Consider the following 57,671-nt stretch of genomic DNA (forward strand, 5'->3'; position numbering starts at 1 on the left):
ATAAAACTGGTGTCTGCTATCATCGAAGTGATGGCGATTATTCTGTTTACCTTTTTTGTTATGCGTGTCATCTCCCTCGGTGGGCGATGGTTTTATCGGGTAGTCGCAACCCTTCTGGTGTTAATTTCTGTTGCCGCCAGCTATTACATGACTTTTTTCAATGTTGTCATTGGTTACGGCATCGTCATATCCGTTTTGACTACGGATACTGATTTGTCTAAAGAAGTTATTGGGCTTCATTTTATCATTTGGATGGTGGTCGTCAGCGCACTGCCTCTACTGCTTATCTGGAAAAATACCTTACGGTTAACCCTGCTTGAGCAATTTCGGACGCCGGGTCAGCGTATTAAACCAATTTTATTGATGGCAGTTGCGGTCGCACTGGTTTGGTTACCTATTCGTTATCTGGATAAAGTGCAGCATGCAGATGAACAACTGAAAACCGTGGATTTACCCAGCTATGGCGGGGTAGTTGCTCACTCATATTTACCCTCTAACTGGTTGGCTGCATTGGGTTTATACGCTTACACGCAATACGATGAAAAGTATGATGCGGCAACGCTGTATGATCCTGCTGAGCACCATACCTATGTCGCGCCAGCGGGTATTGATGATACCTATGTTGTGTTTATTATTGGTGAAACAACGCGTTGGGACCATATGGGGCTGCTAGGATATTCACGCGATACCACTCCGCGCCTGAGTAAAGAGAAGAATTTAGTCGCTTTCCGTGGCACTTCCTGTGATACCTCCACCAAGCTGTCACTGCGCTGCATGTTTGTGCGTGAAGGGGGGGCAGAAGATAACCCACAGCGTACTCTGAAAGAGCAAAATGTGTTCGCGGTAATGAAATCCCTGGGCTTCACTTCTGAATTGTTTGCCATGCAGAGTGAGATGTGGTTCTACAATAACGCAAATGTTGATAATTATTCGTTCCGGGAATTGATTGCTTCTGAGAAACGTAACGATGATAAACCAGTAGATGACATGCTGCTGGTTGATGAATTGAAAGAGTCACTCGGGCGTTATCCGGTTGGTAAACATTTAGTGATACTACATACCAAAGGTTCACATTATCTTTATTCTCAGCGCTACCCCCGCAGTTATGCCCGTTATCAGCCAGAATGTATGGGTGTGGATGATTTTTGCAGTAAACAGCAACTAATAAATGCTTTTGATAACAGCGTGCTATACACAGATTCGTTTATTGCCAATGTCATTGATCAAATGCGTGATAAGAAGGCGCTAGTGTTCTATGCCGCCGATCATGGTGAATCTATTGACGATAATTCCCACTTCCACGGCACACCACGTGAAATGGCCCCGCCTGAGCAATTCCGTGTACCTTTGATGGTCTGGGCATCTGATAAATTTTTGGCCCAACCGGAGCACCTTACTGCTTTTGAGCAACTACAGGCGGAACAGCGTATTGGCAAAAGTCACCGTCAGGTTGAACTGTTTGACTCCATTCTGGGCTGTTTAGGTTATACCTCGCCCGATGGGGGGATAAATGCAGAGAATAACTGGTGTCAGGCACCAAGACGGGCTTCTCAGCCTGCAATATAATCAATTAGCGCAAGTAAAATCTGATACGGCATGATTTTTGATGCCAATCTCATTGTCACTTTAAGGTTGCGGTATACTCCCGTCCCGAACCCCCTGCTGGCTGGAGTCTTCTATGGCTTACCGTGTTGCCTTTATTGATGATCATGACATAGTGCGCTCAGGTTTTGCCCAGCTGCTTGCTCTGGAAGACGACATTCAGGTGGTAGGGGAGTTTAGTTCAGCGAAACAGGCCCGCGCTGGATTGCCGGGCTTGCAGGCAAATATCTGTATTTGTGATATCTCTATGCCCGATGAAAGTGGCCTGGATCTTTTGAAAGACCTTCCTTCAGGTATGGGCGTTATTATGCTTTCGATGCATGACAGCCCAGCATTAGTCGAGATGGCGCTGGAGCGTGGTGCGCGGGGATTTCTTTCCAAACGTTGTAAACCTGAAGACTTAATTAATGCAGTGCGCACAGTGGGCAGTGGCGGGGTGTATTTGATGCCAGAAATTGCTCAGAAATTGGCTCGCGTTGCTATTGATCCTTTAACCCGCCGCGAGCGGGAAGTTGCTGTGTTGCTGGCGCAAGGGATGGAAGTACGTGATATAGCGGAATCACTTGGCCTGTCGCCAAAAACAGTCCATGTTCATCGCGCTAATTTATTCTCCAAACTGGGTGTCAGTAATAATGTTGAGTTAGCCAAGCAGGTATTGAATCTATGATGCAACGCTTGATGATGTTGCTGGCGTTGTTCTTTATTTATTTCACCGCGGCTTTCTGTTTATGGGCTATCGGGATCCAATTTGTTGACCGTCCTTTGCAAGCACTTCTGCTATTTCCTTTTGGTTTACGGATAGGGATTTTATTACAAAGCCCACGCCAGTACTGGCCGGGTATATTGATGGGTGATGCCGTATTAACGTGGCTACTTGCCGATCAATTTGACACCTTACACCTGCTAGGTGTAGCTATTTTCATTGTGTTGGCGACCACTGTTGTTGCTGTTTTTGCCTCACCTTGGCTAGCGCGCCATCAGAAAGATGGGAGTGAATGGCAATGGCCACTGATGCAAGGCACGGTTATTCTGACGGCAGCAGCAATACAGGCTCTGGGATGGCAAATTGCTCTGGGGAATGGAGCTATGGCGCTATTATTGGGGCTGGTTGGCGGCTTTACCATCGCGCCTACTTGTATGTTGCTATGGCATTATTTGGCTCGCCAAATCTGGTTGCCGCTAGAACCCGGATTAATACATAAACCAATTAATTTGCGCCTGCGTCATATCCTGTGGTTTCTGTTGTTGTTTGCCTTAAGTATCTGGTTGCAATATTACGTCTCCGAGATGGATTTATATTTGTTCGCTCCCTTCTGTTTGGCTATTCCCATTGTATTTATGGCTTACCGCTATGGTTGGCAAGGGGCAGTTGTAGCCACTTTGCTTAATGGTGTCGTGATGGTGATCAATTCGCCAGCAGAACTGGATTCCCATCGTGATTTATTATTGTCATTACTGATGCAAAGTTTGATTGGCTTATTACTCGGGGCCGGAATTCAGCGCCAGCGCGAATTAAACACTCAATTACAATTACGACTGAATGAAAATCGCGAATTAGCTAAAGCCTTAGTGGTAGCAGAAGAACAAGCCCGCCGAAATGTGGCGCGCGAGTTGCATGATGAGGTTGGGCAGACAGTAACGGTTATCCGTACTCAGGCCAGCATCATCAAGCGGTTATCTACCCAGGTGGCGGTACTGACCAGTGCCGGGATGATAGAGACACTAGCATTGCGGGTTTATGATGGTGTCCATGATGTTTTAGCCAAATTATGGCCTGCGGCGTTAAATAACTTACCACTATCGGCGGCCATTGCGGCATTAATGCGTGAGCTTATTCCACAAGATCAATCCGTTATGGGTGTCTTGCATTGGCAAGTCGATGATAGTCCTATGGATGAGACCCTGAAAATCACTCTATATCGGATTTGTCAGGAGGGGATCACCAATGCATATCGGCATGGGGCTGCCAGCCGTATTGAGATTAATGCGCGACAGGATAAACACCAGATAATGCTGACGATTCATGATAATGGGAAAGGTGTTGATTTGGCGGCACTAACTCCAGGTTACGGGTTAAGAGGTATGCAGTCGCGAGTCAGTGCTTTAGGTGGGAGTTTTACTTTGAGTGTTGATAATGGCACCTGTTTAAGTGTGATCCTGCCCACATTTTCTTTGCCCGCTAATGAAACCTAGGAAATATTCTCGGTTTTTGCAGGTGTTTTTCTCATTGGTTTGGTGCGCACGAGGAACATGATGACCCTACTTGATAAATTTTCTGAGGTTCACATGTGGTTTTTCCTCAAAAGTCGCGATAACGTGCCACCAGTGACGGAACAAGCGCAAATCGATTCGTCTTATAAATATTGGCGAATTCAGTTGATGTGGACGATGTATATCGGCTACGCCGCTTTCTATTTCACCCGCAAAAGTTTTAACTTCATCATGCCAGCCATGCTCAGCGACTTGGGTTTGACGATGTCAGATGTAGGCATTTTGGGTACGCTATTTTATATCACCTATGGCTGTTCTAAATTTATTTCGGGCATGATCAGCGACCGTTCAAATCCACGTTATTTTATGGGGATTGGTTTGGTTATGACCGGGATTATTAATATCTTATTTGGTATGAGTTCGTCGCTGTTAGTTTTCGGCGCTTTGTGGATACTGAATGCTTTCTTCCAGGGTTGGGGCTGGCCGCCATGCTCTAAGATTTTAACCAGTTGGTATTCCCGTTCAGAGCGTGGTGGCTGGTGGGCCATTTGGAATACGTCGCATAACTTTGGCGGTGCATTAATTCCTTTGTTGGTGGGTTTTATTTCTCTGCACTTTAGCTGGCGCTACGGCATGATTATTCCCGGAATTATCGGAGTAGTGATTGGTCTACTGATGTGCTGGCGGTTACGTGATAAGCCAAGCACCATGGGGCTGCCAAGTGTGGGTAAGTGGCGCAATGATGCCATGGAGCTGGTACAAGAATCTGAAGGCCAGGGTTTATCCAATAAAGAGATTGTGAAACGCTATGTATTAACCAATAAATATATTTGGTTGCTGGCAGTTTCTTATGTGCTGGTTTATATCGTTCGTACTGCGATAAATGACTGGGGTAACCTCTATTTGACGCAAGAGAAAGGTTATTCATTAATGACGGCCAATTCGGCAATTTCATTATTTGAGGTGGGTGGGTTTATTGGTTCGCTGGTTGCGGGTTGGGGGTCTGATAAGTGGTTTCGTGGTAACCGTGGGCCAATGAATCTGATATTCGCTATTGGTATTTTCCTTTCTGTCGCGTCATTGTGGATTATGCCTGGGATCAGCTACGTCTTACAGGCAGGGTGCTTCTTTGCTATCGGCTTCTTTATTTTTGGCCCTCAGATGCTGATTGGTATGGCTGCCGCAGAATGTTCACATAAAGATGCTGCGGGTGCTGCCACGGGTTTTGTTGGGTTATTCGCATACTTAGGTGCTGCTCTATCAGGTTACCCTATTGCTCGCATTATGGAGATTTGGCACTGGAATGGTTTCTTTGTGGTTATTTCCATTGCTGCTTGCTTATCTGCTTTCTTCTTACTGCCATTTTTACGGGCGCAATCACCACAGTTGAAACAAGCTGAAGTTTGATTTTTATTCAACTGATTCAGTTTTAACCGCTGGTGATGCTTTTAACAACAGTCACCAGCGGGTTGCTAAAAAGTGATTGACGGCCAAAAGTCGTAGCAGTAAGATGCGGCCCAATTCGGCGAGTAGCGCAGCTTGGTAGCGCAACTGGTTTGGGACCAGTGGGTCGGAGGTTCGAATCCTCTCTCGCCGACCAAATTTGAGAACCCTGACAGCAATGTCAGGGTTTTTTTTCATTTTTATCTTTGCATATTAAATATTCATACATTAATAACTGACTTCGATATATCTTTTTATAATATGTCAGATATATTTTATCATATTGACTTCCTCTTATTTAAAGCCGCTAATTGATATCGGTTTTAACCACTAGTGTACATAATATAATAACCATGTTAACAATGTGCTAAGAGGAATAATATGAACTCTATTAATTATGATACCAAAAGAGATTTATCCTTGTTATCACTCTCTATAATATTTTCGCTATGCAGTATTTCTTTATCCCATGCGGCGAATATTATTGTTGATGAAACCGCAGATAAAAAACAACAGGCGGATATAAGATCGAATGTATTATCTTTTGTTCCATGCCGATCTGCCTTAGGGTGTGGTGAAAAGACGACAGTAAATATCCAATCACCAGATAAAAATGGCCTGTCTCATAATAAATATACTAAGTTTGATATGCCTAATTTTAAGGATATTGTCATCCTAAATAATGAATTATCTGAGAAAATAGATGGTAATCCAAATTTGGTCAATTCAGCTGCAAAGATTATTTTAAATGAAGTAAGATCTTCACAAGCAAGTCGTTTAGCTGGGGAAATACAACTCACTGGTCAGGATGCCCATGTTATTATCGCCAACCCATCGGGTATTGATTGTAATGGCTGCTCATTTACCGATATGTCACACCTGACTCTGACCACGGGGGTGCCTTACTTCAATCGCCATAATAAGCTACAAGGTTTCAAGGTATTAGAGGGGAACATTCATGTTAATAATGGTGTAGTTGGAGAGCCAGGATTAAGCTATCAAGGTAAAAATAAAAATTCAGCTCATTTGGGATTATTCTCTAACACCTTAAAGGTTAATGGGGATATTACATCTGATGATGTCTTTATTATTACCGGAAAAAATAAAATAAAGCTGGCATTTGCTGGGAAAAAAATGGGAGTGACGTCGTTAATTTCTTATTTCAGTACTCCTGATTATTTAAAAAGTGTTAATGTTAGTGATATAGGAGGGATATATGCGAACAAAATACGTATTATCTCAGAAGGTAATATTAAAAACTCTAATGAGATTAAGTCAAAAGGATTAATCCAGATGATATCAAGAGGAGATATTAAAAATAAATCGAATGGACAGATGACGGGTAAATCGGTGCAATTATATTTGATTAATAACAAGATGGAAGTACTGCCATATAGTAAAAGGATTAAAAAAAATATTGCTAGCTATATTGAAAATGGGGATGGCAGTGTTTCCTTTATCGGTAAAATAAAACAGTCATAAATATAATATCATCGTTTAAATTAAATAAAGATAGATTTTTTAATGTTAATTAATCAATTAGCCACGTTTTAAATTTTGTTATTCTGATAGTGGCAATCTATTCATGACAATAATTTAAATGGAGTTTATTACATGGGATTGGAATTAATAAATTAGGGAGCCGAGATGTTTTATAAAAAAATAGGGAGAATGGCCATATTACTATCTTTTTTTATTTTCATATCGGCTACCCCATTTATTGTTTATGCGAAGGTTAATCCGTCTACGACCCCAACAGACATTGGATCTTCAGATGATTCGTCATGTTTGGTCATTAAGCGCATCATACTGATAAATATTGATATATTTCCTAATGCAAGGCACTTGTTGCAATGGGCAAATCAAGCTCAAGGGCATTGTTTAGATGATAAAGGGCTATCGTCATTACGCAATACACTCCAGTGGCAATTGGTTGCTGATGGTTATATTACTTCACATGCGATTTTTACTGAAGACAGCTATGTAGACGGTACTTTATATCTGACCTTAATTCCTGGTCGTGTGAGTGGCATTGAGCATCATGACGATAGCCATAGCTATGCTCAGTTAAGCTCAGTTTTCCCCAGTCAGCGGGGCGATTTGGTTAATTTACGGAATCTTGAACAAGGGTTAGAAAATTTACAGCGTTTACCCTCGGTGAATGCCACGATGGATGTGGTGTTAAATCCTGAAGATTTAAGCAGTCAGATTATTGTTAGGCGTCAGCAATCGCGTTTTTGGCGAATGAATGCTTTTCTCGATAATGCGGGACACTATGGCGTTGGTCGTTATCGTGGTGGCGTCACGTTATTTCTTGATAATCCATTATCGCTAAGTGAGTTAGCTTATTTCTCGGCCAACAGGGAGTTGGATAATCATCACGACAAAGGTAACAGCAATTTTACTCTGCATTACTCAATCCCTTTCGGGCATTGGTTATTGAGTATGACGGCTAGCCAAGGGGCCTATTACCAATCTTTGTTGGTGGCCAGTACAGCGTATAAATACCACACGTACTGGCGGTCACTGGATATGCATATTCAGCGGTTATTGATGCGAGGTTATAACTATAAAACAGTGGGCTATACTGGGGCGTTAATTCGCAAGTCCAACCGCTTTTTTGCCGATATAGAATTGGAAATCCAGCGGTCGGATACTGTTGACTGGCAACTCGGGTTACAACATCTTCACTATACTCGCTGGGCAACCATTAGTGGCGGGATTAATTATCAGCAAGGAACCCAATGGTTTGGCGCGCGCCCGCCACCGGGTAGGGATTCATTGCCTGCGACCAGATTAATTAATTTGACTGCTTCGCTGAATATTCCTTTTATGCTGGGTGAAGAGCATTTTCAACATCAATCGACATTTAGCCAGCAATACACAGGATCGGCAGTTACTGTGCAGGATAAATTTTCTATTGGTGGGCGGCATTCAGTACGCGGGTTTGATACCGACAATGTACTTGCGGGACCACAGGGTTGGTTTTTAAAAAATGACATTGCCTGGATAAATCAGCGATTCGCCAATCAACTCTATGTGGGCCTGGATTATGGTGAAGTAAGTGACAAGGGGGGACAATTTTTACTGGGGGATCGTCTGGTTGGTGCTGTGATAGGTGTTCGGGGATATTATCGACAGTTGGGTTATGACTTCAATATCAGCACTCCGCTTGATAAGCCAGCCCATCTTAATACTGATCCACTTGTCATAGGTTTTATGCTCAATTGGCAATATTAGCTAATGGAACAAGGTGGTTAAGATAAATATGGAAAAAATATTTCTTTCTTTTCTGATCAGTACTTTTATTTTTATGACTCCTTTTTTATTTGCTAAAGTGACTGTTGATGCTAATGCCCCTAAACATCAACAACCAGGTATTAATAAATATATTGAAGAAAGGAAAACCTGCAAGGCGCAAGATGTTTATTGTCAAGGTGCAGTGTTTACCACTATTAATATCACTACGCCAACAGACCAAGGAGTATCATATAATAAATATGAAGAGTTTAATTTATTATTCGGACGTGGACATAATAAGATTTTTTTTAACAATCTTAAAGTTGATGGCCCGGGTTTTGTCGGCAATCCCAATTTGATTGAGAAATCGGCAAAGATTATTTTAAATGAAGTTACATCAAATAAAAGAACGGAGTTATATGGAAGTTTAGCTGTTATTGGAGCGACTGCTCATGTGATTATTGCTAATCCGTTTGGGATTCGCTGCAATAATTGTCAATTTAATAATACCAACCATGTCACGCTAACTACCGGTACTCCTGTGTTTAGTCGAGCTGGGAATTTAATGGGTTATCATGTGGCGCAAGGCAATATCAGCATTGATAGGAATGGCCTGAGGCACAATGATAATTTTGATAATTATTTGGATTTATTTTCAGCCTCACTAACAATAGACGGTGAAATAAGAAGTGGAGATATCGCTATTGCGACAGGAAAACTTAATATCAATCACGCCCCAATTGGAAAGCTGTTAAATATCAAACCAATATATGACTACATTGATGAGTACAAAACTAATCTTGTGGTTGATGTCACTCAACTTGGCGGTATGTATGCTAATAAGATATTTATTTTTGCAAAAAGTGGTGGCATCAAAAATAAAGGAGTTATTGATGCCAGAGAGATAGCTAATCTTATATCAACCTCTTTTATTAATAATGCTAACGGACGAATATCTGCCCCGAAAATAAAAATAAGAAGTGGTGGTAATATAGATAATACCAGAGGGCGAATAAAAAGTGATCGACAAGGGTTAGATTTTAAAGTGGATGAAAAATTTGGCATTAGGATCTCTGGGCATAATGTTAACAATAAAACAGGGAGTATTTATGCTAACAGTGGTCTAACATCGATTACCGCTGACTACACAATTAATAATACACAAGGTATGATCAAGTCGAATGCAAGTGACGGATCTGCTGATATAAAGCTCAAAGCAAAATTAGTCGATAATGATTATGGAAATATCATTACTTCTCAAGATATCCAGATTGATACTAATGAATTAAGCAATAATAAAGGCAGGATCGTCAGTGCGTTTAGTGATATAGAGCTACGTTATAAAGCATTTCCAGGTGATGCTGGCGTGATCTATGGCGGCATCAATGTAACCCGAATCCTTAAGCCCTAAATGGACTCAGTCACCAGAACCTGCTTTATCCCGACTACATGGGCGCACTGATTTGGTGCACCTTTATGGTGCGTTCTATCTGAGAGCTATATCTGCTCTTGGTTAAGATAAATGACTGAGCCAATATTGTGCTTTTTTAACAGCACGCAAAATGTTTGAGATTCCGGCTGTATGTGACAAGGTTAACGTCACTTATCGGCTGTCGCGGCAGCATTTCCCTCTATTTTCTATCGATATTACAAAAAAATCTGAACAGATATACATCATTTAGCAACAAAGTTTTTTTGTTTGTCACTGGATGTTGCAACTGCTTTATTTAAATTAGCCAGTTAATACTTCTGGATTGTAACTGCTAGCATAATTTTTAATGCTGATAATGTTAACGAGAAGTTTTTTTTATGTTTGTATGCTGTTTCTCATTGTCTCGATAAATCCACTCAGACCGTATTGACGTTGCCACCAACTGTTGCCAAATTGGTAGCCTCAGGGGTAGTCATCGAGAGCAATTTGGGGGATTTTTTATACTCAACTTTGCCGTCGCGATAACATTTATCCGGCATCTCAATCCCCCATCCCTGCGATAAATTGGCCAAAACGGTACAGTCCACGGACGAAAAAATTATAGGGCTTGGCCGTACACACAACACACATCACCATAATGGAGCACAAGCGATGACGATTTCCTTGGGAAAAACAGGGATACTGAAATTCGGTATTGGGCTGATTGCACTGACCGTAGCGGCCAGTGTACAAGCGAAAACATTGGTATATTGTTCTGAGGGTTCTCCGGAAGGTTTCAACCCGCAGCTTTTCACCTCTGGCACGACTTATGATGCAAGTTCGGTTCCTATCTACAACCGTCTGGTTGAGTTCAAACTCGGTACTACTGAAATTGAACCCGGTCTGGCTGAGAAGTGGGAAGTGAGTGAAGATGGTAAGACTTACACTTTCCACCTGCGTAAAGGGGTGAAGTGGCAAGATAATAAAGACTTCAAACCGACCCGTGATTTCAATGCTGATGATGTGATTTATTCATTCATGCGTCAGAAAGATGATAAACATCCGTACCATAAAGTATCTGGCGGCAGCTATGAGTACTTCCAGGGTATGGGTATGGGTGATTTGATCACCAATATCGTTAAAGTTGACGACAACACGGTGCGCTTCGAACTGGCGCGTCCTGAATCTCCATTCCTGGCCGATCTGGCAATGGACTTTGCGTCAATACTGTCTGCCGAATATGCTGACAACATGCTGAAAGCCGGTACACCGGAAAAAGTCGATTTGAACCCTATCGGCACCGGCCCGTTCCAGTTGCAACAGTATCAAAAAGATTCCCGCATCCTGTACAAAGCATTTGATGGCTACTGGGGCACCAAACCGAAAATTGATCGTCTGGTCTTCTCTATTACCCCAGATGCATCTGTCCGTTACGCGAAATTGCAGAAAAATGAATGTCAGGTTATGCCTTACCCTAACCCGGCTGACATTGCTCGCATGAAAGAAGACAAAACCATCAACTTGATGGAACAACCGGGCCTGAACGTCGGTTACCTCTCTTTCAACGTTGAGAAAAAACCACTGGATAACGTCAAGGTTCGCCAGGCGCTGACCATGGCTGTTAACAAGCAAGCGATTATCGATGCGGTTTATCAAGGTGCTGGCCAGGCGGCCAAGAACCTGATCCCACCAACTATGTGGGGCTACAACGATGATGTGAAAGACTACGCTTACGATCCTGCTAAAGCGAAAGAGCTGTTGAAAGAAGCTGGCCTGCCAGATGGTTTCGCCATCGACCTGTGGGCAATGCCAGTTCAGCGTCCGTACAACCCAAATGCACGTCGTATGGCTGAAATGATCCAGTCTGACTGGGCGAAAGTGGGCGTGAAAGCCAAAATTGTGACTTACGAGTGGGGCGAATACCTCAAGCGTGCCAAAGACGGCGAACATGAAACTGTGATGATGGGTTGGACTGGGGACAATGGGGACCCGGATAACTTCTTCGCCACCTTGTTCAGCTGTGATGCGGCCAAACAAGGTTCTAACTACTCCAAGTGGTGCTATAAGCCGTTTGAAGACGTGATCCAGCCAGCGCGTGCTGAGTCTGACCATGACAAACGTGTCGCACTTTACAAACAAGCTCAGGTTGTGATGCATGATCAAGCGCCAGCGCTGATTGTGGCTCACTCAACCGTGTATGAGCCAGTGCGTAAAGAAGTGAAAGGTTATGTGGTTGATCCGTTGGGTAAACACCATTTCGAGAACGTGTCCCTGGATTAATTTTAACCTTGTAGACAACCGGTGAATGTGTGGCATACGCATATTCGCCGGTTTCTTATTTAGGTTAAGACAGATACAGATGTGAGCCATATAACCTCTCCCAATAAGTGTTATTGTCGCAGAAATTTTGGGCATGGACAGCGCGCAAGCACCGGAGCGTACATGCAGTACGTGACGGTGGTGAGCACTGCCCTAGGTCAAAATGGCAAGTAAAATAGCTTATTGGGGAGGTTTAATAAGCTGGGTTGCCCACGAGCGGCCCGGCATTCTACACAGAGAGTTCGGGATATGTTGCAGTTCATACTCCGACGTTTGGGGTTAGTTATCCCAACGTTTATCGGCATTACTTTGCTGACCTTTGCTTTTGTTCATATGATCCCGGGCGACCCGGTGACCATCATGGCTGGGGAACGCGGTATCTCCGCCGAGCGTCATGCTCAAATCATGGCGGAAATGGGGCTGGACAAGCCTCTCTATCAACAATACTTCCATTATGTGAATGGCGTATTACATGGCGATCTCGGCATTTCGCTGAAAAGCCGTATTGCTGTCTGGGAAGAGTTTGTGCCCCGCTTTAAAGCGACACTGGAGCTTGGGATCTGCGCGATGCTATTTGCTATCGCGGTGGGTATCCCCGTTGGTGTGTTGGCAGCAGTCAAACGCGGTTCAATATTCGATCATACTGCCGTTGGGATCTCTCTGACTGGCTACTCGATGCCTATCTTCTGGTGGGGCATCATGCTGATCATGCTGGTTTCGGTGCAATGGAACTTAACCCCCGTCTCGGGGCGTGTCAGCGATACCGTATTCCTCGACGATAGTCTGCCGCTGACCGGTTTTATGCTGATTGACACCTTCATTTGGGGTGAACCGGGTGACTTTAAAGACGCTGTAATGCATATGATTTTGCCCGCGATTGTATTAGGCACCATTCCTCTCGCCGTTATCGTGCGTATGACCCGTTCCTCAATGCTGGAAGTGTTGGGCGAGGATTATATCCGTACCGCGCGCGCCAAAGGTTTGAGTCGGATGCGAGTGATTGTGGTCCATGCCTTGCGCAATGCCTTATTGCCGGTGGTGACCGTGATTGGTTTGCAGGTTGGCACCATGCTGGCGGGCGCGATTTTGACGGAAACCATCTTCTCCTGGCCGGGATTAGGGCGCTGGTTGATGGATGCTTTGCAACGCCGAGATTACCCGGTGGTACAGGGGGGGGTGTTGCTGGTCGCGATCATGATTATTTTAGTTAACTTGCTGGTAGATGTGCTCTATGGCGTAGTTAACCCGCGTATTCGTCACAAGAAATAAGGGGCGCAGAATGTCTCAACTTACTGAGTCTACAGTAAAAAGTGCGCCGAAACCGATGACTCCTTTGCAGGAGTTTTGGCACTATTTTAAGCGCAATAAAGGGGCTGTAATCGGCCTGTTTTACATCATTATCATGCTAATAATTGCTGCAGGCGCTACCTGGCTTGCCCCACATGGGCCGGCAGAGCAATTTCGCGATGCATTGCTAAAGCCCCCAGTTTGGGAAGCAGGCGGTAGCTGGAAATTTATTCTCGGTACTGATGATGTGGGCCGCGATGTCTTGTCCCGCCTGATGTACGGTGCTCGTCTCTCGCTGTTGGTTGGCTGCCTGGTGGTGGTGCTGTCACTGGTAATGGGCGTGGTTTTCGGTTTACTGGCCGGTTATTTCGGTGGGATTGTCGATGCCATCATCATGCGTGTGGTCGATATCATGCTGGCACTGCCAAGCCTGTTGCTGGCACTGGTGTTGGTGGCGGTATTCGGCCCTTCCATTGTCAATGCCTCGTTGGCGCTAACCTTTGTCGCCTTGCCGCACTACGTGCGATTGACGCGAGCTGCCGTGCTGGTTGAGGTAAATCGCGACTACGTCACGGCCTCAAGAGTGGCCGGTGCGGGTGCGATGCGCCAAATGTTTATCAATATTTTGCCAAACTGCCTCGCGCCGTTGATCGTGCAGGCTTCTCTCGGCTTCTCTAACGCCATTCTGGATATGGCGGCTCTCGGCTTCCTCGGCATGGGTGCACAACCGCCAACACCAGAATGGGGCACCATGCTCTCTGATGTGTTGCAGTTTGCCCAAAGCGCCTGGTGGGTCGTGACCTTCCCCGGTGTGGCGATTCTGCTGACGGTTCTGGCGTTTAACCTGATGGGGGACGGCCTGCGTGATGCTCTCGACCCCAAACTCAAGCAGTAACAGAGGTAGAGAGAGATGGCACTTTTAAATGTAGATAAACTGTCGGTGCATTTCGGTGACGAAGGTGCGCCGTTCAAAGCCGTAGACCGCATCAGTTACAGCATTGAGCAAGGTCAGGTGGTCGGAATTGTCGGTGAATCTGGCTCTGGTAAATCAGTCAGTTCATTGGCAATCATGGGGCTGATTGATTACCCCGGGAAAGTGATGGCCGATAAGCTGGAGTTTAATGGCCGCGATCTGACCAAGATTTCTGAAAAAGAGCGGCGTCAATTAGTGGGCGCGGAAGTGGCAATGATCTTCCAAGATCCGATGACCAGCCTTAACCCGTGCTATACCGTCGGTTTCCAGATAATGGAAGCGCTGAAGGTACATCAGGGCGGCAATCGTAAAACGCGTCATCAGCGGGCTGTGGATTTGCTGACATTGGTGGGTATTCCTGATCCGGCTTCACGTTTGGATGTGTATCCGCACCAGCTTTCCGGTGGGATGAGCCAGCGCGTGATGATTGCTATGGCCATTGCGTGTAAGCCAAAACTGCTGATCGCCGATGAGCCGACAACCGCGCTGGATGTGACCATTCAGGCGCAAATTATTGAGTTACTGCTGGAATTACAGCAGCGCGAAAATATGGCGCTGTTGCTGATTACGCATGACCTGGCACTGGTGGCTGAGGCGGCTCATCATATTATTGTGATGTACGCCGGTCAGGTGGTGGAAACCGGTAAATCGTCGGAAATCTTCCGTGCGCCACGCCATCCATACACTCAGGCGTTGTTGCGGGCGTTACCGGAGTTTGCACAGGATAAAGCGCGGTTGGCATCATTACCGGGTGTGGTTCCTGGTAAATATGACCGCCCTGAAGGTTGCCTGCTTAACCCGCGTTGTCCGTATGCCAATGATCGCTGTCGCCGTGAAGAACCTGAACTGTTGGGGCCAGCGGGGCGTCAGGTTAAATGCCATACACCGCTCGATGATGCGGGGAGGCCGACCATATGAGTCAACCTACTGATATGAAAAATGAATCACAGGCAACCAAGCCACTGTTACAAGCCATTGATTTAAAAAAATACTATCCGGTCAAAAAAGGGTTATTTGCGCCGGAACGCCTGGTTAAAGCGCTGGATGGTGTTTCATTCACTTTAGAGCGCGGCAAAACATTGGCGGTGGTTGGCGAATCGGGTTGTGGGAAATCCACTCTTGGCCGCTTACTGACCATGATAGAAATCCCAACTGGGGGTGAACTTTACTACCAGGGTCAGGATCTGCTCAAGCCAGATGAAAGTGCTGAGAAGCTGCGGCGGCAGAAAATCCAGATTGTGTTCCAGAACCCTTATGGTTCGTTGAACCCGCGTAAGAAAGTGGGGCAGATCCTGGAAGAACCGCTGCAAATCAATACCAAACTTAGCAGCAAAGAGCGCCGCGAAAAAACATTGGCGATGATGGCGAAAGTTGGCCTGAAAACTGAGCATTATGACCGTTATCCGCATATGTTCTCCGGCGGTCAGCGCCAGCGTATCGCCATTGCGCGCGGGTTGATGTTGAACCCGGATGTGGTGATTGCCGATGAACCGGTTTCTGCGCTGGATGTGTCGGTGCGGGCACAGGTATTGAACCTGATGATGGATTTACAACAAGAGCTGGGGCTGTCGTATGTCTTTATCTCCCATGACTTGTCAGTGGTTGAACATATTGCTGATGAAGTGATGGTGATGTATCTGGGCCGTTGTGTTGAAAAAGGCAGCAAAGAGGCCATTTTCAATAATCCGCGTCACCCTTATACGCAAGCATTGTTATCTGCTACGCCACGGTTGAATCCGGATATGCGCCGTGAGCGTATCAAGTTAACCGGTGAATTGCCGAGTCCAATGAGCCCACCGCCAGGTTGTGCATTTAATGCGCGTTGCCGCCGGGCATTTGGCACTTGTACTCAGTTACAGCCACAACTGAAGAAATATGGCGACCAAATGGTAGCTTGTTTTGCCGTCGATCAGGATGAAGCGGAAAAGGCCAGTTAACACTGAAATAAAGCCATATAGCCTCTATTAGAAACGCCGAATATTCGGCGTTTTTTATTTAACATAAATAGGGTGGCGGCTTATGGTGAATAAATATTAGTAAGTAAATTATTTATGTTTGAGTGATATGAAAATGAAATAGCGCCATAGGTGATGTTTATAATCAGAGCCAAAGTATGGATTTAAAATGATATGGATCACATTTCTTATCGATGGGTGAACAATATTATTGTTATTATTTAGCGAATATTCTAGCGATTAATTAGTTTCCCTTTATGAGTATCAGGGTATTTGGGGCTGATATAAGCACGTAAATATTAATAAAAAAGAGTGCAATGAATGCACTCTTTTAAATATAAATATCAGTAATACCACGATCTTTATTGTGGGTAAGGCACCCAATCACCGCCATTTAACCGAATATAGGGTTTCCCCTGATATTGCATCACAATAGCATTATCATTTTCGGATATTACGGCGGTCTCTGGTAAGCCTTGTGTCAGGGTCTGCCAATCTACACTTGGGGTGGTAAACACTTTGCCATCCACCATGCGTGATACTAATTCAGAAATAGCCAAATAGCTGCTTGGCGCACTGACCACTACCGGGGTGGCAGGTTGTGGCGCTTTCATGCCAATCAACTTAATCCCGACCGGGATATGGGTGATGCTAGGGCTTGGGATATCGCGTAGACCAGACATCTGCATTTTATCACCAACCAGCGCTGCACCGTGCTCTGGCACCACGACTACCATGACTTTCCGACCCGATTTCTCCAGCTCTTCGAGGAAGGTGTTCAACTGGTCAAATAGGGTTTGGGCGCGGGCACGATAATCAGCCGATTTATTGGTGCCGACGAAACGATTACCATCATGTAAGGGTATGATATTCATGAAAGTTGCGCTGCGAGTATCACCGCCATTCTTCTGCTGTTCCAGCCAACGATTCAGTAGTTCCAGATCGTTATAAATCGGCTCACCGTCAAAGGAAGCCAATTGATTACTAATACCTTTCTGCGACATCATCGGTGCGCGCATATTGCCGTCATCCTGGATGTTTTGCAGATAGTTACCAAAGACACCGGAATGATCCATCATCAACTGTGAGGTAAATCCAAGTTTAGCTAGGTTATCAAACAGATAGCATTGTTGATCTTGTGGCTGATACAGATCTTTATGGGATGACTGGCCGCAACTGGCGCGTAACAGGCGGATAGACGCCGGGCCACTGTAGGCGGTGGCTGAGTTGAAGTTTTTGAACAGAATATCAAACTTGCTCCACAGCGGGTGTTTATCCAGTTGAATAGCCTCAATATCTGACCATGACAGTGAACAGATATTAATAACTAATAAATCAAAGGGTTGTGCGTCTCCTGGCAGTGAGGCCGGGAATGTCGTGTGACGAGTTTTCTCTTGCTCATAAAAAGCATTCAGATGAGCGGTAAGATTTGCATCGGTAGGCGGGCCACCGGCTTCAACAGGGTTGCTCCCGGCTGCTGCTGAGGGTTGATCCGTGCTCGCTGGCGCAGTTGTCGCTGCCGTCTCCGCACTGGGAGCCAGAGAAAATGCTGGCCCGGCAATACCGGCGACGTTCAGCCAGATCATAGCGGCGACGACAAAAACGGTGACGCGAATCCATTGTGAAATAAACAGGTAGCCTACCAGAATGACAAAAGCGGTTCCTATCATCGCCCAGTTAATGAAACGGCTAAGTAATTCAATTAGATAGCTAAAGCTAAAGCCCGTGATCTGTGAGCCTTGGCTCATGATGCTGTTGATACCCGGCAGCCAGGTATCGTGATAAAGCAAGCCGATACCAATGGGGATGGCTAGCCAATGACGCCAGCGGTGGACACGATATGCTGGGATCGGGAACAGAAGAAAGGCCAGAAACACCAGGTTTGCCAGCGGGTGGAAGTTCAGATAACCAAACCACAGTAGGGCAAATTTGAGGAGGAAGTAGTAGTTCCATGCACCCAAACCGCGCCAATAACGCCACGGGCTCTGCGACTCTTGCTGTTTATTTTTTGCGTTCATGGTTATTTCTTAGTCTGTGAAGATGAGCCATCACGCAACCAGATCCCTTCTGATTTTAAATAGCGCGCGGATATGAATAAATGCTGTTTTTTCTCCCACCACCGTGGAAACCAGCGGCGAGCCATATAGCCCATTGGGAAAAAAATAATGGCCCCCAGCAACAGAATTTGCCAAATATCATTAAGATTCATTGGGCGTTCTCCTGAGAACCGATATTCAGTGTCAGTGGCACGGGGGTGTGTCGGGCGCGTGCCGTTTGCTCTGGCACATCAACTTCTTGTTTATAAGTCTTTTTATCACCAGTGGCTTGCCATACCTCGGGAGTATTTATCATTCGGTTCATCTCCGAGATGATTTCTTGATCCTGATACCACACCAGCCGGTTACTGAATGCTTCGGCTACTGGTAAGCGGAAAATATGGCTTAATGCAGTATCTAAGTCATTGATACGGCATGTGGAAAGGAATAATAACACCCGATTATCAGACACCGTCACCACGTCGCCATAGCGGCGCAAATGGCACAGCGTCAGTGCCTGACGCGCCTGTAGCCCCGGCACGGCCCGTAGTGCGACTAATACACCTTTGCCGTTTTCCGGTAACAAGGTGTTGTTCATGAGCTGCAATACCGATTGGCAGAACTCCGTAGGGGGCAGATAGCCTTTGAGTTGAAGGGGGCGCAATGCTTCCAGTAGTGCATTGATATCTTCTGGAACATGGCGTGAGAAGCGCTGCCCCTGAATCCCTTCCAGCATGGTCAGAAAACGCGACAGTGGCGCAACATGGGGCACAATCAGATTGGCCCCGCAGGCCAGTAACAAGCGCTCGTCGCTGTAGCGCAAGCTGGCGTGCATTTCGCGCACCACAATTTTGACGCTATTGCCGCGTTGACGGCGGATGTTGTGGATTTGATGCGCCATTTCATCAATCTGCTCACTCTGATTCAGCGCAAAAATAAGTGTTGCGGCGTGCGCTGTCATTGCGCGCTGAGCCAGAGAGGTATTGGATTCCAGCAGTTGCCAGTGGGTAGAAAGGGGTGGCGCACCTTCCAGAATACTGGTTTCGGCTAAATACAGATGCTCATCATTGCGTGATTGCGGCAGAGCTTGCTGGACTTCATCCGCCATGCTCCAGCCTTGCTCATCGGCTTCGAGCAAAACCAACTGGTTGGCGGTCACCCCTTTTACCGTGCTCCACCAGGAAACCACATATTGTGCATTATCCTGCTGCCATTGCAGATTAGCTAAACCTTGTAAATAACGGTGCTGACTGACCAACTGATTTTTGATTTTATTAATGCCAGTGCTATGACAAATCACCAGTAATGTGCAGTTCTGGGTTTCCAGCCATTGTTGAATATGTTGTAGCCATTGCTGCATTTCTTCGCTGGTAAAGGTTTGCCACAGATTCGCGGGTGCAAACAAAATGAAGAGTCGCTGTTGTGGACGTAGCGAACGCATTAAATCATGAGTTAAATATTTTAAGGCGTTTTTTTGAGCAGGTAAGGTAAATAGCGGTAATTTACTGGGGCCAGAATCACCAATATTGTTCAAGATATTTTCAGGTTTTTGTCCTGAACAAATCAATGCTGCTCGGGTATTTTCAGGTTGGCTACGAATAATCTGCTGGCAGAATAAATTAGCGTCAACTTGACGTTCAATATTGATCCAATAGAATCCAGGAGCCTGCATGACGGCTAATTCATCCCAGATTTTTCGAACACCTAATGAGAAAGATCGTGACATGGATTCTTTATCTGCTTTCGTTAAAGTGCTATTGGGCCAATGACTGGATAAATTCAAAGAACAATTGTAACATTGCAATAAGTATTAACCAATCTCCCTGCCTTGATATTAATCTAAGACTCATCTTATTGGGAGAAAGTATACTCCACTTATTGTTATACTTAATTACCATAGCCTATTTTCTAAAGGCGGATAAATGAAGACGATAATAAATCGATTCCATGAGAAAACTTCACTTGAAGCTCAGGATGATCTACTAGCATTAAGTCAGGCTTTCTCGTTACCCACGTTAAGTTATGTCGATATTGTCCGCCAGGAACGATTAACTAAAATGATGGCTCGCTGGCCATTGCTAGCCGAATTAGCGCAATCCGCAGGGAGTGAATAGTCTATGCCGGTATTGGCATTACAAGGTGTAAGAGGGGGCATTGGTACAACCTCGGTCACCGCAGCTCTGGCTTGGGCATTACAGCAACTGGATGAATCGGTTTTGGTGATCGATTTTTCACCGGATAATTTACTGCGATTGCACTTTAACATGAGTTTTGAGCAATCCCGTGGTTGGGCTAAAGCTGAAGTGGATGGCGAAGGCTGGCAGCAAGGGGCGATGCGCTATACCGAGAAGCTGGATTTCTTACCGTTCGGTCAACTGACTCAAGTTGAAAACGAACAACTCAGTGCATCGTTGCAGCAACATCCTCGTCAATGGCAGGAGAACCTGTCCCGACTGCTTGCCAATGCGAGTTATCGCTGGATTTTGTTGGATATCCCCGCCGGTGATAGCGCATTTACCCGTCAGGCACTGGCGCTGGCTGATCAAACCCTGATTCTGATTCATGCCGATGCCAGTTGCCATATCCGCCTGCATCAGCAAAATTTGCCTGCCGGCTGCCATTTTCTACTTAATCAGTTCTCTGCCAGCAGCCGTTTACAACAGGATTTACATCAGCTCTGGCTGCAAAGTCTGGATAGCTTATTACCCATATTTATTCATCGCGATGAAGCAGTGGCCGAAGCATTGGCAGCCAAACAGCCATTGGGTGAATACAGTGCGCAAAGCCTGGCGGCAGAAGAAGTGATGACTCTGGCAAATTGGTGCCTGATCAATGCTACGGAAAGCAGCCTATGAATCGCCTGATGCGGATGTTATTCCTCACCCCGGTCTATCAAGGGATGCGCCGCCGCTATCATCTCTATATGCAGCAAGGCTGTACTGTGCTCACGGCGTTTCTCACTACGCTGGCGCTGCCATTGTGCTGGATCTTCCTGCGTCTGGAGTCCCCAAGCTGGCAAAGCGTGATACAACACCGCACTTACTGGTTCCCGCAAATTTCCCCGAATCGCCCACGTTTGGGTGATGGTTTACGTTATCTGTTGCAAGGGTTGTGGCTGTTATTAATCCGTCCGCAATCTGATCATGATAAAAAACGTCAGCCAGCGGCGGCCGGTAAAGGTTGGGTAAAAAACAAAAGACAAGGATATATCAGTTGGTTGGGGAGTGTGCCGCAGCGATTTGAACTCCAGCGAATAGAAACGTCAGTCGCCACCCGATTAAGCCAGTTCTCAAGGCGTACCCGCCGTATCCTGTTTATTATTTTGGGTATTTTCACCGGTATCTTAGCCCTGCTGTGCATCTCACAGCCATTCGGTATGATGGCGCAATTCGTGTTTGTATTGTTGCTGTGGGCCATTGCTATGGTGGTGCGGCGCGTACCAGGGCGCTTGCCTACCCTGATGCTGATTGTGCTGTCGTTAACGGTTTCCTGCCGCTACTTATGGTGGCGCTATACCGAAACACTTAACTGGGATGACCCTGTCAGTCTGGTGTGCGGTTTATTATTACTGTTAGCTGAAACTTATGCTTGGGTGGTGTTGGTATTGGGTTATTTCCAGACTATTTGGCCGCTCAACCGCCAGCCAGTGCCTATGCCGGAAGATATCAATAGCTGGCCAACCATTGATTTGATGGTGCCGACTTATAACGAAGACCTCGGTGTAGTGAAACCAACCATTTATGCCGCGTTGGGCATTGATTGGCCGAAAGACAAAATCAATATCTATATTCTGGATGATGGTAACCGGCCCGCGTTTAAAGCATTCGCCGCAGAAGTGGGGGTGAATTACATTGCTCGCCCTACTCATGAGCATGCCAAAGCCGGCAATATCAATAATGCGCTGAAACAAGCTACCGGTGAGTTTGTCGCTATCTTTGACTGTGACCATGTGCCTACCCGCTCTTTCCTGCAACTGACTGTCGGCTGGTTCTTTAAAGATAAAAAGCTCGGCATGATTCAGACGCCGCATCACTTTTTCTCACCCGACCCCTTTGAGCGCAATCTGGGGCGTTTTCGTCAAACCCCCAATGAAGGCACGTTATTCTACGGCCTGGTACAAGACGGCAACGATATGTGGGATGCGACTTTCTTCTGTGGCTCTTGCGCCGTGTTGCGCCGCAGTGCGCTAGATGAGGTGGGTGGGATCGCGGTGGAAACGGTTACCGAAGATGCTCATACCTCATTGCGTCTGCACCGCAAAGGTTACACCTCAGCTTATATCCGTATTCCGCAGGCGGCCGGATTAGCAACCGAAAGTTTGTCAGCACATATCGGGCAGCGAATCCGCTGGGCGCGTGGCATGGTGCAAATCTTCCGGTTGGATAACCCGCTGTTGGGCAAAGGGCTGAAATTTGTCCAGCGCTTGTGCTATGCCAACGCCATGTTGCACTTCTTATCCGGCATTCCGCGCTTGATCTTCCTGACCGCGCCGCTGGCATTTCTGTTGCTGCATGCTTACATCATTTTTGCACCGGCACTGGCGATTGCTCTTTATGTGTTGCCGCATATGATTCACGCCAGCCTTACCAACTCCCGCCTACAGGGTAAATATCGCCACTCATTCTGGAGTGAAATCTATGAAACGGTGCTGGCCTGGTATATTGCCCGCCCGACCACCGTGGCACTGCTCAATCCCCATAAAGGGACATTTAACGTCACGGCAAAAGGCGGTTTGGTCGAAGCGCAACATGTGGATTGGGTGATAACCCGTCCTTATATGGCGCTGGTACTGTTGAATCTGGCGGGTTTGATTGCAGGCTTGTGGCGCCTGGGTTATGGCCCGGCGACTGAAATCATGACCGTGGTGATTAGCCTGGTGTGGGTCATTTATAATATGACGATTTTAGGCGGGGCTGTAGCGGTGGCGGTTGAGGCCAAACAAGTTCGCCAATCCCACCGTGTCGAGATTGCCATGCCCGCAGCGGTGGCGCGTGCTGATGGCCACTTGTTCTCCTGCACCCTACGCGACTATTCCGATGGTGGGGTAGGGATCGAAATGCGTGAAGCCGGGTTACTAAAAGATGGCGAAGCAGTACATCTGCTGCTTAAACGCGGCGCACAGGAATATACCTTCCCGTGTGAAGTTACCCGTGCCTTTGGCACCAAAGTCGGGATGCGGATGCATCAACTGAGTGTGTCCCAACATATTGATTTTATACAGTGTACTTTTGCTCGCGCTGACACGTGGGCGCTGTGGCAGGATGGCTTCCCAGAAGATAAACCGATTGAAAGCCTGCGTGATGTTTTGGCGCTGGGCTTTAGAGGCTATGTCCGTATGGCCAGCTATGCTCCACCGGTAATTCGAAATGTATTGATAGGATTTACCTCCCTGATTGCCTGGATTGCATCGTTTGTACCCCATGGCGTGGATAAAAATCAGGCTCCGAGTAGCCAGGGCCAGACAGTGGCTCAACATTGATGATGATATGATGACGAGAAAAATAACCTGGTTTACCGCACTGGCTTTGGGATTGACGCCATTCACCCATGCCGAAACACCAGCAGTTCCGTCGCTTCAATCGGCGGCCTCGACGACTGCCGCCGTAGCAACAGTGGATTTAGCACCCGTCGCTCCGGCGGCATTGCCGAATGTTCCCGTTCGCGATGTGGCTTACACCTTTGCCAAGATTGCCCCGCCACCGGGGACATTCGCCTTGCGCGGCACTAATCCAGAAGGGGTGATTGAATTCGGCGTGCGTAGTGATGAAGTGGTCACTCATGCGATGTTAAACCTCGAATTTACGCCATCACCTTCACTTATCCCGGTGGAATCACAGGTTAAAGTCTTTCTGAATGATGAGCTGATGGGGGTCACGGCAATCACTAAAGATCAACTGGGTAAACCAACACGGTTCCAGTTGCCGATTGATCCACTTTATATCAGTGATTTCAATCGGCTGCGGTTAGTGTTTGTCGGCCACTATCAAAACATTTGTGAGAATCCGGCCAGTAATACGCTGTGGCTGGATATCAGCAAATCCAGCTCGTTGGATTTACGCTATCAATCATTGTCAGTCAAAAATGATTTGTCCCATTTTCCTGAGCCTTTCTTTGATGCACGGGATAACCGCCCGCTAACTTTACCCGTCGTTTTCGCTGCGGCACCGGATGTGGCGCAGCAGCGCGCGGCCTCTATTTTGGCATCGTGGTTGGGTGACAAAGCGCAATGGCGTGGGCAGAACTTCCCGGTTTTGTATAATCAGCTGCCGACTCAACATGCGGTGGTGTTTGCTACTAATGCTCAACGCCCTGATTTCTTGAAAGATTACCCGCCGGTCAAAGCACCGACAGTAGAGATTATCAGTCATCCGGATAACCCGTATGTGAAGCTGTTACTGATTCTGGGCCGTGATGATAATGACCTAATCACGGCGGCACAGGGGATAGCGCAAGGCAATATCCTGTTCCGTGGTCAAAATGTGACAGTAGATAGAGTCGAGCAACTGGCACCACGCCAGCCTTATGATGCGCCAAACTGGGTGCGTACCGACCGGCCAATGACTTTTGCTGAGCTACAGCAATATCCGGATCAGTTACAAACCACCGGTTTGTTGCCGCCGCCGATTTCATTATCGCTGAACCTGCCACCGGACTTGTTCCTGATCCGCAGTGCGGGTATTGATATGCGTTTGAAATATCGTTACACGTCAACGCGCCTGATGGATGGTTCCCGCTTAAGTATCAGCCTGAATAATCAGTTTGTGCAGGACTATCCGCTGTCACCGAATACGCCGGAAGACAGTAAAATACTGCGCCTGCCCTTACTGCAAGGCTTACAAGACTCCGCCAAGCGGTTGACCATTCCGGCATTGAAACTGGGGGCCACCAACCAGCTACGCTTTGATTTTGACTACAGCACCTTGTTGGCGAGTGGCGCGGAAGGGCGCTGTGAAACCTACTCTACCGCGCCAAACCACGCGGTGATTGATGGTAACTCCACTATCGATTTCTCCGGTTACCGCCACTTTATGGAAATGCCAGATTTACGGGCATTTGCTAATGCCGGCTTCCCATTCAGTCGCATGGCAGACCTCTCCGAAACCCTGGTCTTGGTGCCACCAAAACCTGCGCCGTCACAGCTGACTACGTTGTTAAATACCGTGGGCAATATTGGGGCACAAGTTGGTTACCCAGCCGTGGGGATCAACATCACTGACGATTGGTCACAGGCGAAAGACCAAGATGTCGATGTGCTGATTATCGGCACCATTCCACCAGAGTTACGTGATGACCAGAAGATTAACCTGCTGGTGGATCAAACCCAGAGCTGGGTCAAAATGCCAAATCGTCAAACGGGCTTGCCGGACATGTTGGCTCCCGCTTCCGATAGAGTGGCGGACAGCAAAACGACCGTCAGCTCTGAAGGGGCGATGTCGGCCATTATCGGCGTGCAGTCACCTAACTTCCCGCAGCGCAGTATCGTGGCGTTATTGGCTGACAGTCCGCATGGCTACAGTTTATTGAATAATGCACTGCTCGACAGTGGCAAACGTGAGGCGGTGTTTGGCTCGGTCGCGGTTATCCGTGAGTCAGGCGTTAACAGCCTGCGCGTTGGCGACACCTATGATGTAGGCCATTTGCCATGGTGGGAACGCATCTGGCATACCTTATCTACCCATCCGGTTCTGCTGGCGGGTGTTGCAGTGTTAGTCGTGGTGATTGCTGCAATGATGGCCTGGCGCTTGTTACGCCTGATTAGTCGCCGCCGGTTATCACCTGATGAGAGAGATTAATTCTGATGGTCGTGATGTTTAAACGACTGGTATGCATCCTGCTGCTGCTTGCCAGTTTTGGTAGCGCAGCAGCTTGTGATTGGCCAGCATGGCAGCAGTTCAAACAACACTATATCAGTGAGTCGGGGCGGGTTATCGACCCCAGCAACCCAAAGAAAATAACCACGTCGGAAGGGCAGAGTTACGGCTTGTTTTTTGCGCTGGTGGCAGATGATCGCGAGACATTCGATCGATTACTCACCTGGACGGAAAACAACTTGTCGGCGGGAGATTTAACCGCCCGTTTGCCCGCATGGTTGTGGGGACAACGCAATGAACATAGCTGGGATATTCTCGACCCAAACTCGGCCTCGGATGCTGATTTATGGATTGCTTACAGCTTATTAGAGGCAGGCCGATTGTGGGATACCCGCCGCTACCAGACCATGGGAACGCTGCTGCTGCAACGCATTGCCAAAGAAGAAGTGGTAAATATTCCCGGCTTGGGTGAAATGTTATTACCGGGCAAAATTGGCTTTAATAATGAAGACCGTTGGCGGCTTAATCCAAGCTATTTGCCACCACAATTGCTGGCGCGTTTCGCTTCCTTTGCCGGGCCGTGGAAAGCTATGGTGAAAACAAATCAGCGGCTATGGCTGGAAACAGCACCGCAGGGTTTCAGCCCTGATTGGGTGGTGTGGCAAAAAGATAAAGGCTGGCAGTCGGATGAAACGCACCCAAATCTCGGTAGCTACGATGCGATTCGTACTTACTTATGGGCTGGGATGTTAGCCAATAACAGTCCGCAAAAGGCGGCACTTATCCAGCGCTTCCAACCGATGGCTGAAATCACCCGGCAGCAAGGTTTGCCTCCGGAAAAGGCCGACACGTTGACCGGCAAAACAACCGGTGATGGGCCAGTTGGCTTTTCGGCGGCACTATTGCCGTTTTTAGCCAGCAGTCACGCACCGTTTAATCAGCAGGCGCTTAGCCAACAACAAAAGCGGGTACAAGATTCACCTCCGGGAGCCGATGCTTACTACAGTGCGGTGCTGACACTGTTTGGTCAGGGATGGGCACAACATCGTTATAGCTTTAATCGTCAGGGTGAGCTTCAGCCCTCATGGAACAGTCAATGCGCAACATTAAAATAAACTGGCTGTTAAGCCTGGTGTTATTGCCTCAAGCCTTTATTGGTGTGGCGCGTGGGGCCGAAGCTGTCTCGCCAACCCAGTTTTTACTCGAACAGGTACGATTGGGCGAGGCGACTAATAAAGATGAGTTGGTTAAGCAGTCACTGTATCGCCTGAACATGATGGACCCGAATAACCCGGATGTCATTGCGGCGGGAATACGTCAGGCATTGCGGCAAGGGAATCTGGCGCAAGCACAGAAACAACTGGATCAGTTGCAACAATTGGCACCTGGCTCTGAGGTGTATCGTCGCGCTAAGCTGATGTTGGCCATGACAAAACCAGAGGTGCGTCAGCAATTGCAGGAGGCGCGTCTGTTGGCAACCGCCGGGCGAGTCGCAGAAGCAAAAGTTAAATATGATCAGTTGCTACAAGGGAATCCACCTACATTGGATCTGGCGGTTGAATATTGGCGGCTGGTGGCGCGGTTACCGGGTCAGGAAGCGCTGGCTACCCAGAAACTTACTTCGTTAGACCAACAATATCCCGGCAATGTCGCTCTGCGCATGGCACTGGCGCGCATGTATTTCAGCCAACAAAAGGCTGCACAGGGCTACGCGATGTTGGAGAAAGTGGCCACCGACCCTACCGGAACGTCAGATGCTGCTGATTTGTGGATGGATACCATCAAAACGATGACGGTAAGCCCGCAAAGCGTCGCCGCATTGACCCATTTTCTTAATGTGTTTTCAACCGGCCCACAAGCAGATATTGCTCGCAAAGAGCTGGCTAATCAGCAAGCGATGTTAGCCGATCCTACTTATCAGGCGCGGTTAAGTGGGCTGGCGAAAGTTGACAGTGGTAGTGGCGCGGCCGCAATACCGGCATTGAAACAAGCATTGGCGGCCTCACCCAATGATCCAGAAATACTGGGCGCACTGGGGCTGGCCTATGCCCGTGCGGGAGATCGTGCACAGGCTTTGCGGTTGTTTGAACAGGCACAAAAATCAGATAAAGACGGCCTGAAGAGTGATAAATGGGCCAGTTTGATTAAGACCAACCGCTACTGGTTGCTGAATGATGAAGGTGATAAAGCGCTGAAAACCGGCAATACTGCACTGGCCCAGCAAAAATATCAGCAGGCGCGTCAAATAGATGGCAGCGACAGTTATGCACTGATTGGTTTGGGTGATGTGGCCGTGGCCCGTCATGATGATAAAACTGCCGAGCAGCATTACCAGCAGGCATTGCGTCTGGATCCAGCCAACAGCAGCGCGGTGCGTGGCCTGGCAAATATCTATCAACGTGAATCCCCACAAAAAGCACTCAATTACCTGAATAATTTGCCGCGCAGCCAACAGGCCAAAATGCGCGACACACTCAGTAGCCTGCAATTGGATATGCTGAAACAGCAGGCTGAAACGTTGGCGGCACAGCAACAATGGCATCAGGCGGCAGAGAAGTACCGGCAGGCACAAAAGCTGGCACAGGATGATGTCTGGATAACTTACCGGTTGGCACAAGCATTGGCGCAAGATGGTCATTCGGCACAGGCGGATGCAGAGTTCCACCAATTAGCCAGTCGCAAACCGGGTGACCCAGAGCAGGTCTATGCTTACGCACTCTATCTTTCCAGCACCGGGCGAGATAGCCAGGCAGTGGCACATCTGGCCACACTGCCAGCGGCGCAATGGAACGATAATATTCGTGAATTAGATCAGCGCTTGAAATTAGATCAAGTGCTGACATTGGCGCGCCAGCTGCGGGAAAATGGTGATGAAATCGGTGCGATAACCGCGTTACGTCAACAACCTGCGAATACACAAATTGACCTGACACTGGCCGATTGGGCGCTGGAACGCGGCGATTACAGTGAAGCGCTAGCGGGCTATCAGCGTATTCGGGCGCGCGAGCCGCAAAACCCTGATGCGCGTTTGGGGGAAATTGAGGCTTATATTGCCGAAGGCCGCCTTAGCGATGCACGTCAGCATTTGCAAACTGAACCACTGACCGGCGAAAGTGCCAGCTTAAATACTCAACGGCGGGTCGCCAATGCCTGGAGCGGTGTAGGCGAACCACAAAAAGCAGCCGATATCTTCCAACGGTTGAAACCAGCTGCCGCTAAGGGCGCACCATCACAGGATCATGCGCTGGTGTTTCGTGACTCGGCTCGTTTAGCACAATCACAAGGGCAGCCAGCTGCAGCGCAAGATGATTTCAAGCAGGCGATGGTCGCCAGCGGTATTGCACCGACATTGCCGACAGATAATGACAGCTATACCTTGCTAACACGCAATCAGGCCACGGATGATTGGCTCAAACGTGGCATTCGTGCTGATGCTGCCGACCTCTATCGTCAGCAGGATACCCGCGTCACATTGGATCAGGATTATCTACGTTCCAGCGGTACTGAAGGGATTTCTGACCTCAGCGCCTACAACACTATGTTGCAGGTAGATACTGCGCTCGCCGATGGTCGGGCATTCTTCCGCACAGATACTGTGCAGATGGATGCAGGCACACTGGATGCCAATACTCGGTATAAAGCGGGGACGTGTTATCGCTCCGAAACGGTTTGTCAGACGGATTTACATCAACGGGCAACAGGGACCAGTGTGGCTGTTGGCTGGCAGAATGACAGTTGGGCTACGGATATTGGCACCACCCCGATGGGGTTCGATGTGGTTGATGTGGTCGGTGGTGTAGCCTATAGCAACAGTTGGAATCACATTGGCTGGACAGCAACCGCTTCACGGCGGCCGATATCCAGCTCATTGTTGGCCTTTGCCGGTGCAACAGATCCGAATACCCACATCACCTGGGGGGGCGTGCGCGCCAGTGGCGTAAGCCTCGGAACTAGCTATGATCGGGGTGAAGCCAACGGGGTCTGGAGTGACTTGAGCTATCATTATCTGACGGGGAAAAATGTGGCCGATAACCAACGGCTACGTTTTATGACCGGCTATTATTATAAGCTGATCAATGAAGATAACCGCCGTTTGACTGTCGGGTTGAATGGTATGTGGTGGCATTATCAAAAAGACCTCAGCGGTTATACCTTGGGCCAGGGCGGGTATTACAGTCCACAGAAGTATTTGTCACTGGCTATTCCGGTGAACTATCGGCAGCGGACGGATAACTGGTCATGGGAGTTAGGTGGGTCGATTTCATTGTCGCATTCAGCCACCAATGATAGGGCGCGTTATCCGATTCAAAGTCTGCTTCCGGCTCCGGTTATTGACCCAGACACAAATCGGCCAAAAAACATTTCAGATCGTTATGATATTGATGGTGGTGAAAGCAGCAATGGTGTGGGCTACACCTTACGAGCATTGATTGAGCGCCGTCTGAGTTCGCACTGGACCCTGGGTGCAGGAGTGGATATCCAGCAAGCAAAAGATTATACCCCAAGTCATGCGCTGATTTACCTGCGCTACTCAATGGCTGGCTGGCAGGGCGACCTGGATATGCCACCACAACCGTTAGTGCCTTACTCAGACTTCAAGTAAACTAGCCGTCGAGCTTATTTGCATAAAAAAGCAACTTCACCGTAGTTAATCGCACGTTGAAGTTGCGATCCTGATAGGAAAAGACCGAAACCCACGGTATTCTTCCCAACCGGTTTGGTTTCGCAAGATAAAACCTGAGGGTGATCGGGTATACTCGGACAGAATCGATGAGTCGCTGCATCACTGTGGCAGCCATGTTATTTTATTCAGTCGGAATGGGTGGGAGTGAGTTTGCGGGTAAGGCGTTCATTAACGATTAAGCAAATGGCGGCAGTGGCAGTTGTTGCACTGGTCACCATCTGTATTTTTATCGTTCTTCAGTTGTTCCATTTTGTGCAGCAGCGCAAAGATGACTACGCCAAGCAGTTGGAGAGTATCGCTTATTCTGTGCGCCAACCGCTATCTGAAGCAATCTTAAGTGTAGATATTCCACAAGCTAAAAAAATCCTCAATAGCTTACTGCCCATTGGTATTCTTAGCCGTGCCGATGTGATTCTGCCTAATCAAATTCAGGTCTTGCACGCAAGTTTCCCTAGCGAGCGGCCAGTTCCTCGCTGGGCCAAACGTATTTTTGCTCTGCCCGTTCAGATAACGGTGCCACTGTATTCACTGGAGCGAGTCCCTGCTAATCCGCAACCACTGGCACATTTGGTGTTACGTGTGGACTCGTATCGTATGTATCAGTTTATCCTGAGTACCTTGTCAGCAATGCTTTCGACTTATTTGCTGCTAGCGCTGGTACTTTCGGTGTCTATTGCCTGGTGTATTAATCGCTTGATTATTCACCCACTGCGGGCGATGGCTAAAGAGCTGGAACATATTGGTCAACAAGGTGTGCTAAATCACCAACTGACCATGCCTGCCCATCATCAGGATGATGAACTGGGTATATTGGTTCGCAATTACAACCGTAACCAGCAACTGTTAACTGAGGCTTATACCGATATCAGTTGCCGCCATAGCGACCAATTGTCCGAGCGATACAAAGCACAAAAGCAACTGACGCACGAAAATGACATTACTCAGGCGATCGAAAATGGTGATTTAGCCCTGTTTTTACAGCCGCAGTGGGATATGAAAGAGCCGCGGGTTATTGGCGCAGAGGCATTATTGCGTTGGCGTCAGGCTGATGGCAGTTATCGTTTACCTTCTGAGTTTGTTCCAGATGCGGAAGAGAGCGGTGCGATGATACCGCTGGGCGATTGGGTGCTGGAAGAGGCTTGCCGTATTCTGGCTGACTGGAAGGCACAAGGAATTACCTTGTCATTGGCGGTTAATATTTCCGGTTTGCAAGTGCAATGTGAGCATATCCTGACTCACCTACGAGCTATCATCAATCGCTATAATATTGACCCACGCCAATTGGTGCTGGAGATTACTGAGACTGCGCGTATTCATAACCTTGATGCAGCACTGATGTTGCTGCGCGAGTTACGAGGGCTTGGCTTATCAGTCGCGCTGGATGATTTTGGTACAGGGTATTCAAGTCTCCAATACCTTAACCATTTAAAAAGTTTACCGATCAACATCATCAAGCTCGATAAAAGTTTTGTGAAGCATTTACCAGAAGACGATGCAATGGCACATATTATTAGCACCATCTCTGATGTGTTAAAACTTCGCGTGATGGCTGAAGGTGTCGAAACTGAAGAACAACGGCAATGGCTACTTAAACACGGTATTCGATATGGTCAGGGTTTTTTATTTTCGGAGCCGTTATCACGCGAGGAATTCGATACTCGCTTTACCCTGCGCCCTTGACGCTACAGCTGTGTTAGCTTCCCTCACTTACCCGAATCACTGACTTGAGTCAGCTCATCGGGATGCATTCGTTTGCTGCCTTGCTGTAACGCCAATGGCTTTGGGTATTACCCTGCGTTCACGACGCTACAGCTGTGTTAGCTTCCCTCACTTACCCGAATCACTGACTTGAGTCAGCTCATCGGGATGCATTCGTTTGCTGCCTTGCTTTGCGCTTAATCACTGGGCTTTAGTCGAATGTCAGTCGTTTCGTCTAAATAGCAATAACAAAATATTATCCTTCCCTATTTTAAATAAAAATAAATTTTAATCTAAAATACCCATTTCTCCATACTTTGACGTGTATTGATACTAAATTACTCTCTGCGAGAATAAGGGAAATAATCGTTATTATATAAAAGTGATTAAAACTAACAATAATACCGACAAGAAAATATTCGACTGGCATCTATTTGGTTTATTCAAATCACTCATACAATATTAATACCTATCGAGTCAAGACTATTTATTTCGAAGGAGATCCCCTTCGAAATAGTCCCTGTCCCTTGCTATCTCTAGGCTATAACAAAAAATTTACAGTGCCAGTGCATTAGTCAAAACTATTTACTTTGAACCTTGTCACATAAATGAATATTCGTTCTATTAATTTCGAACTATTAGTCATGGATCTCGGAACTTTATATCAAAATAAATAGAATGACGTTTCATAAGTGAGATCTATATTTATCATAATAATTAATGTTATTTATTAAAATAAGGTAACTGTAATGAAATTTAAATTATTATCTCTGGCAGTGGCATCACTTATCAGCACCAGCGCAATGGCAGTAACCATTGACTATCGTCATGAAACACAAGACCAAAGTGGTAATAACCACAAAGACCGTTTATTAATGTCTCACCGCTTTGCTAATGGCTTCGGGTTATCTCTGGAAGGCAAATGGAAAAGTGCCAGTGACAAAGACAAGCCATTCCATGAAGGTGTGAGTAATGGTACAGAAGTGGTTGCCAGCTATGTCTATAAAATTGATAAGACATTCTCTATTGAGCCAGGTTTCTCATTAGATTCAAGCTCGACAGCTAACAACTATCGTCCTTATCTACGTGGTAAGGCAAATATCACTGATGATCTCTCTGTTTCATTGCGTTATCGTCCTTATTACAAACGCACCAGCGCCAATATTAATACGAAAAAAGATACGTCTGAGAATGGTTATAATCTGACGAGCGTCCTGAGCTACAAAATTTACAAAGATTTCCAATTAGACTATGAGCTGGATTATAAACAAGCCAATAAAGCCGGTGTCATTCTGTCTGATAACGAGAATTACGATTGGAGCCATGATTTTAAATTGACGTATAAGTGGGATAAGAACTGGTCGCCATATATGGCTATCGGTAATGTTTCCGGCAGCAAAAATACCGATGAACGTCAAACTCGTTATCGTGTAGGTATCAAATACAGCTTCTGATCCTCATTGAAATAATTAAATTCTGACCTCAGGGGTCACACCTCGCTATAACGATTTTTGACAGGTAACGAAGTAATGAAAAAAAGAGCGTTATTTTTGAGTATGGCAGCGCTGGCAACGCTGTATATACCCGCCGGACAGGCAGCGGATACTGACCGCCTGACCGTGGTAAAACAGTATGTCGACAATGTATTAAACAAGGCATCCGATACTTACCACGGAGATAAGCCCAGCCCGCTGCTGGCGGATGGTGTTGACCCCCGAACCGGACAGCAATTGGAATGGATATTCCCCGATGGCCGTCGGGCAGTATTATCAAACTTTTCAGCACAGCAAAATCTGATGCGCGTTATGAGTGGCTTGAGCCAACTCAGTGGTGATCCGCGCTACCAGAAACGTGCTGAAGATATTGTTCGCTATCACTTCCAGAACTATCAAGACCCAAGTGGCTTACTGTATTGGGGCGGACACCGGTTTGTTGATCTGAAAACCCTCCAACCAGAAGGGCCAAGTGAAAAAGAGATGGTGCATGAGCTGAAAAATGCCTATCCCTACTATGACCTGATGTTCAGTGTCGACAGTGATGCCACCGCTCGCTTTATTCGTGGTTTTTGGAATGCCCATGTTTATGATTGGCGTATTCTTGAAACCAGCCGCCACGGTGAATATGGCAAACCGATGGGCGCACTGTGGGAAAGCAAATTTGAGCAGCAACCACCTTTCTTTGCCACTAAAGGGCTGAGTTTCCTCAATGCGGGTAATGATCTGATTTATTCCGCCTCCCTGCTTTACAAACACCAGCAAGATCAGGGGGCGTTAACCTGGGCTAAGCGTCTGGCCGATCAGTATGTCTTGCCGCGTGATGCCAAAACGGGCCTCGGTGTTTATCAGTTTACACAAGCTCTGAAACGTGAAGAGCCAACAGATGATGCCGATACCCATTCCAAGTTTGGCGATCGTGCTCAGCGCCAGTTTGGCCCAGAGTTCGGCCCGACAGCACTGGAGGGCAATATGATGCTTAAAGGGCGCACCAGCACCCTTTATTCTGAAAATGCCTTGATGCAGTTGCAATTGGGTAAAGACTTAGGCCCGCAGGGGCAGGACTTGTTGAAATGGACAGTGGATGGTCTGAAAGCCTTCGCCAAATATGCCTATAACGATCAAGACAATACCTTCCGTCCAATGATAGCCAACGGGCAGGATTTGTCGAATTACACTCTGCCGCGTGATGGTTATTACGGCAAGAAAGGCACAGTGATCAAGCCATACAAGGCAGGTAATGAATTCCTGATTTCTTATGCACGTGCTTATGCTATCGACAATGACCCATTACTGTGGAAAGTGGCCCGCGGTATTGCCAACGACCAGGGGCTGGGTGATATCGGTACTGCACCGGGCAAAGAAGTCAAAGTCAATATGGACACCACCAACAGTGATCCTTACGCCTTGTTTGCTTTATTGGATCTCTACAATGCCAGTCAGGTAGCGGATTATCGCAAACTGGCGGAGAAAATTGGCGATAACATCATTAAAACACGTTATATCGACGGTTTCTTCATGGCTTCACCTGATCGCCAATATGCCGATGTTGATGCCATAGAGCCTTATGCTCTGCTGGCTCTGGAAGCATCATTGCGCAATAAACCACAGGCAGTGGCACCTTTCCTCAATGGTGCGGGTTTCACTGAAGGGGCCTATCGAATGGACGATGGTTCAGCACGGATTTCAACTCGTGACAATGAACTGTTCTTGCTCAATGTGGGTGAAAAGCTGCAACCAAACGGCCGTAAATAGTCCCGACAGCGGCCCGTGCTGGGGCCGCTGTTGGTAAAAAGTGCCGAGCAGCGGCTTCCCAGGGTCTGCTTGCCCGGCGCTTTTACCCACGGGTTCTCATCGTCGTGATAAAAAGGATAGGTTGATGAAAAAACAAGTTTTAGCCACAGTTTTGCTCGGTTCGTTGTTTTGCGCATCTGGCTATGCAGCACAAATTGTTGCTGTAACAGCATCCGGCTATGACAGTGAAAAAGGCCATGTTCCGGCGAATATCGCCGATGGTGACGTTAAAACGCGTTGGGCGGCGTCTGGTGAAAGTTGGGTGAAGCTTGAACTGGATAAAGAGCAATCCATTGAAAATATTCTGATTGTTCCGTTTAAACCCACCGAGCGGAAACTAAAGTTTTCCATTTTTTACTCCAATGATGGCAAGAGCTGGCAGCCGTTGGCAGAAGGTTTAGAAACATCTTCTGCAGATAAAAATGGTGAAAAACTGACTTTTGCACCCGTTACGGCTAAATATATCAAGTTGGATACTTTCGGTACGGACGTTAATAAGTGGAGTGCCATTAACGAAATTGCGATTAATAGTGCTGCTGCGTTACCCAGTCGGGCCATTAAATAACCCAGGCTGTTTTTGCTAATTGCCCCCTTCTCCTACCCTCAAAAGGGGGCAACTACTCATCCAATGTTCTCCGCAAAAATCATTCATTCCGATACTCCCTCACTTCTGTTGGCTGCTTATTTTTTATTCATTCTCATCGCTAATCATTTTGAGTTAATTGCCCGGTTGATTTGACTAAATTCCTATTGTTGCTTCCGCTTGAAGCGTTTCAGTTCTTAATTTCGCGTTTAGGGTGCAATCCAGTGCAACTAATAATTTCCATATTGTTATGAGGGTGTTATTTTCCGCGCAAGCACGGATAAAAAAGAAGTGTCACTCAATCATTACAGAGAGCAAAGCGACAGGCTGCCGTGAATTACTCAAAAAGGACATGGTTATGAAAGTTTCAGTATTTAAAAGTCTTTATTTTCAGGTGTTAACGGCGATTACCTTGGGTGTTTTGTTGGGGCATTTCTACCCGGAGCTCGGCGCTCAAATGAAACCTCTGGGTGATGGATTTGTTAAACTAATTAAAATGATTATCGCACCCGTAATTTTCTGTACCGTCGTGACCGGTATCGCGGGGATGGAAAGTATGAAAGCGGTGGGCCGCACCGGTGCCATTGCGCTGCTCTATTTTGAGATTGTCAGTACCATTGCACTGCTGATTGGCTTGGTGATTGTTAACGTGGTGCAACCCGGTGCTGGTATGAATATCGATCCGGCGACACTGGATGCCAAGGCGGTTGCACTTTATGCTGAACAAGCCTCGCAGCAAGGGATTATACCCTTCTTGCTGGATATCATTCCTGGCAGCGTAGTGGGTGCCTTTGCCAGCGGCAATATTCTGCAAGTTTTGCTGTTTGCTGTTCTGTTCGGTTTCGCTCTGCATCGTCTGGGTGAAAAAGGTCAGCTTATCTTTAATGTTATCGAGAGTTTCTCCCGCGTTATCTTCGGTATTATCAATATGATTATGCGCCTGGCACCTATCGGGGCTTTCGGTGCAATGGCCTTTACTATTGGTAAATACGGTGTGGGCAGCCTGGTGCAACTGGGTCAGTTGATTATCTGCTTCTATATAACTTGCGTGTTGTTTGTGGTGGTAGTGCTCGGTTCTATTGCGAAATTCAATGGCTTTAACATCTTCAAATTTATCCGTTATATAAAAGAAGAGTTGTTGATCGTGTTAGGGACATCATCTTCAGAGTCTGTACTACCGCGCATGCTGGATAAGATGGAGAAAGCGGGGTGTAAGAAGTCTGTGGTGGGCTTGGTTATCCCGACCGGTTACTCGTTTAACCTGGACGGAACCTCTATTTACCTGACGATGGCGGCGGTATTTATTGCTCAGGCTACCAATACCCATATGGATGTGATTCATCAGGTGACCTTATTGGTGGTGCTGTTGCTCTCCTCAAAAGGTGCAGCAGGGGTCACAGGCAGCGGCTTTATCGTGTTGGCGGCCACCATCTCTGCGGTTGGGCATTTACCATTGGCAGGTTTGGCGCTGATTCTGGGTATCGACCGCTTTATGTCAGAAGCCCGTGCGCTGACTAATCTGGTGGGAAATGGGGTTGCAACCATTGTTGTCGCGAAATGGTGCAACCAGCTGGATAACGACCAACTGCAAGCGGTGTTATCAAATAAAACCTTGCCTAATGGTGAGATAAAAAACAGCACATCTGCTTGATTCGGCCAGAATAAAACGTTAAGTCAGTTGTTTATTCAATTCACTACCGGTGGCTAACATTGCCACCGGTAGCACTCCGTGATAACCCCCGCGATGCCATTTCTTGTGTTAATTACCATTTAGATACTATTTTTTACTCTTATGAGTGACATCCACAAAAGCATGCGGTCTAACAGAATGGTACACTCCAGCGTTCCGCTCTCACTGTGACAATTTGCATGAAAACACGCATGGTTCACGTAAGGATTGCATTGTTTTAAAATTGGATAGTTTATTAAGTAGGGGTTCACATGCAGGGCACCAGAATTCGTCTCATAGTTGGTGGATTATTGTTGGCTGCCGCCAGCAGTAATGTGCAGGCTGAAGCACTACAACCCGATCCTGCCTGGCAGCAGGGAAAATTAGAAAACGGGTTTTCATGGCAGTTGCTAGCGACACCGCAGCGCCCTAGCGACCGGATCGAGTTACGTCTGGTGGTTAAAACTGGCTCATTATCAGAGAGCACACAACAAGTTGGCTATGCCCATCTGTTACCGCATCTGGCATTAATGAGCAGCGCGAGTTTTACTCCTGCCCAGCTTCAGTCCCTATGGCAACAAGGGGTCGATAACGATCGTCCATTGCCACCGGCTATTACATCTTATGATTTCACCTTATACAGTTTGAGTTTGCCCAATAACCGCCCCGATTTGATGAAAGAAGCCTTGGCGTGGTTATCTGATACCAGTGGCAAGCTGGCCATCAGTGAACAGACTGTCAATGCAGCGCTGAATAGTGCAACCGATCCTATTGCCACATTCCCGCAAAATATTCAGGATCCTTGGTGGCGCTACCGTCTTAAAGGTTCTTCTCTGATGGGGCATGATCCCGGTCAGGCAGTGGCAAAACCAGTAGATATCGAGAAGCTGAAACAGTTTTATCAGCAATGGTATACCCCGGATGCCATGACATTGTACGTAGTGGGTAATGTCGATAGCCGCAGTATTGCTGCCCAAATTGGCAAAACATTCTCTGAGTTGAAAGGAAAGCGCACTACGCCAGCACCCGTTGCAATGTTAGCGCCACTGCCACCAGAACCGGTGAGCCTGATGAGCGAGCAGGCGGCACAAGATACCTTATCTCTGATGTGGGATACCCCTTGGCATCCGATTCAGGACTCCGTCGCGTTAAGCCGCTACTGGCGCAGTGATTTAGCCCGTGAAGCACTCTTCTGGCATGTTCAACAAGTGTTGGAAAAAAGTGATCAGAAGAACCTGAAGCTGGGCTTTGATTGCCGGGTGCAATATCAGCGTGCTCAATGTGCGATTCACCTGAATACATCAACTGAAAATCTGACGCCGGGTATGAGTTTTGTGGCGCGCGAACTGGCTAGCTTACGTGCGAATGGCCTGAGTCAGGCAGAGTTTGATGCCTTGATGGTGCAGAAAAACGATCAACTCAGTAAGTTGTTTGCTACTTATGCTCGGACAGATACTGATATTTTGATGAGTCAGCGTCTGCGTTCACAGCAAAGTGGTGTGGTGGATATTGCGCCAGAACAATATCAGAAGCTACGGCAGGCATTTTTGTCAGGGCTGACGTTGGCGGAGCTAAATCAGGAGTTGAAGCAGCAATTATCGCAAGATACTACGCTGATTCTGACCCAGCCCAAAGGTGAGCCAGAAGTGAATGTGAAAGCGCTGCAAGATGCCTATAACGCGATTATGACGCCACACACGGTGGTGCCAGAAGATGCGGCTCCAACAGTGGCTTCTGCGGAGGTAGCACCCGCGACACCAACAACAGCTCAGTAAGTAAAATATTGAGTGAATCGTAATGAATAAGCCCGGACACTATTGTTCGGGCTTCAGTGATCGAAGGGTTTAACGCACCTAGGGGCACTCCGGCGACTTACGTCGCTACGACCCCAACGGCACGCTTCCCCTTCTTCATTCTGATTTCTGGCGAGAAATATTATCAATCACACTGCAGGCATGGCTGCCAGTGGGATGATGGCACCACGATACTGAATCACGGTGCTGGCGGTTAAATGCCCACGCACGGCGGCGTCATGTGCGCTACCACCGGTTAGGCGAACAGCCAAATAACCGGCACTGAAGGAGTCCCCAGCTGCGGTGGTATCGACCACTTTTTCTTTCGGCAGTTTAACTGCTGGCACATCATACTGATGAGCTTCAAAGCCCTCTTTCACCCAGACGATGCAGGAATCTGCGCCGCGCTTAATAATAATTTCGCTTACACCTAAATTCTGGGTGCGTTCGATGACCTGCTCCAGTGGCTTCTCGCCCCACAGCATGTCTTCATCATCCAGTGTCAGGAAGGCGATATCCGTGCAAGCCAACATGTCGCGGTAGGCTTGTTGCGTCTCTTCCTTGCTCTGCCACAGGCGAGGGCGGTAGTTGTTATCAAAGATAACTTTGCCACCGTTAGCACGGCAGGCACGCAGCAATTTCAGTAAACGCTGGCGGGAAGCACTGTCGAGAATCGCCAGGCTGATGCCACTAAGATACAGATAATCAAACTTTTCCAGACGTTGGCAGATTTCATCTGCCGCCGGGCTGGTGAGCCAGAAACGTGCGGCAGCATCATTGCGCCAATAGTAGAAAGTGCGCTCACCGGTGCTGTCTGTTTCGATAAAGTACAGCCCTGGCAATTTATCATCCATACGCTGAATGAGGTCGGTATGAATGTTTTCCTGCTGCCAGGCTGCCAACATCTCGTTACTGAAACTGTCCGTACCCAGTGCCGTGACGTAATGGACATTCAATTCCTGTTTTGGCACCTGACGGGCAACATACACCGCCGTATTCAGCGTATCACCGCCAAAGCCCCGGCTAAGGTCTGTACCTTTTTGTGACAGTTCAATCATGCATTCGCCGATAACGGCAATATTTTTGCTGGTCATGGAAAGCTGGCCTGTGAGTCAATGAGGGAAATAAGGGTTAGTCTCACTGCTGGCTTGGTTAGAGTCAATAGTATTAAAACGACGTTTTAAATTTTTTATGATGTAGGTCGGGAAACCGACAAGTTTCCCGCAGTTCTGAACACAATTATGATGACTTTCGCAGGTCGGTCACGCTGTGGCCGCCAATTCCCCAGTTATCGGTATCCACTTCATCAATCACAACCACGGTCGTCGCCGGGTTTTTACCCAAAGTATCGACTAACAGTTGGGTTACTCCGGCGATCAGCTGTTTTTTCTGCTCCGCCGTCGCGCCTTCGCGAGTAATTTTAATATTGACATAAGGCATGTTCATCTCCAGTAAGGCATCATTGAGTTAAGTAATATAGATGGCTTAAATGTGCCGCGCCAGCCTGGCGAGGCCTGTAATCTGGCTGGAAATAATAATCTGTCATGCTGCGATATAAAGTTCTGTTCGTCCGAGTCGATAACATCTCCAGAAGGAAAACTGTTTATCACAGGGTGGCTCAAACTGACGGCGATACCCATTGCCTTGACGGTCTGGTGCCCTAAAACATGGCGACTAAACTGATGATGACCAATAAAGTATCAGGTTTACTTGCGCCATCCTTTGCCGCCATTGATCGTAATAAAGGACAGAGCTTCTGGCGGCAATGTCAGCGTCGGTACACTTTTCAACCTATCTATCGTACCTCCGGTGCGCTGCTGGCTATCGAGCTGCTTACGGCAGTTTTTCACCCCTCATCACCGGATACTCGTCTGAATCCGGAAGATTACTTCAGTGCAATCAGTATCAGCGCCCGTTTGAATGTGGTGCTGGAGCAGTTGAATATGGTTAAACAATGGCATGCGATATTTGTGCATCACTCGGTGTTAGTCTCGATTAACATTGATGGTCAGGCTTTGATGGCGATGCAGGACGACTTGCAGGCTAAGGTGTTAATCGATGCCATGCCTTACATTCGCTTTGAATTGCTCGAGCATGTCGATACCTCTCTTGATACCCCCTTTGCACGTATTGCTGAAGCAGACCGCCTATGGTTGGATGATTTCGGTAGCGGGCTGGCAAATTTCACTTCATTCATTAGCTGGCGCTATGAGTACATCAAAGTTGCCAGAGACCTGTTTATCGTACTGCAAGAAAGTGATGTCGGAAACCAACTGTTTTTCAAATTGGTGACCCTGATGGGTAGCTATAGCAAAGGCGTGATTGTTGAAGGGGTGGAAACCTCACAAGAATGGGCGATGGTGCAGCAGTCTGATGCCATTGCCGCACAAGGATATTATCTCTCCCGACCTACGTCATTTGATCGTTTACAGACCCTCCCTATGCTGTTTTGTGGCTAATATTTTGGGTCAATAAATCAGCACCTCTTTCCTCCATCCCGCCCAGTCGCTTCATTCTCGACTATGGTTAAAGTACTTTTTACGTTCTTAACATCATGAGTACTGGCATGGAGCTGTTATGACCAAAACTGGAAAAGTGCTGACAGGCATTGTCGGGGTTATCCTGCTGCTACTGGCAGCAGCCATCGTGTTTATTAAGACTTTCGACTGGAATCGTCTAAAACCAACCATCAATGAAAAAGTCTCGACCGAGCTGCAACGGCCTTTCGCTATTCGCGGCAATCTGGGTGTGGACTGGTCACGTAAAGGTGATGAGCCAGGTTGGCGCGGTTGGGTGCCGTGGCCGCATATCCACGCTGAGGATTTAGTGCTGGGCAACCCGCCCGATTTAGCCGGCGATAACGCCGTTGGTAAGAACGATAACGCCGTTGGTAAAAACAATACCGCCGAAGGCAAAACAGAATCTACCGCATTCCCTACTGGCGAGATGGTCACCCTGAAACGGGTTGATGCCAGTATTGCGCCGTTGGCGTTGCTGGCGAAAGAAGTCTGGATACCGCGCATCTGGCTGACACAACCGGATGCCAACCTGCTGCGCCTGGCGGATGGTAAGAATAACTGGACATTTAACCTGGCGAATAGCCCGGCCGGGGATAAGAGTAGCGCGTCTGATTGGTCGGTAAATATTGATGATATCGTATTTGACCGCGGTCAGATAAACTTGAAAGACGCGGTGCTAAAAGCAGACTTGCAGGCGGTGATTGACCCGCTGGGTAAGCCGCTGCCATTTGCTGAGGTGACCGGTGCCCGTAACGAGAAAAAAGCCACTGAAAAAGCGCAGAACAACGCCCCGGACTTTGTGTTTGGCTGGAAGATTGACGGCAAGTATCAAGGGCAGCCTTTAACTGGCAGTGGCAAGATCGGCGGGATGTTGTCGATGAGTGATGCCAGCATTCCCTTCCCATTACAGGCAGATGTCCGCTCTGGTTCCACTCGGGTGGCGGTGGCGGGTACATTAACCGATCCTGCCAATTTGGCAGGGCTGGATCTGCAATTGAAATTCTCCGGTGCCAGTTTGGATAACCTCTATCCGCTGATTGGTGTGTTATTGCCAGCCACTCCCCCATTTAATACCGATGGACGCTTAATCGCGAGCCTCAAACAGGCTGGAGGGGCAGTTTATCGTTATGAAAATTTTAATGGCAAAATCGGCGATAGCGATATTCATGGTGACCTGACTTACACCAATAGCCAGCCGCGCCCGAAATTAGTCGGCAACATGTCGTCAGATAAATTACGTTTTACTGATTTGGCCCCTTTGATTGGGGCGGATTCCAATCAGGAAAAAGCCAATCGTGGCGAGCGCAGCCGACAACCGAGCAATAAGGTACTGCCGACTGAAAAATTTGATACCAAAAGCTGGGGAGTGATGGATGCCGATGTTACCTATGCGGCTAAACGTATAGATCGGGATAAATCATTACCGCTGACCGACCTCTCCACTCATGTGGTATTGAATAACGGTGAGTTGCTGCTCGACCCGCTGCGATTCGGTATGGCCAGGGGGAATCTCAATGCAACTCTACGCCTGAATGGCAACAAAGACCCTATGCAGAGTAAAGTTGATTTGCATGCCCGTCGCCTACAACTGAAAGAGCTGTTGCCGCAGGTACAGGCAATGCGCAACAGCTTGGGACAGTTGAATGGCGATGCATCATTTACTGCGACCGGTAACTCAGTTGCTGCGCTGTTGGCAACCAGTAATGGTAACCTGCGCTTATTACTGAATCAGGGGCTTATCAGCCGTAGCTTAATGGAATTACTCGGCCTGAATGTGGGTAACTATCTGGTGGCGAAGCTGTTTGGTGATGATGAGGTCAAAATTAACTGCGCAGTGGCGGATATTCAGTTGCGCAATGGCCTGGCGACACCGCGCTTATTTGTTATTGATACCGAAAATGCCATTATCAACATTACTGGTAATATCAATTTTGCTACCGAACGGCTGGATTTATCTATTGATCCGGAAAGCAAAGGGCTGCGAATTCTGACTCTACGTTCTCGGCTGTATGTGAAAGGCACATTTAAACGGCCTGATGCCGGGGTCAAAGCCGGGCCTTTACTGGCCCGTGGTGCGGTTGCTGCGGTATTAGGTGTGGCACTCACACCTGCCGCTGCATTGCTGGCACTGATTTCCCCAAGTGAAGCGGAAGAAAATCAGTGCACGCCGCTGCTGCAAAAAATGAAGCAGAAAAAATAACGGGTTAATGTATCGGTGGTTGGGGGAGCAGTTGGCAACTGTGGTCTTGCAACTCCTCCACCGATGCACGATGCAACTTTGTCAGGCTCGCTTTACTGGCGAGCAGTAAGAATTGCCCATCCGGTAATGCTGTCATGGCTAAACCATAACGCCCCATTTCATCTTTCGCGCCCGGCACTTCATCGGCTAACAAACGAAATGCCCCTGATTGCTGCAATTCAGCTGCTGTAGTGCGCCGAGCTAAATAATCGTGCCCCAATAAACCGCCGGGTAAGGGCTGCCATTGCTGATGGAAATCAGCTTCTTGTGCAGCCAGAGCTATTTTGACTGCTGGCTTGAGACACGAAATATGAATGTGTAGTTGATCCTGACTGCGGCCATATTTTGAATTGATAGCTAGCGAGATATCCGCGTCATCAATGGGTGCACCATATTTATCCGCCATAAAGTGGCGAGCTTGCCAGGCATCAAAGAAATAGTTGGGGCTGCTGGCGGTTAATAACTGTGGGCTTTCTATGCCGCTGATTTTGGCGGTCGGCATCAACAAATACTGTAATGGCCCATTCTTATCTTTAAACACCACGAAACCCGCTTGTGTATCGACCTCTACACAGGGTTGCGGGTGATGTTCCTGTTCCATATACGGAATACATTGCTGGCTAACAATTTTCCACAGCGCATCGGCATGGCTGAAGCGCAATTGATAGACCAGCAAGGCCGTTAGCATAACAACGGCGAGTAGTATCAGTAATTTTATATTGCGAGACATGGGTGATCCTCCATGATCAGGGATTACTCTGTGGTGTTATTGCCGCTTGTCTGAGGCAAGGTTCCATCCTCGGCATAGCGGGCGGTGGCTATCCAGGCGGCACAGAATAAGGTCAAACGAGCGAAAAAGTAGAAAAAGGCCATTAAACCAATCACGGAACCAAAAGCCGCTCCAGATGGAGAGCTGGCAAGGCGCGGTAGCATCATGGTCATGATGAATTTGATGATTTCAAAACCGATTGCAGCAATCAGGGTGCCGCGCAGCAGTGCTTTTTTCTTCGGCTTATGTCGTGGCAGAATCCAGAATATCCATAAAAATAATAGATAATTAGCGGCAATAGAGATTGATAAAGCAATGAGTGTCATGACCGGCCGCAACCACTCGATTCCTCCAAGCCCTAATGCATCAACAATCGCAGATTGTGCCGCACCGGCGATGGATGTCAGTGAAAGGGTAATGATCAGCGCGATAACTAACCCGGTGAGTGAAACAAAATCACGCGCATAGCGGTAATAGAACTTTTCCTGATCCTGCGGATTGCGCTCCCAAACATCTCGTGACTGGGCGCGAATGGCTTCGCGTAAATTTCCCATCCAACTGATACCGGAATAAAGTGCAATCGCCAAACCGGTTAATCCCACGGTTGTACGCTGCTGGATAGCGGTATTTACAGTGTTTTTCAGGGTGGCCGCTAAACTTGGGTCACTGATAGTGTTAACAATTTTGTTAATTAATTCAGCCAATAAGTCAGGATTGGATGCCAGCACAAAACCCACGGCGGCAAAAGAAACCATCAAAATAGGAATAAGTGATAAAAATGAAAAATAAGTAATAGCGGCTCCAAACTGACTGCCCAGCCGATCATTGAAACGATCTGTGGCACGGATAATATGGGCAATTGCGGGGTAAGTTTTCACACGACCACTTATCCGTGTCATAAAGGAAATCGCTTTTTTGCCAGTTTCAATCCCAGCGGCCAGCGGGGCTTGGTTGTCTCGCGGTGCGTTCGGCATAATTCTCCTCGAATACAGTTATCCATGCCTTATGCAGATGATTCTTCTACAAAATATGACATAAAACAGCGGCTAATCTGTTGATAATAGCAGAGTCGACGTCTATCACAACCGTAGTGAATAAATTCCAGCATCTTGGCATATTGAAATTCACATCAATTATATTTTTAATTCAACCATCTTAACCTGTTGATTAAATCCTGTATTTATATTCTGTAGGAAATGACCTACATATTACGGCATGTAATCTCATATTAAATGTATTTTTTACTGCATATATTACTAATTAGGGGGGGTTAATTTTCCGTTTAAATTAAATCTGACCAACTAATATAAGTATTGCCAATAAAACAAGATCTAATAAATAAGTTAAAAACTTTCTCTATTTGACATTTTTTTGTAAAAACCAGGTTGTTTATATGAACATAAATAATATAACTCACTTATCCTGTTTTCGTAAAAGTTTGCTGGCAAGTTTACTCATTCCTCTTTTTAGTCCGATTTATAGCTGGGCGGCACAAACAATAAGTGTCATGGACGGCACTTCTGTTCCTATTTCAGGTGAATATGGTTCTGACGGCGACTATCAGGTTGCCGTGGCTGTTCAAGGTCTGGATAGTGCTGTCTCGGGGAGCGATGACCTTACCATCGATACTACGGGGCGCGGTGCAAATGGCGTCAATGTCACCAATGGCGGCTCACTCTATCTGGACGGTTCCGCCATTAAGTCTCAAGGTGTGGTTGCCTATGGTATTAACAATAATAAAGGTTCGGTGACATTCTCGGGTGGGACGATTACTACCTTAGGCCAGCAGAGTCATGGTGTTAATTCTATTGGCCTGGGAAGTCGCACAGATATTAATGGCACTGAAATAACCACCCAGGGAAACTCAGCTTACGGTATTTCAGGAACGAGTGGTGCGGCACTAATAGTAAATAATACAACACTTAATACTAGTGGTGGCGGTGGCTATGGTATTTATTTGAGTGATCCTGGTAGTACATTAACTGGCACTAATAATGTAATTAATAATTCCGGAGTGGGTGGCGGCACCGGAATTTATATTGCTTATGGCGGCTTAAATGCAACTCTGGATGATACCACAATTAATATGACCAACGGCTACGCCGGGGTGAGTGTTGGCCGGGATTCGACTATTACCATGGATGGCTTGACGGCCACGGGTAATATGAATCAGGTTCTTGATATTACCGGTTCGGCTACAGTCAGCAATGCCACTATTGATTTGGCTTCTGGCGCAGTATTACGGGCTATGGGTAACAGTTCCATCAATAAAGCAGTCATTATATTAAATAATATCAATGCGATATCTCATAGCGGCAACGCGACGATGGTTAACGTTAATATGAATGCTGACGTCACCATTAATGGCGGCTCCTACCATTCCAAAGGCACTTATGCCATGGGAATTTGGGTGCCGGATACGACGTCATCGGTGAAAGTAAATAATGCCGAGTTCATTACCGAAGGAGATGGTGCCACTGCTATCGAAAACCGGGGCACGGCAACTGTTGATAGTACAGTCGTGAGAACGAATGGTAATAGTTCTCACGGTATTTATTCAGAATCAATTTTTAATGCCACCAATATGAGCATATCCACAGCCGGTGTCGGCAGTATAGGGGGGACTGCTGCCCGGGGCGGTAATCTGAATCTTGATGGTGCGACCATCAATACCAGCGGCGACTCCGGAATGGTATTGGGAACTTTCTCCAGCTCATCCATCAATGCCAAAAATATTGCTGGCACCTCTACTGGTGCCAGTGCCTATGCTTTGTGGTTACAAACACGAAGCACCATTTTGCTGACAGACAGCCAAATTACTACCACTGGAGCTAATGCGGGTGGGATCTATACCACCAGTTCGACGGCAGACTATAGCCAGGTCGTGTTAGATAATACTCGAGTGGTGAGTGAGCAGGGGGCGGGGGTTCGAGCTTACGGTGCCAGCATTAATATTGATGTGAAAAATGGTTCACAACTGAGCGGCGGCAACGGGGTGTTGGTGAATGCCTCGACCAATATAGGTACTGTGTCTGCCCCACTAAATCTTGTTAGCCATGTCAATCTGAATGCTGATAACAATGCTGTTTTGGTTGGGGATGTTCAGGCGGATGCAAACAACAATGTAAATTTGACGCTCAAAAATAACTCCATCTGGAGTGGTGCGGCGCGTAATGCCAACAGTATTGATATTGATACCAGCAGTATTTGGAATTTGACGGGTGATGCTGATGTCGCATCACTAAATGCTTTAGGGCAGATAAACTTTACTCAAGTGGCCAGTAATACTCATGCCCGCATGCCTTATGGCTTCAGTACCTTAACGGTAAATGGCAATTTAACTGGCAACAGCACGCTGACCTTTAATGCGCAATTGGATGATGACAGTTCACCTGCGGATAAATTGCATGTGTTAGGTGACACGACAGGCAATCATACTGTTCAGGTGATTAATCAGGGGGGGCTGGGATCGTTAACCACCGGGGCCGGTATTAATTTGATCACTGTTGATGGGGACAGTAGCAGTAGCCGTTTTGCAATGAACGGTTCTGTAGTAGCGGGGGCTTATGAGTACTTCTTGTATCAGCTTGATGCACATAACTGGAACTTACAATCTAACTTGGCTCCAGTTATTCCTGTTGCGCCAATTGTGCCGATAGATCCAGCAGACCCAGTTGCTCCGGTATATCCTGTTCTTCCCGGTAACCCGATCGCCCCGGTGACACCTGTTACCGCTTATCGCAGTGAAGTGCCGGGATATATTGCCGCGCCGTGGTTAAATGCATTCTATGGTTTTACCACTTTAGGTAGTTTGCACGAACGCCGCGGTTCAGTTGAAGGTGCAGCCAATGGTTTTAATCAGGATTCCTGGGGCCGGATTAGCGGGCAGCATAATAAGTTTGATGCGGGTCGTTTTAGCTATGACTCAGATATCTGGTTCGCTCAATTGGGTCATGATTTCTATCAAGCTGAAAACTCTGCCGGAACACAGGCGACAGCGGGCGTGATGATAACACTGGGTAAACAGGAAACTGACACGCAAGATAAGGCGCGGGCTGTGCGTCCAGAACTATCGGTAAATACGGGTAAGATTAAGACTGATGCTTATGGTCTGGGCGGTTATTACACCTTAATGACGCCACAAGGTGGCTATATCGACCTCGTCGGGCAAGGGACGTTATACCGCAATAATTATCAAAGCCAACATGATGCTAAACAGAATGGCTATGGTGTGGCGCTATCTGCCGAAGTGGGGCAGGCGTACGCTATTGCAGGAAGTTGGAAAGTGGAGCCTCAGGGACAACTGAAATACCAATATCTGAATCTAAACAGTTTCAGCGACGAAATCTCGGGAGTGAGCGGTACTGCTTATTCTGTTGGACAGGCCCGCGCTGGGATGCGTGTCTTTAGTGAGACAACCAAACAGCAGACCATCAAACCTTATTTCTCTGCTGATGTGGTGTATCAACTTGGCCAGAATCCACAGGTGACAGTTGATACAGCCAGTTTCCGTCCTGAATTCAGTAAAACATACTGGCAAAGTGGCGCTGGTGTGACTGCTAAAGTGAATAGCAATGTTGATATTTATGCAGATGCTAAATATCAGCGCGCTTTTAACAGTAATATGGATGGTTATGCGGGTAATATTGGTGTGAAGATCAGCTTCTGATTCATCATGTTGCAGTATGAATTTCAGGCCAGGGCTTAGCTCTGGCCTGATCTTTAGCTGACCTTAGCGCATGGTGACAAATTCTTCGGCGGCAGTCGGGTGGATGGCAACTGTGTTGTCGAAATCTTTCTTGGTTGCGCCCATCTTCACGGCGACAGCGAACCCTTGTAGGATTTCATCCATACCAAAACCGATGCCGTGAATACCGACAATCTTCTCTTCCGGCCCTGCGCATACCAGTTTCATCCGGCATGGCTGGCGGTGCTGAGTCACGGCGCTGTACATCGCGGTGAAGGACGATTTGTAGACTTTCACTTGCTCGTCGCCAAACTTCTCGCGCGCTTGCGGTTCAGTCAGGCCAATAGTCCCGATTGGTGGGTGGCTGAATACCACGGTTGGGATATTGCTGTAATCCAAATGCTCGTCCGGCTTGTTATTAAACAGGCGTTCAGACAGACGGCGACCCGCCGCAACCGCCACCGGCGTCAGCTCAACGGCACCGGTATTATCACCAACAGCGTAGATACCTTTGACGTTAGTATTCTGGAATTTATCGACCTCGATATAGCCTTTTTCATTGGTTTTGACACCGCTGGCGGCCAGATTCAGGTTATCGGTTGCAGGTGTACGGCCGATTGCCCAAATCAGATGGTCGACAGTCACTTCTGTGCCGTTTTCCAATTGCAGTGTCAGGCTGCCATCGGCATTTTTGATAACTGCTTTCGGTACTGCCTCGGTATGCAGTTTCGGCCCTTCGGTGTTCATCACTTCCAACAGGGTTTCAACAATCAGCGGATCAAAGGTACGCAGCGGCGCATGTTTGCGTACAAACAGATGCGTTTCTGTACCTAACCCATTGAGTACCCCCGCGATTTCTACCGCAATATAGCCGGCACCCACTACGGCAACCCGTTTTGGCATCTCATCCAATTCGAAGAAACCATCGGAATCAATCCCGTATTCCGCCCCTGGAATATCTGGATGACTTGGGCGACCGCCGGTGGCGATCAGGATATGGTCGGCGGTTATCTTCTCACCGTTCACTTCCACGGTATGCGCATCAACAAAACGCGCAAAACCCTTAATAACATCCACTTTGTTATTGCTTAAACCACGGTCATAAGACTGATGGATACGATCGATGTAAGCAGTACGATTGGCAATCAGCGTTTTCCAATCGAAATGATTCACTGTGGTGTCGAAACCGTAATCCGGGCCATACAGTTTAATGGCTTCTGCAATTTGTGCCGCATGCCACATCACTTTTTTTGGTACACAACCGACGTTGACACAGGTGCCACCGAGCTCTTTAGCTTCGATCAGCGCGCATTTCTTGCCATACATTGCAGCCCGGTTGATCGATGCGATCCCACCACTGCCACCGCCAATTGCCAGATAGTCGTAATGTTTGGTCATCAGTGTCGTTTCCAAGTCGTTTAAAAAATTGCCTATGAGTTTAACGCCTGCTAATACTTTGTCGCAAAGATTGCATCAATTACTCTGATAGGCAGCTTATTCCGGCACTACCCATTTCACCAGTGTATGACCATGGCCGGATGGCACCAGAGCTTTGTGCAGCCACGGCAGTAGCGTGTTCATTTGCTGCTCCAGCTTCCACGGTGGGTTAATCACAATCATGCCAGACGCGGTCATACCGTGTTGGTCACTGTCAGGGCGAACGGCCAATTCAATTTGCAAGATACGGCGGATGCCAGTGGCTTCCAAATCCCGTAATAGACGTTTGACTTGCTGGCGTAAAACCACCGGATACCATAATGCATAGGTGCCCGTTGCAAAACGTTTATAACCTTCCTGAATACCTTTCACCACATCCTGATAATCAGTTTTCATTTCATACGGTGGGTCGATAAGAATCAAACCGCGGCGTGATGGTGGCGGTAACTGTGATTTAAGCTGCTGATAACCATCGGCTCGCTGGACTTTGGCGCGTTCGTCTTTGGCAAATTCATTGCGCAGCAGCGGATAATCGCTAGGGTGCAGTTCGGTCAGATGGATTTTGTCGTATTCACGTAGTAAATGGCGGGCAATCAGCGGTGAACCGGGGTAATAACGCAACTTCTCACTGCGATTAAAATAATTGATTGCACTCATATACGGGGCTAAATCAGCGGGTAAGTCATCGCGTTGCCACAGTTGGCCGATACCTTCAAGGTATTCACCCGTGCGTTCAGCATGTTCGCCACTTAACTGATAGCGGCCAGCACCGGCGTGAGTATCCAGATAAAGGAAGGGTTTTTCTTTCTCTTTCAAAGACTCAATAATCAGGCTTTGAACGGTATGTTTCAGAACGTCGGCATGGTTGCCAGCGTGAAAACTATGGCGGTAACTTAACATTTTATTTTAACCAATTGATATATCTGTACATTGCGGCTGTGTTTCTTGCGGCCTTTCTTTGTAGATGCGACAAAACATCGTCGTCAGTCACCGCAGCCAACACATTATGGCAACTAGTATAAACTGTCTGGTGGATAAAAAGTGAAAAGCATTAATTGGTGATAAAAATCTCATCGTTACGCAATGGAAAGGTTGAGGCTGTTGATTGGCCAATTTAAGCCGTCAGCCATTGATTTTCATACTGACAGACCTCATCTTAATTATTAATACATAATTTATTCTCTGTTGCCGGGCACTGTCTGGCGCTGAAATTCAAAAAACAATCAGGACTTCCTTATGACAAATCCGCTGTTGACCCCGTTCTCCCTGCCGCCATTTTCTGCTATTCGCCCTGAAGATATCGTGCCTGCGGTGAAATCCGCATTGGATGAATGCCGTCAAGCGGTGGAGCGGGTGGTCGCCCAGCCAGGGCCTTTCACCTGGGATAACTTGTGTCAGCCGCTGGCCGAATCCGATGATCGCTTATCACGCATTTGGTCGCCAGTCGGGCATTTGAATTCAGTTAAAAACAGCCCGGAATTGCGTGCGGCTTATGAACAAAGTTTGCCACTGCTATCTGAATACGGCACTTGGGTCGGTCAGCATAAAGGTTTGTATCAGGCCTATGTCAGCTTGAAAGAAGGGCCGGGGTTTGATGCCTTGACGGCTCCACAGCGTAAAGCGGTAGAAAACGCGCTGCGTGATTTCCAGTTATCCGGTATTGGTCTGGAGCCGGAACAACAAAAACGTTATGGCGAAATTGTGGCCCGCTTATCTGAGTTGGGGTCGACTTACAGCAATAATGTGCTTGATGCCACTATGGGTTGGAGCAAGTTGATTACCGATGTTGAGCAACTGAAAGGTTTGCCAGAAAGTGCATTAGCCGCCGCTAAAGCCATGGCCGAAGCCAAAGAGCAAGAGGGCTGGTTGCTGACTCTGGATATGCCGAGTTACTTGCCGGTGCTGACTTATGCCGATAACGCTGAATTGCGCGAAGAGATGTATCGCGCCTTTGCCACTCGCGCTTCTGATCAAGGGCCGAATGCGGGCAAATGGGATAACAGCGAAATCATGGCCGAAATCCTGACATTGCGCCATGAATTGGCTCAATTACTGGGCTTTAGTAGTTATGCCGATAAATCACTGGCGACCAAGATGGCAGAAAGCCCACAACAGGTGCTGGGCTTCTTGAATGATTTGGCAAAACGCGCGCGACCACAAGCAGAAGAAGAGCTGGCGCAGTTACGTGCTTTTGCTGAAAAACATTATGGTGTCAGCGAGTTAGCCGCATGGGACATCACCTATTACTCCGAAAAACAAAAGCAGCACTTGTTCTCTATCAGCGACGAGCAATTGCGCCCTTACTTCCCGGAACAGCGGGTGGTTGAAGGGCTGTTTGAAGTGGTTAAACGCATTTATGGCATTACTGCTAAAGAACGCCATGATGTTGATACCTGGCATCCAGATGTGCGTTTCTTCGAGCTATATGATGCCAGCGGTGAACTGCGCGGTAGCTTCTATCTGGACTTATATGCTCGTGAACACAAGCGCGGCGGTGCCTGGATGGACGATTGCGTCGGCAGCTTGCGTTTAGCGAATGGCCAATTACAAAAACCTGTCGCTTACCTAACCTGTAACTTTAACGGGCCAGTGGGCGGCAAACCGGCGCTGTTTACTCATAACGAAGTAACCACGCTGTTCCATGAGTTCGGCCACGGTTTACATCATATGTTGACCCAAATTGATACTGCCGGTGTCTCGGGTATCAACGGCGTACCGTGGGATGCGGTCGAATTGCCAAGCCAGTTTATGGAAAATTGGTGCTGGGAACCGGAAGCACTGGCGTTTATCTCCGGTCATTACGAAACCCATGAGCCACTGCCACAAGAGATGCTGGATAAACTGCTGGCGGCGAAAAACTATCAGGCAGCACTGTTTATCCTGCGCCAATTGGAGTTCGGCCTGTTCGATTTCCGGATGCATTATGAGTTCGATCCGCTGACCGGCGCACAGATCCTGCCGATCTTATATGAAGTGAAAAAACAGGTCGCGGTAGTACCATCGCCAACTTGGGGCCGTTTCCCACATGCCTTTAGCCATATCTTTGCCGGTGGCTATGCCGCGGGTTATTACAGTTACTTGTGGGCGGAAGTGCTCTCGGCTGATGCTTTCTCGCGCTTTGAAGAAGAGGGTATTTTCAATGCCGCAACAGGGCAGTCGTTCCTCGATAATATTCTGTCTCGTGGCGGTTCTGAGGAGCCAATGACTCTGTTCAAGCGCTTCCGTGGCCGTGAGCCGCAGTTGGATGCTATGCTGCGCCATTACGGTATTAAGGGCTAGAATGTGTCACAGGTAAGTATTTGTTTATTGTCTGAAGCAGGCGCCGATCCCGGCGCCTTGTCTATTCTGGCTGAACGCTGGGGTTTGGTGTCTGACGAGCAATCTATTATGGCGCTGGTATTAACACCTGAGCGCCTTGAACTGCGTAAGCGGGATGAGCCAAAACTCGGCGGCATTTATGTTGATTTTGTTGCTGGCACGCTGGCCCATCGTCGTAAATTTGGTGGCGGGCGCGGTGAGGCAGTGGCTAAAGCTGTCGGTATCAAAAAAGGGTATCTGCCGCGCGTGGTCGATGCGACCGCAGGCCTTGGGCGAGATGCTTTTGTACTGGCGGCACTGGGTTGTCATGTGCAGATGCTGGAGCGCAATCCAGTGGTTGCTGCATTGCTGGATGATGGTTTGCGCCGTGGTTATCAGGACGGCGAAATTGGCCCGTGGTTACGCGAGCGGTTAACGCTATTACATGCTTCCAGTTTAACCGCGCTGGCGGAAATTGAACCTCGGCCCGAAGTGGTGTATCTCGATCCGATGTACCCACACCGGCAAAAAAGTGCGTTGGTTAAAAAGGAAATGCGGGTGTTCCAGTCATTGGTCGGAGCTGACGAAGACGCTGATGGTTTACTGGCACCGGCGCGCGCATTGGCAACCAAACGGGTGGTGGTTAAGCGCCCGGATTATGCCGAACCACTGGCAGGTGTTACAGCTCAGGCCGCAGTGACGACTAAAAGTCATCGTTTTGATTTATATTTGCCTTAGCAATGCTGATTTAATCATAGGCTGCCGAAGTGATGTTGGCAGCCTGAGTTTAATATGACTTGGTCGTTATGCCGCAAATTGCGGGCTGACAATAAAGTTATTTAATGAAAGTTGATGTTTACCGGTGAGTTTTATCATCATGTCGGTTTCATGCACCTTATTATCAAAATCAATCATCAAATATGTAATATCTCTTATTTCATCATATTTTTGCATTATTTCTGTTTGGCCACTAAAGCTGTATCTATCAACTAAAGCCACATTATCATTAGTATATATAAGTGGTGATAGATCAATTTTATCTTTATGCGATTTAAAGTCGTGTAGGGTATCGGCAGCAATCGTCATCGACTCTCTCGTACTCCGATAACAAAAAATATTACTGCCATTTTTCCCCCAAAATTGATCGGCTCCATATCCGCCCGTCAGGATATTATCTACATCATTACCGATGATTTGATCATCGCCACGACCACCAACTGCATTTTCAATAGTTGCTCCATAGGCAATAGAGATATTCCCGGTTAATCCTCCCACGTTTGAGAAACTGCCCGCCACAAGATTGATGACCAGATCCTGGGTTTGATCAGAAAAATTAAAAGTATCAATCCCACCTGCGTCCCATATACAGAGTATCGGCGTGCGATTGGAGTAGGTGTAAATATCGTTACCTACGCGGGTGTTCATATTGGCACCATAAAGATATTGGAGTGCAGCGATATCGTAGAGTTGTGGTGTGGATACATGATACCCACCATAGTTGGCACCTGAATACTGCTCAGAGAGATAGCTCATGACGCTTTCTCGTTGTGTCAGCCTAACTGTGTCATGAGTGTGTTTCAAACCAACAGCATGTAAAAGTTCATGAGCGATAACGTGACCGCCATAATTTAAGTGAGTGGGAGTACGGTTCTCTGAGATATCGGCATTAATACACACAGGACTGAGGTTTCTTGTGCCAGGAATGTATGCATAACCTGCCACTTTGATAGGTTTATCTGGATGGATATTGACGATGGGGATATTAGCTTGAGTTCTTTCATCCTCAACAAATCTTATATTTGCCACGGCCGATATATTTTTTAGCGTGGTTTTTACTTGGGATATTTGTGACGGATTAACAGATGATATTGGGATTTCACTATTGAGTTTATAATGATGATATTCCTTTGGAATATTTTGAGTAAATGAAAAAGTCACCGTGGTAATGTTGTTACTATCTTTTATTTCCCATCTCCCAGGATAAATTATTCTCGCGTAATCTATATTTCCCAAGTTGTTAGTTGTGTTTTTTATTTCTTCCATGAATATCCAATCCTGTAATTGTTGAAATTTATATGATTTTACATCTATTAATGTGTAGGGATATTACTGATGAGGCTATTATTTTAAATAAGCGAAATCTTAAAGAGAAATTTTAATATGAATGGATTAATGCATATGAATGTGAGTTGTGAATATGATTGTATATAAATAGCCCATACTCTTCTCGAGCTTATCTCAAAGAATATGGGCGTTTTATTATTTACAGCACGCCTTGAGCCAGCATAGCATCGGCTACTTTGACAAAGGCGGCAATATTAGCGCCATGAACATAGTGAGTTTGCTTACCTTCTCCGCCATATTCGACACAAGATTGGTGAATATCCAGCATGATGTGATGCAAGCGGACATCAACTTTCTCTGACTTCCAGCTCAGGCGAGCCGCATTCTGTGCCATTTCCAGGCCAGAGGTTGCAACGCCACCGGCATTGGCGGCTTTACCTGGTGCAAACAGCACACCGGCATCGAGGAAAGCATCGGTTGCCTGAATAGTCGTTGGCATATTAGCGCCTTCGGCAACGGCTTTAACCCCATTGGCAATGAGCTGACGGGCGGCAGGTAAGTCCAGCTCGTTTTGTGTTGCACAAGGCAGGGCAATATCAACCGGCACATTCCACGGTTGTTGGTCGGCTAAATAAACCAGATTACGTTCGCGCGCAT

At 47.4% G+C, this 57,671-nt stretch carries 40 protein-coding genes and 1 tRNA gene (2 of these 41 running past the window's edge); 30 read left to right on the top strand and 11 right to left on the bottom strand.

Annotation, left to right across the window (positions count from 1 at the left end; translation table 11 throughout):
- From eptB to dppF, 13 genes are all read left to right on the top strand, one after another.
- On the top strand, positions 1 to 1,566 hold the 3' portion of the coding sequence (gene eptB, locus FTB31_RS12535; RefSeq protein WP_050076794.1) for a kdo(2)-lipid A phosphoethanolamine 7''-transferase. It extends 126 nt beyond the left edge of the window; 1,566 of the gene's 1,692 nt are visible here — the last part of the coding sequence; its start codon lies off the left edge, out of view; the stop codon is at positions 1,564 to 1,566.
- A 112-nt stretch (positions 1,567 to 1,678) separates the two neighbouring features.
- Positions 1,679 to 2,269 carry a transcriptional regulator UhpA gene (gene uhpA / locus FTB31_RS12540; protein WP_050076634.1) on the top strand — a complete coding sequence of 197 codons (591 nt, stop codon included), beginning with the start codon at positions 1,679 to 1,681 and terminating at the stop codon, positions 2,267 to 2,269.
- A complete protein-coding gene (gene uhpB, locus FTB31_RS12545) occupies positions 2,266 to 3,795 on the top strand; it encodes a signal transduction histidine-protein kinase/phosphatase UhpB (RefSeq protein ID WP_050076635.1) in 1,530 nt (509 codons plus the stop codon). Before uhpA ends, uhpB begins: the two co-directional genes overlap by 4 nt.
- A 93-nt stretch (positions 3,796 to 3,888) precedes the next feature.
- On the top strand, positions 3,889 to 5,220 hold the full coding sequence (gene uhpC / locus FTB31_RS12550; protein ID WP_050076795.1) for an MFS transporter: 1,332 nt from the start codon (positions 3,889 to 3,891) through the stop codon (positions 5,218 to 5,220).
- A 116-nt stretch (positions 5,221 to 5,336) separates the two neighbouring features.
- Positions 5,337 to 5,413, top strand: a tRNA-Pro gene (locus FTB31_RS12555).
- 224 nt (positions 5,414 to 5,637) lie between these two features.
- Positions 5,638 to 6,738: a two-partner secretion domain-containing protein gene (locus FTB31_RS12560; protein ID WP_050076637.1), complete on the top strand. Its 1,101-nt coding sequence runs from the start codon at positions 5,638 to 5,640 to the stop codon at positions 6,736 to 6,738.
- Between the two features lie 189 nt (positions 6,739 to 6,927).
- Entirely contained in the window at positions 6,928 to 8,496 is a 1,569-nt protein-coding gene (locus FTB31_RS12565; RefSeq protein WP_077175086.1) for a ShlB/FhaC/HecB family hemolysin secretion/activation protein, read from the top strand.
- Positions 8,497 to 8,524: 28 nt separating this feature from the next.
- The gene (locus FTB31_RS12570) at positions 8,525 to 9,907 is read left to right on the top strand and encodes a two-partner secretion domain-containing protein (RefSeq protein ID WP_077175029.1); all 1,383 of its coding nucleotides are present in this window, start codon (positions 8,525 to 8,527) and stop codon (positions 9,905 to 9,907) included.
- Between the two features lie 672 nt (positions 9,908 to 10,579).
- Entirely contained in the window at positions 10,580 to 12,187 is a 1,608-nt protein-coding gene (dppA, locus tag FTB31_RS12575; protein WP_005174918.1) for a dipeptide ABC transporter periplasmic-binding protein DppA, read from the top strand.
- 288 nt (positions 12,188 to 12,475) lie between these two features.
- Entirely contained in the window at positions 12,476 to 13,495 is a 1,020-nt protein-coding gene (gene dppB / locus FTB31_RS12580) for a dipeptide ABC transporter permease DppB (protein WP_032814686.1), read from the top strand.
- Positions 13,496 to 13,505: 10 nt separating this feature from the next.
- Positions 13,506 to 14,408: a dipeptide ABC transporter permease DppC gene (gene dppC / locus FTB31_RS12585; protein WP_019081649.1), complete on the top strand. Its 903-nt coding sequence runs from the start codon at positions 13,506 to 13,508 to the stop codon at positions 14,406 to 14,408.
- Between the two features lie 15 nt (positions 14,409 to 14,423).
- The gene (gene dppD / locus FTB31_RS12590; RefSeq protein WP_227731431.1) at positions 14,424 to 15,404 is read left to right on the top strand and encodes a dipeptide ABC transporter ATP-binding protein; all 981 of its coding nucleotides are present in this window, start codon (positions 14,424 to 14,426) and stop codon (positions 15,402 to 15,404) included.
- Between the two features lie 14 nt (positions 15,405 to 15,418).
- Entirely contained in the window at positions 15,419 to 16,423 is a 1,005-nt protein-coding gene (gene dppF, locus FTB31_RS12595) for a dipeptide ABC transporter ATP-binding subunit DppF (protein ID WP_077175085.1), read from the top strand.
- A 380-nt stretch (positions 16,424 to 16,803) separates the two neighbouring features.
- Here the strand turns inward: dppF and bcsG are convergent, their stop codons facing one another.
- Genes bcsG through bcsE form a run of 3 tightly spaced genes read right to left on the bottom strand, consistent with a single transcriptional unit; the run spans position 16,804 to position 20,203 of the window.
- The gene (bcsG, locus tag FTB31_RS12600; RefSeq protein WP_050076641.1) at positions 16,804 to 18,459 is read right to left on the bottom strand and encodes a cellulose biosynthesis protein BcsG; all 1,656 of its coding nucleotides are present in this window, start codon (positions 18,457 to 18,459) and stop codon (positions 16,804 to 16,806) included.
- A gap of 2 nt (positions 18,460 to 18,461) precedes the next feature.
- On the bottom strand, positions 18,462 to 18,650 hold the full coding sequence (gene bcsF, locus FTB31_RS12605) for a cellulose biosynthesis protein BcsF (RefSeq protein ID WP_050076642.1): 189 nt from the start codon (positions 18,648 to 18,650) through the stop codon (positions 18,462 to 18,464).
- Positions 18,647 to 20,203, bottom strand: a complete 1,557-nt coding sequence (gene bcsE, locus FTB31_RS12610) for a cellulose biosynthesis protein BcsE (protein ID WP_050076643.1) — start codon at positions 20,201 to 20,203, stop codon at positions 18,647 to 18,649. The genes bcsF and bcsE overlap by 4 nt, the downstream gene beginning before the upstream one ends.
- 196 nt (positions 20,204 to 20,399) lie before the next feature.
- Between bcsE and bcsR the strand changes: the two genes are divergently transcribed.
- From bcsR to FTB31_RS12670, 12 genes are all read left to right on the top strand, one after another.
- Positions 20,400 to 20,591, top strand: a complete 192-nt coding sequence (gene bcsR, locus FTB31_RS12615; protein WP_050076644.1) for a cellulose biosynthesis protein BcsR — start codon at positions 20,400 to 20,402, stop codon at positions 20,589 to 20,591.
- 3 nt (positions 20,592 to 20,594) lie between these two features.
- Complete coding sequence (gene bcsQ / locus FTB31_RS12620) at positions 20,595 to 21,332, top strand: cellulose biosynthesis protein BcsQ (protein ID WP_227726498.1); 738 nt, start codon at positions 20,595 to 20,597, stop codon at positions 21,330 to 21,332.
- Entirely contained in the window at positions 21,329 to 23,956 is a 2,628-nt protein-coding gene (bcsA, locus tag FTB31_RS12625; RefSeq protein WP_050076646.1) for a UDP-forming cellulose synthase catalytic subunit, read from the top strand. The genes bcsQ and bcsA overlap by 4 nt, the downstream gene beginning before the upstream one ends.
- A 10-nt stretch (positions 23,957 to 23,966) precedes the next feature.
- Entirely contained in the window at positions 23,967 to 26,270 is a 2,304-nt protein-coding gene (gene bcsB / locus FTB31_RS12630; RefSeq protein ID WP_050076797.1) for a cellulose biosynthesis cyclic di-GMP-binding regulatory protein BcsB, read from the top strand.
- A gap of 5 nt (positions 26,271 to 26,275) precedes the next feature.
- Positions 26,276 to 27,403: a cellulose synthase complex periplasmic endoglucanase BcsZ gene (gene bcsZ / locus FTB31_RS12635; protein WP_077294959.1), complete on the top strand. Its 1,128-nt coding sequence runs from the start codon at positions 26,276 to 26,278 to the stop codon at positions 27,401 to 27,403.
- Positions 27,385 to 30,891, top strand: a complete 3,507-nt coding sequence (gene bcsC / locus FTB31_RS12640; RefSeq protein WP_077294958.1) for a cellulose synthase complex outer membrane protein BcsC — start codon at positions 27,385 to 27,387, stop codon at positions 30,889 to 30,891. The genes bcsZ and bcsC overlap by 19 nt, the downstream gene beginning before the upstream one ends.
- Before the next feature lie 231 nt (positions 30,892 to 31,122).
- Entirely contained in the window at positions 31,123 to 32,652 is a 1,530-nt protein-coding gene (locus FTB31_RS12645; RefSeq protein ID WP_227728520.1) for an EAL domain-containing protein, read from the top strand.
- Positions 32,653 to 33,419: 767 nt separating this feature from the next.
- Positions 33,420 to 34,124, top strand: coding sequence for an oligogalacturonate-specific porin KdgM family protein (locus FTB31_RS12650; protein ID WP_077175025.1), 705 nt, complete (start codon positions 33,420 to 33,422; stop codon positions 34,122 to 34,124).
- Positions 34,125 to 34,199: 75 nt separating this feature from the next.
- Positions 34,200 to 35,918, top strand: coding sequence for a pectate lyase (locus FTB31_RS12655; protein ID WP_050076650.1), 1,719 nt, complete (start codon positions 34,200 to 34,202; stop codon positions 35,916 to 35,918).
- Positions 35,919 to 36,042: 124 nt separating this feature from the next.
- A complete protein-coding gene (locus FTB31_RS12660) occupies positions 36,043 to 36,522 on the top strand; it encodes a discoidin domain-containing protein (protein WP_227726496.1) in 480 nt (159 codons plus the stop codon).
- A 376-nt stretch (positions 36,523 to 36,898) separates the two neighbouring features.
- On the top strand, positions 36,899 to 38,191 hold the full coding sequence (locus FTB31_RS12665) for a dicarboxylate/amino acid:cation symporter (RefSeq protein WP_050076652.1): 1,293 nt from the start codon (positions 36,899 to 36,901) through the stop codon (positions 38,189 to 38,191).
- 290 nt (positions 38,192 to 38,481) lie between these two features.
- Complete coding sequence (locus tag FTB31_RS12670) at positions 38,482 to 39,984, top strand: M16 family metallopeptidase (RefSeq protein WP_077175024.1); 1,503 nt, start codon at positions 38,482 to 38,484, stop codon at positions 39,982 to 39,984.
- Between the two features lie 167 nt (positions 39,985 to 40,151).
- On the opposite strand, the gene kdgK is transcribed toward FTB31_RS12670, so the two are convergent.
- Together kdgK and FTB31_RS12680 are read right to left on the bottom strand one after the other, a co-directional pair.
- Entirely contained in the window at positions 40,152 to 41,096 is a 945-nt protein-coding gene (gene kdgK, locus FTB31_RS12675; protein ID WP_077175023.1) for a 2-dehydro-3-deoxygluconokinase, read from the bottom strand.
- A 145-nt stretch (positions 41,097 to 41,241) separates the two neighbouring features.
- The gene (locus FTB31_RS12680) at positions 41,242 to 41,442 is read right to left on the bottom strand and encodes a 2-hydroxymuconate tautomerase family protein (RefSeq protein WP_004388926.1); all 201 of its coding nucleotides are present in this window, start codon (positions 41,440 to 41,442) and stop codon (positions 41,242 to 41,244) included.
- 227 nt (positions 41,443 to 41,669) lie between these two features.
- Between FTB31_RS12680 and pdeH the strand changes: the two genes are divergently transcribed.
- Entirely contained in the window at positions 41,670 to 42,461 is a 792-nt protein-coding gene (pdeH, locus tag FTB31_RS12685; protein WP_013650597.1) for a cyclic-guanylate-specific phosphodiesterase, read from the top strand.
- A gap of 118 nt (positions 42,462 to 42,579) precedes the next feature.
- The gene (locus FTB31_RS12690; RefSeq protein WP_227731432.1) at positions 42,580 to 44,721 is read left to right on the top strand and encodes an AsmA family protein; all 2,142 of its coding nucleotides are present in this window, start codon (positions 42,580 to 42,582) and stop codon (positions 44,719 to 44,721) included.
- Positions 44,722 to 44,725: 4 nt separating this feature from the next.
- Here the strand turns inward: FTB31_RS12690 and FTB31_RS12695 are convergent, their stop codons facing one another.
- On the bottom strand, positions 44,726 to 45,490 hold the full coding sequence (locus FTB31_RS12695) for a CDP-diacylglycerol diphosphatase (RefSeq protein WP_077175021.1): 765 nt from the start codon (positions 45,488 to 45,490) through the stop codon (positions 44,726 to 44,728).
- Positions 45,491 to 45,513: 23 nt separating this feature from the next.
- On the bottom strand, positions 45,514 to 46,503 hold the full coding sequence (gene yhjD, locus FTB31_RS12700) for an inner membrane protein YhjD (RefSeq protein ID WP_077175020.1): 990 nt from the start codon (positions 46,501 to 46,503) through the stop codon (positions 45,514 to 45,516).
- A 419-nt stretch (positions 46,504 to 46,922) separates the two neighbouring features.
- Between yhjD and FTB31_RS12705 the strand changes: the two genes are divergently transcribed.
- Complete coding sequence (locus tag FTB31_RS12705; RefSeq protein ID WP_227731433.1) at positions 46,923 to 50,198, top strand: autotransporter outer membrane beta-barrel domain-containing protein; 3,276 nt, start codon at positions 46,923 to 46,925, stop codon at positions 50,196 to 50,198.
- A 63-nt stretch (positions 50,199 to 50,261) separates the two neighbouring features.
- Here FTB31_RS12705 and gorA read toward each other — a convergent pair whose 3' ends face one another.
- Positions 50,262 to 51,614 carry a glutathione-disulfide reductase gene (gene gorA / locus FTB31_RS12710; protein ID WP_050076661.1) on the bottom strand — a complete coding sequence of 451 codons (1,353 nt, stop codon included), beginning with the start codon at positions 51,612 to 51,614 and terminating at the stop codon, positions 50,262 to 50,264.
- A gap of 96 nt (positions 51,615 to 51,710) precedes the next feature.
- Positions 51,711 to 52,553 carry a 23S rRNA (adenine(2030)-N(6))-methyltransferase RlmJ gene (locus FTB31_RS12715; protein ID WP_050076663.1) on the bottom strand — a complete coding sequence of 281 codons (843 nt, stop codon included), beginning with the start codon at positions 52,551 to 52,553 and terminating at the stop codon, positions 51,711 to 51,713.
- Between the two features lie 336 nt (positions 52,554 to 52,889).
- Here FTB31_RS12715 and prlC point away from each other — a divergent pair, with 336 nt between their 5' ends.
- A complete protein-coding gene (prlC, locus tag FTB31_RS12720) occupies positions 52,890 to 54,932 on the top strand; it encodes an oligopeptidase A (RefSeq protein WP_077294954.1) in 2,043 nt (680 codons plus the stop codon).
- Between the two features lie 3 nt (positions 54,933 to 54,935).
- A complete protein-coding gene (gene rsmJ, locus FTB31_RS12725) occupies positions 54,936 to 55,688 on the top strand; it encodes a 16S rRNA (guanine(1516)-N(2))-methyltransferase RsmJ (protein ID WP_227731434.1) in 753 nt (250 codons plus the stop codon).
- A gap of 66 nt (positions 55,689 to 55,754) precedes the next feature.
- Here the strand turns inward: rsmJ and FTB31_RS12730 are convergent, their stop codons facing one another.
- The gene (locus FTB31_RS12730; protein WP_227731435.1) at positions 55,755 to 56,993 is read right to left on the bottom strand and encodes a M10 family metallopeptidase; all 1,239 of its coding nucleotides are present in this window, start codon (positions 56,991 to 56,993) and stop codon (positions 55,755 to 55,757) included.
- 220 nt (positions 56,994 to 57,213) lie between these two features.
- Positions 57,214 to 57,671: the final stretch of an NADP-specific glutamate dehydrogenase gene (gene gdhA, locus FTB31_RS12735; protein WP_050076668.1), read on the bottom strand. It continues 886 nt past the right edge of the window; the window shows 458 of its 1,344 coding nt (coding positions 887-1,344); its start codon lies beyond the right edge, outside the window; the stop codon is at positions 57,214 to 57,216.

It is taken from the genome of Yersinia proxima (assembly GCF_902170785.1).
In the GTDB taxonomy this organism is placed as follows: Bacteria; Pseudomonadota; Gammaproteobacteria; order Enterobacterales; family Enterobacteriaceae; genus Yersinia; species Yersinia proxima.

Excerpts from the sequence above, each read along its gene's own strand:
- uhpA (WP_050076634.1), top strand. The coding sequence starts at position 1,679 with ATGGCTTACCGTGTTGCCTTTATTGATGATCATGACATAGTGCGCTCA.
- uhpB (WP_050076635.1), top strand. The coding sequence starts at position 2,266 with ATGATGCAACGCTTGATGATGTTGCTGGCGTTGTTCTTTATTTATTTC.
- uhpC (WP_050076795.1), top strand. The coding sequence starts at position 3,889 with ATGTGGTTTTTCCTCAAAAGTCGCGATAACGTGCCACCAGTGACGGAA.
- FTB31_RS12560 (WP_050076637.1), top strand. The coding sequence starts at position 5,638 with ATGAACTCTATTAATTATGATACCAAAAGAGATTTATCCTTGTTATCA.
- FTB31_RS12565 (WP_077175086.1), top strand. The coding sequence starts at position 6,928 with ATGGCCATATTACTATCTTTTTTTATTTTCATATCGGCTACCCCATTT.
- FTB31_RS12570 (WP_077175029.1), top strand. The coding sequence starts at position 8,525 with ATGGAAAAAATATTTCTTTCTTTTCTGATCAGTACTTTTATTTTTATG.
- dppA (WP_005174918.1), top strand. The coding sequence starts at position 10,580 with ATGACGATTTCCTTGGGAAAAACAGGGATACTGAAATTCGGTATTGGG.
- dppB (WP_032814686.1), top strand. The coding sequence starts at position 12,476 with ATGTTGCAGTTCATACTCCGACGTTTGGGGTTAGTTATCCCAACGTTT.
- dppC (WP_019081649.1), top strand. The coding sequence starts at position 13,506 with ATGTCTCAACTTACTGAGTCTACAGTAAAAAGTGCGCCGAAACCGATG.
- dppD (WP_227731431.1), top strand. The coding sequence starts at position 14,424 with ATGGCACTTTTAAATGTAGATAAACTGTCGGTGCATTTCGGTGACGAA.
- dppF (WP_077175085.1), top strand. The coding sequence starts at position 15,419 with ATGAAAAATGAATCACAGGCAACCAAGCCACTGTTACAAGCCATTGAT.
- bcsG (WP_050076641.1), bottom strand. The coding sequence starts at position 18,459 with ATGAACGCAAAAAATAAACAGCAAGAGTCGCAGAGCCCGTGGCGTTAT.
- bcsF (WP_050076642.1), bottom strand. The coding sequence starts at position 18,650 with ATGAATCTTAATGATATTTGGCAAATTCTGTTGCTGGGGGCCATTATT.
- bcsE (WP_050076643.1), bottom strand. The coding sequence starts at position 20,203 with ATGTCACGATCTTTCTCATTAGGTGTTCGAAAAATCTGGGATGAATTA.
- bcsR (WP_050076644.1), top strand. The coding sequence starts at position 20,400 with ATGAAGACGATAATAAATCGATTCCATGAGAAAACTTCACTTGAAGCT.
- bcsQ (WP_227726498.1), top strand. The coding sequence starts at position 20,595 with ATGCCGGTATTGGCATTACAAGGTGTAAGAGGGGGCATTGGTACAACC.
- bcsA (WP_050076646.1), top strand. The coding sequence starts at position 21,329 with ATGAATCGCCTGATGCGGATGTTATTCCTCACCCCGGTCTATCAAGGG.
- bcsB (WP_050076797.1), top strand. The coding sequence starts at position 23,967 with ATGACGAGAAAAATAACCTGGTTTACCGCACTGGCTTTGGGATTGACG.
- bcsZ (WP_077294959.1), top strand. The coding sequence starts at position 26,276 with ATGGTCGTGATGTTTAAACGACTGGTATGCATCCTGCTGCTGCTTGCC.
- bcsC (WP_077294958.1), top strand. The coding sequence starts at position 27,385 with ATGCGCAACATTAAAATAAACTGGCTGTTAAGCCTGGTGTTATTGCCT.
- FTB31_RS12650 (WP_077175025.1), top strand. The coding sequence starts at position 33,420 with ATGAAATTTAAATTATTATCTCTGGCAGTGGCATCACTTATCAGCACC.
- FTB31_RS12655 (WP_050076650.1), top strand. The coding sequence starts at position 34,200 with ATGAAAAAAAGAGCGTTATTTTTGAGTATGGCAGCGCTGGCAACGCTG.
- FTB31_RS12660 (WP_227726496.1), top strand. The coding sequence starts at position 36,043 with ATGAAAAAACAAGTTTTAGCCACAGTTTTGCTCGGTTCGTTGTTTTGC.
- FTB31_RS12665 (WP_050076652.1), top strand. The coding sequence starts at position 36,899 with ATGAAAGTTTCAGTATTTAAAAGTCTTTATTTTCAGGTGTTAACGGCG.
- FTB31_RS12670 (WP_077175024.1), top strand. The coding sequence starts at position 38,482 with ATGCAGGGCACCAGAATTCGTCTCATAGTTGGTGGATTATTGTTGGCT.
- kdgK (WP_077175023.1), bottom strand. The coding sequence starts at position 41,096 with ATGACCAGCAAAAATATTGCCGTTATCGGCGAATGCATGATTGAACTG.
- FTB31_RS12680 (WP_004388926.1), bottom strand. The coding sequence starts at position 41,442 with ATGCCTTATGTCAATATTAAAATTACTCGCGAAGGCGCGACGGCGGAG.
- pdeH (WP_013650597.1), top strand. The coding sequence starts at position 41,670 with ATGGCGACTAAACTGATGATGACCAATAAAGTATCAGGTTTACTTGCG.
- FTB31_RS12690 (WP_227731432.1), top strand. The coding sequence starts at position 42,580 with ATGACCAAAACTGGAAAAGTGCTGACAGGCATTGTCGGGGTTATCCTG.
- FTB31_RS12695 (WP_077175021.1), bottom strand. The coding sequence starts at position 45,490 with ATGTCTCGCAATATAAAATTACTGATACTACTCGCCGTTGTTATGCTA.
- yhjD (WP_077175020.1), bottom strand. The coding sequence starts at position 46,503 with ATGCCGAACGCACCGCGAGACAACCAAGCCCCGCTGGCCGCTGGGATT.
- FTB31_RS12705 (WP_227731433.1), top strand. The coding sequence starts at position 46,923 with ATGAACATAAATAATATAACTCACTTATCCTGTTTTCGTAAAAGTTTG.
- gorA (WP_050076661.1), bottom strand. The coding sequence starts at position 51,614 with ATGACCAAACATTACGACTATCTGGCAATTGGCGGTGGCAGTGGTGGG.
- FTB31_RS12715 (WP_050076663.1), bottom strand. The coding sequence starts at position 52,553 with ATGTTAAGTTACCGCCATAGTTTTCACGCTGGCAACCATGCCGACGTT.
- prlC (WP_077294954.1), top strand. The coding sequence starts at position 52,890 with ATGACAAATCCGCTGTTGACCCCGTTCTCCCTGCCGCCATTTTCTGCT.
- FTB31_RS12730 (WP_227731435.1), bottom strand. The coding sequence starts at position 56,993 with ATGGAAGAAATAAAAAACACAACTAACAACTTGGGAAATATAGATTAC.